The following is a 56,146-nucleotide window of genomic DNA, read 5'->3' as shown; positions in this document are numbered from 1 at the left end:
GACGCGACGTCGCGCATCCACGCCAGGGATCGCAGCATTACCCGACAAGGCCATGCCAAGCGCCTCGGCCATCGAGGCCATGGTGGAGGCCGTCCCCATGGTGTTGCAGGTGCCCGACGACCGGCTCATCGCCTGTTCGGCATCCAGGAAATCCTCCTGGCTCATCTTGCCGGCCTTGATGTCCTCGGACATCTGCCAGAGCGCGGTTCCGGACCCGACACGTTCGCCCCGGAACCAGCCGTTCAGCATCGGCCCGCCAGTGACGACGATCGACGGAATATCCGTGGAGGCCGCGCCCATCATCAGGGAGGGCGTGGTCTTGTCGCAACCGACCAGAAGGACTGCACCGTCGATCGGCTGAGCGCGCATCTGCTCTTCGACCGCCATGGCAGCTAGATTGCGGTACATCATCGCCGTGGGCCGGAAGGTATTTTCCGACGCCGAGAAGACGGGCACCTCGACCGGGAATCCTCCTGCCTCCCACACGCCGGCCTTGACCTTTTCAGCAAGCTCACGCAGGTGGCCGTTGCAGGGGGTCAGGTCGGACCATGTGTTCAGGATGCCGATGACCGGGCGACCGTCGAAAAGGTCATGGGGGTAGCCCTGATTCTTGAGCCAGCCACGGTGATAGATATTGTCCCGCGACGTGCCGCCGTACCATTCCTGCGATCTGAGTTTTCTGGGCCACTGTGCCGGTTTGAAAGTCATGACTGTCCTCAGAGCGAACGGATTTCGGTGCGCGGCTCGGGCTGGCCGAGCGGCGTGAAGGCCAGCGTGTTGCGCAGCGGCAGGCCAAAGGGCGCGGCTTCGATCTCGAAGGTGTCGCCATCGCGGGTCTGCACGCCATCGGCAAAAGACAGCGTCGCAGTGCCGAACATGTGGACATGCAGATCACCGGGCTGGCGAAACAGCTGATACTTGAAGTGGTGGTGTTCAAGGTTGGCAAAGGAGTGGCTCATATTCGCCTCGCCCGATAAAAAGGGCTTTTCGAATAGCACCTTGCCGTCTCGATAGACGCGAGAGGTCCCCTCGATATGGTCCGGCAAGTCACCGATCAGCAGCTCCGGCCCGAAGGCGGTCGGGCGCAGCTTGGAATGAGCAAGATAGAGGTAGTTGCGCCGCTCCATCACATGGTCCGAGAATTCATTGGCCAGCGCCCAACCCAACCTGACCGGCGTGCCATCGGGGGCGATAAGATAGATGCCAGCAATCTCTGGCTCCTCCCCTCCGTCTTCGGCAAAGTCGGGCGACATGAGCGGCGCACCGGGAACGGCAAGAACCGTGCCATTCCCTTTATAGAACCATTCGGGCTGGACCCCGGCGACGCCATTGGCAGGTTTGCCGCCGTCCAGGCCCATTCGAAACATCTTCATGCTGTCGGTCTCGTCGCCGGTCGCCTTCTTGTGCATGTCCGCACGGGTCGCGGCCGATCCCAGGTGGGTCAGCCCGGTGCCGGTCAGGTGCAAATGCGCCGGGTCGGGATGGGTGACCGGCGGCAGCAGGCGGCACTTCGCGTAAAGCGCGGCCAGATCCACCGCGCCGCCCATTCCAAGCGTGGCGATGCGGTCACGCAGGCCCTGCCCATCTTCGACGCATTCCATGGCAAGTGCGTAAAGCGAGAGGTCCGTATTGACCTCGTAGGCCTCTGTTCCGTCGCGGGCGACGATCTGCGGTGTTCCGTCCCCGCGGGCGAATTGGGAAAGCAGCATGTCGTTAGCCTTTCTGCTTGTTCAGGACGTCAAAGATCACGGCAGCCAGCAGGACCAGTCCCTTGATGACCTGCTGCCAGTCGATGCCGATGCCGAGGATGGACATACCGTTGTTCATGACCCCCATGATGAAGGCGCCGATGACCGCCCCCACCACGGTGCCCACGCCGCCCGACATCGAAGCGCCGCCAATGAAGACCGCGGCAATCACATCCAGTTCGAAGGCGACGCCGGCCTTGGGGGTGGCGGTGTTCAGGCGGGCAGCAAAGACCAGACCGGCCAGCGCCGCCAGCATCCCCATGTTGGCGAATGTAAGGAAGGTCAGCCGCTTTGAGTTGATGCCCGACAGCGCCGCCGCTTTTTCGTTGCCGCCGATTGCATAGATGCGACGGCCGAAGGTGGTGCGCGACGTCAGGAAAGAATAGACCGCGATCAGAAGCGCCATGACGATGAAGACGTTTGGCAGGCCCCGGAAATCAGCCATCAGCCAGGACATGTAGACCAGAGCGCAGAAGATCAGCGCGTTACGACCGGCGAAGAAGGGGAAAGGTTCTGTCTCGGCCCCTGCCGCTGTCTGGCGGGCACGTGTGCGGACCGCCAACCACAGCAGCAGAGCGGCCACGGCGATCCCGGCGAAGAGCGAGAACAGATTCAGATTTTCGCCGCCGAAGAGGTCGGGCACAAAGCCCGACGAGATCAGGCGGAACTCCGGCGGAAATGGCCCCACGGACTGCCCTGCGAGCAGCCAGAGCGTCAGACCCTTGAAGACCAGCATGCCGGCCAGTGTCACGATGAAGGACGGTATCCGGAAATAGGCCACCCAAAAGCCCTGCGCGGCCCCGATGGCCGCCCCCGCAACCAGGCAAAGCACTGCGGCGATCAGCCAGGGCAACTCCCAATTCACGATCATCACGGCGGCCAACGCGCCGATGAAGCCGAGAACGGAACCGACGGAGAGGTCGATATGCCCGCAGACGATCACCAGCAGCATCCCCACGGCCATGATCACGATGTAGGAGTTCTGCAGGATAAGGTTTGTCAGGTTCACAGGTTTCAGCAGGATGCCCCCGGTGGCGACCTGGAAGAAGGCCATGATGACCACCAGTGCAATCAGGATGCCGTATTCCCGCAGGTGTCCCTTCAGGAACTGCCAGCCGGATTTCGACGATTGATCCGGCGCGGCGGAGGTCTGGGCTTTTATGTCGGTCATGCAACTTCTCCCGACTTGACGATTTTTGACATGATCTTTTCCTGACTGGCCTCTGCGGTTGGCATTTCGTCCACGAAGCGGCCTTCATTCATGACGTAAAGGCGATCCGTCACGCCCAGCAGCTCAGGCAGTTCCGAAGAGATCACGATGATCGCCTTGCCCTGCGCCGCAAGCTCGCGGATCACGGTGTAGATTTCGAACTTGGCACCGACGTCGATGCCGCGCGTCGGCTCGTCCAGGATGAGGATCTCCGGATCTGCGAAAAGCCACTTGGACAGAACCACCTTCTGTTGGTTGCCGCCCGAAAGGTTCACGGTCGCCTGTTCGATCGACGACGACTTTATGGCCAGCTTGTCGCGGTAGCGTGCGGCGACCCTGGCTTCGTGTTCGCGATCGACGATGCCATTGCGCGAAATGGCGGGCAGATCGGCCAGGGGCACGTTGCGGCGGATCGTGTCGTCCAGAACCAGCCCGTAGGTCTTTCGGTCCTCGGTGGCATAGGCCAGACCCGCCTTGATCGCGTGCCGCACGGTGGACAGGTCGGCAGGTGCGCCGTTGATCGAGACTTCGCCACTGATGTCGCGGCCATAGGAGCGGCCGAAGAGGCTCATCGCCAATTCCGTGCGCCCTGCCCCCATCAGACCCGCGATGCCCAGCACCTCGCCCTTGCGGACGTGGAAGCTCACGTTGTTCACAACCCGGCGCTCGGCATGCAGCGGATGATGAACGGTCCAATTGCGGACCTCCATCGCGATCTCGCCGGGCGCTGTGTCGCCCTTGGGCGGATAGCGGTCCTCCAGCGCGCGGCCAACCATGTTTCGGACGATGTCGTTCTCGTCCACGCCGTCGGCGCAGTTCATCCGGGCCACAGTGGCCCCGTCGCGCAGAACGGTGATTGTGTCGGCGACCTTCGATACCTCGTTCAGCTTGTGCGATATGAGGATCGAGGTCAGCCCTTTTTCGCGGAAATCTATGAGAAGTTGCAACAGCTTGGCACTGTCTGCCTCGTTCAGTGAGGAGGTCGGCTCGTCCAGGATCAGCAGGCGCACGTTCTTGGACAGCGCCTTGGCAATCTCGACCAGTTGCTGCTTGCCGAGGCCCAGGTCATCGAGGATCGTCGCGGGGTTCTCTGCCAGCCCGACGCGGGCCAGCAGATCGGCGGCCCTGTCGTGCGTCTCGCGCCAGTCGATGATCCCTCTCGTGGCGCGTTCGTTGCCCAAGAAGATGTTCTCGGCCACCGAAAGAAGCGGGATCAGCGCGAGCTCTTGATGAATGATGATGATGCCGATGTCTTCGCTGTCGCGGATCGACCGAAAGGCGCGCGGCGTGCCGTCATAGACAATCTCGCCATCGAAAGAGCCGTCCGGATAGACCCCCGAAAGGACCTTCATCAGCGTCGATTTTCCTGCGCCGTTTTCGCCGACCAGCGCATGGATCTCGCCCTCAGCGACGGACAGCGTAACGTCGTCAAGCGCTTTCACACCGGGAAATTCCTTGGTGATCCCACGCATTTCAAGAATGACGCTCATCTGGGGCCTCGCGATTCTGGAAAGCGCCTGCCGGACTTGTCCGGCAGGCAAGTCGGACCGATCAGGAACAACCGGTCAGGGAGGAGATATCATTCGATCTCGCTTTTTTCGTAATAGCCGCTGTCCACCAGCCGCTCCTCCCAGTTGTCCGCGGTCACGGGCAGCGGTTCGAGCAGGTAGGAGGGAACGATCTTGACGCCATTGTCGTAGGTCTTGGTGTCGTTGATCTCGGGCTCACCGCCCTGCAGCAGCGCATTGACCATGCCGACGGTAACGCGGGCCAGTTCGCGGGTGTCCTTGAAAATCGTCGAATACTGATCACCGCGCAGGATCGCCTTGACCGAAGGCACTTCGGCATCCTGCCCCGATACAATGGGCATCTTCATGTCGCCCGAACCATAGCCGACGCCCTGAAGCGACGAGATGATCCCGATCGACAGGCCGTCATAGGGCGACAGAACGCCATGGACATGGTTGTCGGTGTAGTTCGCCGACAAAAGGTTATCCATCCGCGACTGCGCAACAGATCCGTCCCAGCGAAGCGTGCCGACGGTATCCATGCCCATCTGGCCCGATGGGACCGCGATGTCGCCGGAGTCGATCATCGGCTGCAACACCGACATGGCACCGTCATAGAAGAAATATGCGTTGTTGTCGTCCGGACTGCCGCCAAAGAGTTCAACGTTCCAGGGCTTCTCATCGGGAAAGCGTTCCTTGAGGCCCGCGACCACTGTCTCGGCCTGTTGCACGCCGACCTTGAAGTTGTCGAAAGTCGCATAATAGCTGACATCGCCGCTGTCGCGGATCAGGCGGTCGTAGGCCACGACCGGAATATCGGAGGCGGCAGCATTGGCCAGTGCACTGGTCAGCGTGGTGCCATCAATCGCGGCGATGACCAGCGCGTCGACGCCCTTGGTGATCATGTTCTCGATCTGCGCCAGCTGATTGGGGATATCGTCCTCGGCGTATTGCAGGTCTGTCTTGTAGCCCGCCTCTTCGAACTGCTTGACCATGTTGTTGCCGTCGTCGATCCAGCGTGCGGACGACTTGGTGGGCATGGCGATGCCGACATAGCCCTTGTCCTGAGCATAGCCAGGAGCGGCAATAACAAGCGCAAGCGCGGTCGCGCCAAAGGCGCGTCTAGTGAAAACCATCTGAATTCCTCCCAATTGTCCGTTCACCGCTCCTCCGCGGTATGGCGGACCTTTTTGTCTGCGTTTCACGACTCATAAGTCGTGAGCGATGGCCGGAGAATGCGTTCGGAACGCTATAGCAATCAAATTCAAAATAAGGTAAATGATATATCCAAAATGTTATAAGGAAAAAATGATGTCCACCTCTATCCCAGTGACAGCCCCGCCCGTCGTCCCTGTCCGGGACGAGTTGATCCGACGCGGACTGCGGCTGTCACAATTGCGCCTGCTGGTTGCGGTGAAAGAAACCGGGCAGGTTTCGGGCGCTGCGGCACAGGTCGCCATGACGCAGTCCGCCGCCTCGCGGCTTCTTGCGGATCTGGAGAAGACGGTGGATGCCCGCTTGTACGACCGGCACGCACGCGGCGTAACCCTGACGGAGGCCGGCGAGGCCTTGGCCCTGCGGGCGCGCGATTTTCTACACGGCTTGGACGATGTGCAGCACCAGATCACTGCGCTCAGCAAGGGCGAGCGCGGCACCGTTCGGATCGGTAGCGTGACGGGACCTGCTGTCGAGCTGGTCCTTCCCGTAATCCGCGAGTTGCGGGTCACCTATCCGGAGATCGAGCTGTCGGTCGACGTCGATACAAGCGACAAGCTGGCCGATTCCCTGACCGCCGGCGAATTGGATTTTTACATCGGCCGGGTGCCCGACGGCATGGACACGCGCGCAATCACCCTCACCGAAGTCGGTCCCGAGCCGGTGTCGCTGGTCGCGCGCCTGGAACACCCGCTGTCGCGCAAGACCGATCTGAAGGTGGCGGACTGTCTGTCCTACGACTGGGTCATGCAGCCCGAGAACGGGCTGCTGCGCCGGACTGCAGAGGCCTATCTGCTCAGGAACGGATTGAACCCGCCAGAGCGGATTCTCAGCACCTCGTCGATGCTGCTGACCCTCGCCATCATCTGCGAGACCAACGCAATTGCCCCTTTGGCGCGGGCCGCAGCCGATTTCTACGCCGGGGAACAGGCGTTTGGCGGCCGTATCCGACGGCTCGACACCGCGTCAGGCCTTGCAGTGGTCCCGTTTTCGCTGATCCAGCTGCGCTCGGCTGAGGCTACGCCCGCGGTGAAGCGCGTGATGCGCCTTATCAGGCAGAAGATCGACGGGATGGCCCAGGACCCAAGCGTCCCCGAGTCGCGTGGCACCTGCTGATACCCCACGTCCGGCACAGCCCGCAGGTTCGCGCTGGAGCGGTTCGGATGGTGTTTGAGCAGCCACCACATTCGAAATTTAGCACCCGTTATCAGTGGAAGAATTTAATATTACAGCGTCCCGCCTTTAACCTGATACACTCCGTATCGCCGATGTCCCGAGAGCGCGAAGCGCGGCAGGGTATCGGCGATTCAAGTTTAAGGCGGGGCGCTTTAGTCACATTTGCCTTCGCGGAATCCTTACCCCGACTCCGCAACAGCGTTGCGCCGACTTTTACAGCGTCAATGAGTCCAGGCGCCGCGACGACCGGTTGCAAAATTTTCCCCATAACCGCCGGAGCGGACATTCGGCTTGCGCTTGTGCGGCTCTTGCACCTGTGCGTCGATGCCGTTCTCGCGGGCATATTCAACCGCCTCTTCGCGCGTGTCAAAGCGCAGTTTGACCTGCGCCTGCGTGTCGGATGAAGATGTCCAGCCCATCAGCGGATCGACTTCGCGTGCCTCTGACGGTGCAAATTCCAGAAACCACACCCGTGTCCTTGCCGTACCTGACGACATGGCCGTGCGGGCGGGCTGATAGATGCGTGCGCGCATGGGATGCTCCTTGGTCTGTGCTGCACTCCTGTATCGGGCATTCGCGGGCCTGGGGCAAGTCCTTCATCGGTATATTGCAGATTGACCCTTACAAATGCTGCGGCGCAGCATTATCTTGGTATCAGTTTTCGAAAGGAGCTTTCGATGTACCCCGTAAATCTTGTTTCCCTGTCGACCAAAGCCATCCTGCTGGCGTTCGAGGCACAAACGGTCATGGCCCTGCGACTGATGGCCATCAGCGGGCTGATCCCCCAAAAGGCTGGCGAGAACAACCGCATGGTCGCCGAGAAGCTGCCCGCCCTGAGCAAGGCAAATGTCGCCGCAAGCAAGGCCATCATGGCAGGCAAGCGCCCCGATCAGGTGATATCCGCCGCGATGGCTCCGATCAGCCGCAAGGTCAGGGCGAATCGGAAGCGCCTGATGAAGTGACGGCGGTGCCATTCGGAAACTGCTGACAGGAACTGGCAGTTGCCCGCCATGCCCCCTTGATCCTGCCGCCAAAAACGACACCTATGGGGTTCCCCACCCAAGGACGCCACAGATGCCTTACGCCCAGACTGACAGTTCTGAAATTGCGCCAATTCTGTCCAACCCCGCACCCGATGTGCGCAGCCGTCCCAAGCTGGAGGGCGGAAAGCGGTTTCGCCTGCAAACGGAATTCGAGGCAGCGGGCGACCAGCCCACCGCCATCGCCGAACTGTCGCAGGGGGTGAAGGACGGCGAACGGGATCAGGTCCTGCTGGGGGCCACCGGCACCGGCAAGACCTTTACCATGGCGAAAGTGATCGAAGAAACCCAGCGCCCCGCCATCATCCTGGCCCCGAACAAGACGCTGGCGGCCCAGCTCTACGGTGAATTCAAAGGGTTCTTCCCGGACAATGCCGTCGAATACTTCGTTTCCTACTACGACTATTATCAGCCAGAGGCCTATGTCGCCCGGTCGGATACCTATATCGAGAAGGAATCCCAGATCAACGAACAGATCGACCGGATGCGCCACTCCGCCACCCGCGCGCTGCTGGAACGTGACGATGTGATCATCGTGGCCTCGGTTTCCTGCATCTACGGGATCGGGTCGGTCGAAACCTATGGCGCGATGACACAGGACCTGAAAACAGGCTCCAGCTATGACCAGCGCCAAGTGATCGCTGATCTCGTGGCGCAGCAATACAAGCGCAACGACGCCGCCTTTCAGCGCGGATCGTTCCGGGTGCGCGGCGACAGCCTTGAGATTTTCCCCGCGCACCTGGACGACCGCGCCTGGCGGCTGTCCTTTTTCGGTGAGGAACTGGAGAGCATCACGGAATTCGATCCGCTGACCGGGGAAAAGACCGATACGTTCGACCAGATCAGGGTCTATGCCAACAGCCACTACGTGACCCCGAAACCAACGATGTCCCAGGCGATCATCGGCATCAAGAAAGAGCTGCGCACCCGGCTGGACCAACTGGTCGCCGATGGCAAACTGCTGGAGGCGCAGCGGCTGGAGCAGCGCACGAATTTTGACCTTGAAATGCTGGAAGCCACCGGCGTCTGCAACGGGATCGAAAACTATTCACGCTACCTGACGGGCCGCGCCCCCGGTGAGCCGCCCCCGACCCTGTTCGAATTCATCCCAGATCATGCCATTGTCTTCGCGGACGAAAGCCATGTCAGCGTGCCCCAGATCGGCGGCATGTACAAAGGCGACTACCGGCGCAAGTTCACCCTGGCCGAACACGGCTTCCGCCTGCCCTCCTGCATGGACAACCGCCCCCTGAAGTTCGAGGAATGGGATGCAATGCGCCCGCAGTCGGTCTTTGTCTCCGCCACCCCCGCAGCCTGGGAGATCGAACAGGCCGGCGGCGTCTTCACCGAGCAGATCATCCGCCCCACCGGCCTGATCGACCCGCAGATCGAAATCCGACCCGTCGAAATGCAGGTGGATGACCTGCTGGACGAGGTGCGCCGCGTGGCCGCCGACGGCTACCGCACGCTTTGCACGACGCTGACCAAGCGGATGGCGGAAGACCTGACAGAATACATGCACGAACAGGGCATTCGCGTGCGCTACATGCATTCTGACATCGACACGATCGAGCGGATCGAGATCCTGCGCGACCTGCGCCTCGGGGCTTTCGACGTGCTGATCGGCATCAACCTGCTGCGCGAGGGGCTGGACATTCCCGAATGCGGACTGGTCGCCATTCTGGACGCGGACAAGGAAGGTTTCCTGCGCTCCGAAACCTCGCTGATCCAGACCATCGGCCGCGCCGCGCGAAATGCGGAAGGCCGCGTGATCATGTACGCCGACCGCGTCACCGGGTCGATGGAACGCGCCATGGGCGAAACCGACCGCCGCCGCGCCAAACAACTGGCCTATAACGAAGAACACGGCATCACCCCGCAGACGGTGAAAAAGAACGTCGAGGATATTCTGGCCGGTCTCTACAAGGGCGATGTGGACATGAACCGCGTCACCGCCAAGGTCGACAAGGCCCATGGCGGCAACCTTCAAACCGTGCTGGAAGGCTTGCGCACCGACATGCGCAAGGCCGCCGAGAACCTGGAGTTCGAAGAGGCCGCCCGCCTGCGCGACGAGGTCAAACGGCTGGAAGCGGTGGATCTGGCCATTGCCGACGATCCGATGGCGCGGCAATACGCGGTGGAAAAGGCCGTTGGCGACGCGCAAAAGGCCGGCGGGCGCAGCACCGGCGGTCGTGGCGGGATGCGCGGTGGGAAAAGCCGGTACGGGGGGAAGCGTTGAGGTCGCCTGCGCAGAGAAACACGGCTTCAAACTTCGAAGATAAATTCGATGGGTTCGTTTTAGTACCTGACCATTGACCTGAGACAGGCAACAAAAAGCCAACGTAGCGCCGTTCCGAGGGGTGGCGCAATCGCGCCGCCCCGTGGGGGCGGAACGGCGCGGCCCAACAGTCCCTGTTGGGCAGACGCGATTACCGAAATATCGTTGTCATGACTTGGACTTAGACAGGAATCGAGAAAAGGATCAGAGGTTCCAGGTGGCAACCACCCGGTCCCACTTTTCTGAACAAAATCAGCACAAAAGGCGGGCCAGTTGACCCGCCTTCCGCATTCAACCGCCCGTCAGGCGATCACATCCAGTAATACGGCACGCCGTAGTGATCGAACGTCCGCTGCTCCCAGGCGCGGTCGCGTTGCCAACCTTCGGGGCGCTCAGGCGCGCCTTTCAGCGTATCGGCGTCAATGTCGGTCACATACCCTTCGCGGGTGGGGTCATAGCGCAGGGCGTTCCAAGGGATTGGATGGTGGTCTTCACCCATCCCCAGAAATCCGCCAAAGCCCATGACTGCATAGGCCACATTGCCTGACTTCTTGTCGATCATCAGATGGTCAATATGGCCAATCTCGTCACCCTTTGTGCCGAAAACCGCAGTACCGTTCACATCGTTGGAAGAAACCATAGATGCAGTCGAAGACATGTCATTCATAACGTGTTCCTTTCTTGAGTGCGTGTCTGGTGGGAAAACGTCTGTAATGACACTCCGGTTCCGCAGTCCGCAAGCCGCAGGCGGACCCTTGCCAAGTCAGTCGTCATCCACCTTTTCAGGCAGGCCATCATGGTCGGTACTGGCGTAATCCTCCAGTTCGTCCTCGGTCATGGTATCGTACATCTCTTTCGATGCGCCTTGCAGGTCGGACACCTTGGTCTCACCACGTTTGGCAGACAGGGCGGCACCGGCGGCGCGCTGCTGGGCTTTGGATTGCGCAGGCATGGCTGTTCCTTTCAGTTGAGGTCCTTATGACCGCTCAACTCAGGTCACCATCAGATGTTCCGGGGTGGCCGCCCTATCCGCGAAAACCTGTTTCCAGCACCACCGGCACAACGATCTCTTCCTCGTCTGTCAGATGGCGGTTCAGCAGGGTTGTAAATCCGTTCAACCGGTCCAGAAACGGCCCGATCTCTCCGCCCTGCAACACGGCATTGGCCCCCTCGGCCATCCCATGCAGCAATCCGTCCATCGCCTCGTGATCAGTCTCCAACAGTTCAAAGCCGCGCTCCAGACGTCCATCCAGCGTGATCAATTGCGGAAAATAGTGCTGATCCTCGATCTGGTGATGCCCGTGAAGCTGGTTCAGCAGCATTCCGCCATAGTGTGACAGCCGCGGCGCGTAGTCGGCAAAATCAACGCCGCTGTCGGCCAGCGCCTGCGCATCCTTCTGCAACACATCGGTCAACTGCCGGAACATCGCGTGCCGATCCATCCAAAAGCGGATCATTTCACCGAAATTTGCATGCGCTTCCCAATTCGCACGCGGATAGGCCTCAGCCAGAACCCGCAGGGCATCCGGCAGGCCATCGCGCCGGTCAAGCGCCAGTTCGGGGTCAGAGATCATCCGCATTCCATAGCGATAACAATGCGCTGCCGCAAGCTGCGGAACTTTTTCCGATCACGCGGAGTTTATCCAGCAATACAGAATATGTGATCCAAGGAGACAAACAATGGAATATGGCCTATTCGGACTAATCGTCCTGATCGCCGATATCTACGCCATCTACCAGGTGCTGACATCGGGTGTATCGACCCTCGCGAAAATCGTGTGGACCATCGTCATCCTGCTGCTGCCGGTGCTTGGCTTTATCGCTTGGCTGATCTTCGGCCCCCGCGGGAACCGCGCAACGGTCTAAGCACAAAATGATTTGCGGATCAGCCCGGAACATTGTTCCGGGCTTTTTCGTTCCCGCAGTCCCGGTAATTCTTTCTTAATCTGCATTAACCAAGATCGTCGCAGGAGTATGCGATGCCTGTCTTGGTTCTTGTCCTGATCTTTCTCTGCCTGTCCGGCCCTGCGCAGGCAGGCGCCTGGATGAGGGAGACCGGCACCAGCTTCGTTTCATCCACCTTTACGTTAAACAAATCGCTCGATCAAAGCAGCGGAACCTACATCGAGTACGGATGGCGCGACGACCTGACAATCGGTGCCGACCTCAGTTTTGCCAACAGCCATCTCGGTCTTCAATCAGGCGCGGTCACGTTTTTCCTGCGCCGCCCGCTTGGCCGACCCGAGGCCGCGAACAAATGGGCCTATGAAATCGGCGCAGGTACAGCCTGGGTCCAGGACCTGATGCTGCCGCATGTCAAGTTGGGGCTGTCATGGGGCCGGGGCTTTCAGATCGGGCAAAACAACGGATGGATGGGCGTGGATGGCGCGCTTTACTGGGATATCACCACCGGCAGACGCGCGGCCAAGCTGGATGGCACCCTGGGATACAATTTCTCGGAAGTGACGTCAGGGATGTTGCAGGTCTACCTCGCCCAAATTGATCAGCAGACCTATGGCACCTTCGCCCCCTCCATCCTCATAAGGCCGAAGAACCGAAAATTCCGTATTCAAATCGGAACTGAAACCCCGTTCGACGGGGTTTCCGACACGTCGATCAAGCTGGGGCTTTGGCGCGAATTCTGATGGCTGGCCCGGTCCGAATGAACGGACCGGGCCAGCCGCTCCAATCAGCGACTGTCCATGCGGACCGTCACCTGGACCCGCCCGCGCAGCGCGGTCGACCAATTCAATCGTATCTGGTCGCGGTTCCCGCCAATGGCGACATCGGCATAGGGCGTCTCCCACTGGCGCACGTTGTTGCCATTGCGCAGGGCCCCTTGCGGCAACACGCTTTCGACCTTCAACGCCTCGCCGCCAAACGGCAGATAGTCGGACATATCAATGGTCCAAATGTCAGATGCCGTATTTTGAAAGAACTCCACCTTGGCCGGGCTTTCGACCTGATGGGTCACCGCATGAAACGAATTCTCGGTAAAGACCACGTTCTTGCACCTTGAAAGATCGAGATCGGCAAAGGTGGTATCAACCCGCTCCGCCCGGTCGATGGTGCCGTTCAGGCTGCGAAACCGGTTCCCGGTGATCGACACGCCGCTCAGGAAATGCCCCGCCCCATGCGGCTTGACCACAATATAGCTGAACCAGGGTGCCACCTCGCCGGACAGAAAGATATTGTCGGTGATGCTGAGCGCGCTGAACGAGAATTCAGAGCTGAACCCCGGTGCCGGGTCCTGTTCGTTGGTCCATTCAACAAAGCAATTGTCCACATAATTGCCCGAAAAAATTGAACTGACATGGGTATTGGCCAGAATGATACCTGCCGACCGCACCCCGTTGTTCACCTCGTCACCCTGAAAAAAATGGTTTCCCGTGATGATGCTGTTGGCCCCGCCCAGCAATCCGAAATGGCGCAACCGGGTGGCACGGTTGTCCCGCAGCTTCACATCATTGGCATTGGCGTTGAACCCGATGGTCGTGCGCTGCGACACCGGAATCGCATCTTCCGACGACAGGAACTGGCAACGGTCGATCAACATGCCCTGACAGCCCCCGCCAATGGACGTGATCCCGCGGTCCGCCGGGCGCGTGATAAAGCAGTCGCGCACGTGAAACGCCGTGCCCGACAGGGCCAGCATGATCGCGGATGACCGATTGTTGCACTGGAATTCGATGTCAGCCAGCACGAACTTGCTCAGCAGGCTGAAACCGCTGAAATCCAGCATGTACTGAAACTTGCGAAAGGTGAAATTCTGCGTGCCGGAGGCATCGTAAAGTGGCGCGTTCAATTCGATCTGCCCGGTCGCCACGTTCTTGGACCGCACATAGATCTCGCGGCCCACCCCGTTTCCCTCCACCAGGGCACCAACTGGGATGTTGGCGATGTTCGTGACATTGGTCAGTCGCTTGTTGTTGTTGGTGTTATAGGTGGCTTGCGAGGTCACAACTTCTGTGTCCCAGGCATTGCTGCTTGCCGCCTCCAACTGGCCATTCCGGATCACCCGGCGCGTCGCATAGGAGTTCTGGCCCGGCACCGTCGCCTGCATGTCAATCGGGCCTGTGATGTTCACCTTGCGCCCGCCCAGATCCAGCGTGTCGTGATCCGCATTGTTCAGCAGGGCCTGAAAGGCCTTGCGAAAGGCCAGTTCCTCATCCTCGAATGCTTCGATATAATTCGGCAGGTCAAAGTTGCGGCGCAGCACCAGAATGGCGCTGGTCGGCATGCTCACCTTGCCTTCGAATTTCACATTGCTGTCGATCGTCACGCTGGAATTCAGCCTATACGTGCCAGCCGGCACAAATACGGTTCGCCCGTCCGCCGCCGCATTGGCCGCATCGAAAGCGGCGCTGTCATCGGTTGTCCCGTCACCAACAGCGCCGAAATCCACCACGTCCACCTGGCTCAGCATGTCGCGCAGGAAAACCGACGTCACGTCCACGATCTCGATGTCATCGACCCGGATGATCCCGCCGTTCGGTCCAATCAGGTCAATCCCGAAATGCCCGTAGATCGGCTCTGTCCCCCAGACCAGATCGACCCCGCCACGATCACCCGCCCCAACGATGGCCGACACCTCGACCACCTCGCCATAGGTCGTCAGCGTGACGTAGGGCACAAACCCCGCGACATTGTTCACAAGAGACCCGTTCGCCCGCGCCGCATAACCGGCAATGCGCACCGACGGCAGATTGCCACTGATCGCTTTCACCCTTGCCCTGATCTGCAGATAGCACCCCGGCAACAGGGGCGTCTCGCCCATAAATCGCAGTTTTTGCGTGTTTGCCGTCTTCAGCAGTTCCAGCGCACCCCCGAAATCCTGATCCGCAGGCACAAAGGCCCCGTTGGCCGAGCCTTCATAGGTGTCCGAACCCGGCGTCCCATCGCCGCTCGACCAGACATCCAGACCTTGCGCAAACGGGGTCGGCATCAGCACCACGCCATCGGTAATCGCCTTGTTCATCAAATATCCCTTTCTCCGGCAGCACCACGGCACCCACGCCGCCAGAACGCCGTCTGGTTGATCTCAGACCCGGCGATTGCCGGTCTGCGAGAAAGGAAATATCAATGAAGTCTTAAGCAGCGCTGAGACCAGCGCACGGTCAATGGCGCAACGCCTGCTGTCAGGCCGTCGCCCCCGGCGCATCCAGGATCTGCACGGCGCCGATGCGCCAGCCCATATCCGTCTGTTCCATCTTGTAATCCAGAATATGGGTAAAGCCCTTGGCATCGGTGATCTGCACCTTCTGCCACATCGCACCGCCCCTCTCGCGCAGTTCCAGATAGCGCACTTCGGCAGGGCGCCAGACCATCGGATAGCCCTGTGTCACCATGCGCTGGAAATTCTGCGGCGACTGGAACAATTGCTGCAAACTCGGCGTGGCATAGGTAAATGCCGTCGCGAAATCATCCGCCTTGAAGGCTTCGAACTGGCTGTCGATCGTGCCCTCGATCTCGGTGGATTGCGCGGCAGCCCCGGTGACGGACATCACCGCCAGCATCAGCGCCCCGAATATCCTCAAAAACCCTGTCCGCATGATCACTCTCCTGTTGGCTGTGTGACTACAGCGTTTCGGGAAAAACCTGAAACATCGCTTTTTCGCGTTCGACCGAAGGAAGAGGCCGCGAACAAGTGATCCAGGTATATCCCGAAACGCATCAATGGTAAGTCACGGCATCAACAGGACAAGAGTTTCAGCCCGCCGTCAGTTTGCCCGCCAGCGCCTCGTCGATCAGATCGGCGGTTTCCGTCACTCCATAAAGCGCGATGAACCCGCCAAAACGCGGCCCCTGCGAGGCCCCCAACAGCACCTCATAAAGCGCCGTGAACCAGTCGCGCAGCGGCTCGAACCGCTCTTTCCCGACGGCAAAGACCATGCTCTGAAGCGCTTCGGCATCCAGCCCGCCATCCCAGGACCGCAGGTTGTCGCGCAGCTCTTCCAGGGCCTCGCGCTCCAGGTCGGTCGGGGCGCGGAACACCTTGTGCGGCTTTACGAAATCGTTGAAATACCGCACCGCATGGCCCGCAGCCGCATCCATGCCGGGGTTCTTCTCGGGCGAGGCATCAGGCGCATACCGCTGGATAAAGCCCCACAACTGCCCCTTGTCCTCGGCTGAAGACACCGATGCGAGGTTCAACAGCATCGAGAACGGCACAACCATGTCCGACTGGGGCACATCGCCCCCGTGGATGTGCCAGACCGGGTTATTCGCCCGCCCCTTGGCATCCTGCGTCTCATAGGCCCGCAACTGCTGGTGATATTCATCCACCGCCTTCGGGATCACATCGAAATGCATCCGCTTGGCGGTCTTCGGCTTGAGAAACATGAAATACGCCAGCGATTCCGTGCTCGCATAGGTCAGCCATTGGTCAATCGAGATACCATTGCCGGAGGATTTGGAAATCTTCTGCCCATTCTCGTCCAGGAACAACTCATAGCTGAAATGCTCCGGCTTCCTGCCACCAAGGATCTCACAAATCCTGTCATAGATCGCGGTGTTGGTGGCATGTTCCTTGCCGTACATCTCAAAATCCACGTCCAGCGCCGCCCAGCGTGCGCCGAAATCGGGCTTCCACTGCAATTTCACGTTGCCGCCTGTGACCGGCAGGGTCATTTCCTCGCCCTCTTCGGTGTCAAAGGTGATTGTGCCCTCCTTGGCATTCACCTCGCGGATCGGCACGTACAACACCCGCCCCGTCTCCGGGTGGATCGGCAGAAAGATCGAATAGGTCTGACGCCGCTCCTCGCGCAGCGATTTCAGCATCACGGCCATGATCTCGTCATACCGCTCCGCCGCGCGCAGCAAAATCTCGTCGAACCGGCCCGACCGGTAGTACTCCCGCGCGGAATAGAATTCATACTCGAACCCGAAGGTATCCAGGAACCGCCGCAGCATTGCGTTGTTATGATGGCCAAAGCTCTCATGGGTGCCGAAAGGGTCCGGCACCGAGGTCAGCGGCTTGTGCATGTGCTCGGCCAGCATCTCCTGCTGCGGCACATTGCCCGGCACCTTGCGCATCCCGTCCAGATCGTCGGAAAAGCAGACCAGTTTGGTCGGAATGTCCGAAATCTCCTCGAACGCGCGTTTGATCATCGTGGTCCGCAGCACCTCGCCGAAGGTCCCGATATGCGGCAGGCCAGAGGGGCCATAGCCCGTCTCGAACAGCACGAAACCCTTTTCCGGCGGCTTGTTCTGATAGCGTTTGAGCACCCGACGCGCTTCTTCAAAGGGCCAGGCCTTGCTGTTCATCGCGGCGTCACGCATTTCAGACATTACATTTTCCATCATTGGCACCCGCGCGCCCATTGCACGCAGATCAGACCGCTACCTATTGCGCCGGGCGGACCGGGTCAATAATCTGTGCCCAACACAGTATCAAAGGAAGTTCCATGCCTGACGATCCCTCCCTGTCGCTCAGCGCGCAGGACTGTCTTGTCGCGATGATGGTCGCCGTTTCCGCCTCCGACGAACACATCCGAACCACCGAACTGATCAAGATTCAATCGTCGGTCAACATGCTGCCGATCTTCGCGGATTACGACAACGACCGGCTCAGCACCATCAGCAAGACCGTCTTCGACCTCTTCGAACAGGAAGACGGGCTTGATGCGCTGTTCGGCCTGATCCGCGAGGCCCTGCCCGAACGCCTGTACGAGACCGCCTATGCGTTGGCCTGCGACGTCGCCGCCGCCGACGGCAAGCTTGAGGAAGCCGAACTGCGCCTGCTCGAAGAAATCCGTTACGAGTTGAACATTGACCGCCTGCATGCCGCTGCCATCGAACGCGGCGCGCGCGCGCGTCACCTCAGTTGACGGCACTAGCGGAACTTAGTGAATCTTGATGTTCAGCAGCACGCATTCCGAATAGAGCATGTCGATCTCGGACGGGTGCAGCAGCCCCTTCTGACAGAACCGGGGCGTCGCAAAGGCGCGCACATCGTCGCAGGCGATCCCCTCCGCCGCAAACCTGCGGTCCAGTGACAGGATCGCCTCCCGCGCGGGCAGGACCGACGCCGCAATCTGCGCCGCGTGCCGCGCAAACAGCGGCTGGTCGGCCAGATACATGATCTCATGCGTGACATATTCATCGTGCTTTTTCTGCGGATAAACCACCATCACACACAAGCCGTCCGGCGTTTCCACCGCCAGATGCCGCAGGCGCAGCCCCTGATGATCCCCGATGATCCGCCGGTCCTTCGCCGTCAGCCTGTCGCCCAGCGCCAGCGGGTCCTCATGTACCTTGAACTTTGGCATCTGCGACGGATGCCAGACCAGCCGCTCCCGGTCCAGCACCTCCAGCCCCGCGCGCTCCAGCACGCTGACCGCCGCCTTGGCGCTGGAAAAGTTGGTGACCGTCACCTCCGGGTCAGAGGTGGCTAGCGCCATCATCTTGCCGCCAACCCCCTGTCCCCGCAGGTCTTTCAGCACATACCACGATGTCATGTCCGCTGTGGTCCGGATGCCTTCGGCTGTGATCCGCTCCGCATAGACCAGCCCCAGAACGCCCATCAGCCGCCCCTTGTCGCGCACCGTGATGGCATATCGCCCCTCCGGCCCGCACCAGCGCCCGGCCACCAACCGGCGCCACCCGTCGATGTCCCACTTGGCCTTCACAAAAACCGCGTTCATGAACTGCGCAACTTCCTCGCGCTCCGCCGGCGCGGCATAGGCAATCTCAACCAAGTTCGGCTCCTTTTACGACCTGAGGCAGCGCGATCCAGTTGGTCGCACCATCGAATGTCAGCCGCTCCAACAGCGCGGCGCTGAAATCCCAGGTTGGTTCATCGGTTTGCAGATGATGGGTGACAAAGCCTGTCGGCTCGTCCTTTTCGGCCGCGCCCAGACGGCGCTGGCGCAGGTGCTGCACCGCCTGCTCCAGCGTCTTTTCCGTTCCGGCAAAACGCGCGCCCTCTTTCCAGCGGATCGGGTCGATATGGCCGTTGAAATGCGGCAGCCCCACCGGTTGTTCTGGCCGCCGGTCAAAGACCGACACCGCGCGATACCCCAGGCGCGGCAGAGCCATCAGCGTCTTGTCCGCAATCCGGTTCCAGGGCGGGACAAAAACAGGCAGAAGGTTTGGCAATTCCGCCGCCACCATCCGCTGCCATCCGTTCCTCAGATCCGTCTCCTGCAAGGCGATGTCGCGATTCACCCCGACCTCAGACGCGCGCGCGCCCTTCGGCTCGTGGTTCTTGTGCGCAAAACCGTGCTGCAAGGCATAAACCGAAGGCGACGCGCGCAGGCGCGGCGCGAGGCCGGGATCAATCGCATGGGGCACCACCGCAAGATGCAGCGGGGCCGAAAACCGCTCGGCCAGCGCGATCAGCTGGTCCAGATCGGTGGTCGGCGCTTCGGTATCGTCATCCCGCCACCAGAAGCTGGGCACTTCGCCCACCGCGTGCCAAAGGCGTAATTCTTGGTCCAGATCGGCCCAGCTTGCCATGGAAATCTCCTTCAGACCCCATGGGTCAGCTTGCGTAGAGCACGCCCCAGCGTTCAATCAATCCCTGCTGCACGCGTTTTGCACGGGTGTTCCAGCCCCGCGCGCCCGGTGGCCTTTCCCGCTCTTCGCGGCTGATCTTGGCACGCTCTTCACGATTGGCCGCGAAAATGGCAAAGGCCATCACGGTGCCATCCGTGGCCGTCAGATATCCCGCCAGCCCGGACACGAAATTCAGCGTTCCGGTCTTGGCATCCACCACGATCGGATGATCCTTCATCGGGCGTCCCTCCGCATCGCGCATGCCAAAGCGTTTCAGGATCGGGCGCAGGTCGCTGCCCTGCACCTTGACCAAGGCCCGCGCCATATCCAGCGCCGTAATCGTGCTGTCGTCGCCCAGGCCCGAATGATCCACCAGCTTGGGTGCCGTCATGCCCAGTTCCGCCACCGCCCAACGGTTCATGGCGGCGGCCGAGGCGCGCAGGTTTTCCGCCGGTTCGTTGCGGGCCAGCGTCGCGGACATGCCGACCATTTCCGCCGTCAGATTGGTGGAATATTTCAACATGTCGCGCAGAATGCCACGCAATGGCGCGCTGCGCCGGGTCACCAGCGTTTCGGCCTGCGTCGGCAATGTGCCAACCACCTCGGGGGGGTCCAGCCTGATGCCATGGGACCGCGCCATCGTGGAAAACACATCGCCCGCATAAAGCCCCGGCCTGCGCACCGGCAGCCAGCGCGACCCACCGCCCCCCAGCGCCCCGCGCGCCACGGTCCAGCTATCTGTACCGCCGCGATCCTCGTAGGTATAAACCGGCATGCTGCGGTCCCGAACCTGCATTGCCGCCATGACCACCGCCGGACGATATTTGTCGGACCGCGCATCCATGGTCACCGAATAGCTGCCGCTCGCCCGTTTCCATTCGAAATGCACCCGGTTGTAATTCAGCGCAATCCCAGACACCGCCGGGTTATAGCCCACATGATCGGGTTGCTCGGGGTCGATCTGGCGCATCACCGGCAGCGCGGCTTCATAGATCTTGAAGCCGCCCTTGACCGCCCGCACCCCCGCAGCCTTCAGGTCAGCGGCCATATCGGCAAGCCCGTTGGTATCCAGCGTCGGATCGCCGCCGCCAACCAGCCACAGATCGCCCTGCACTTCGCCATCCTTGATACCGCCGGTGGCGCAGAGCCGGGTCTGAAACCGATGCTCCGGCCCCAAGGCGTCCAGCGCATATAGCGCCGTGACAGCCTTGGCGACGCTGGCAGGCGGCGTCCCTTCCTGTTCGTTGCGACATTCCAGCCAGGCCCCAGTATCGGCCCGCGCCACGGCAAAGGCCACATCGCCGGTCAGGTTCGCTTCGCGAATGATGGCTTCCACATCGGCCACCGCGCGTTTGTGGAAATCCTCCCCCCGCAACACGGGGCGGAGGGAAGACGTCGGCGGCTCGGCCATAGCGCCCCTGGGCATGGACCCAAAGGCCGCAATCGAACCCAGAAAAAAACGACGTGAAAAAAGCTTGCCCATGGGCCCGGTTAAACCGCACCTCGCGATCTTCCACAAGCAGTCTCGTTTCACATTTTACCTGCCGCGATTGCGTGCTAGCAGGGCTGATGCAACGCGCCGTTCTGATCATGTTTGTCGCCATGTCCCTGATCCCCGGCGGGGACAGCGCCGGAAAGATGCTCAGCAGCAACCTCGGCGTTTCCCCGCTCTTTGTCGCATGGTCCCGCTTTGCCCTCGGCATCCTGATTTTGCTGCCCTTTCTGCCAAACGGCAGCGATGCGCTGCTGCGCAACTGGCGTATCTGGGTGCGGGCAGCCGTTCTGGCCACGGGCATCTCCTGCATCCAGATGGCGCTGCAAACCGTCGACATCGCCACCGTCTTTGCCGCCTTCTTTATCGGACCGCTTGTCAGCTACGTTCTGGCAGTGATCTTCCTGCGTGAAACCGTCACACCGCTGCGCAGTGTCCTGACGGTGCTGGGTTTTGTCGGCGTGCTGCTGGTGGTCCGTCCCGGTCCGGGCGGAGAATTGGGCGTGCTCTGGGCCGTGGCCGCCGGAACCTGCTACGGCACCTTCCTGACCATGTCGCGCTGGTTGTCCGGATTGGGCACCCCGATGGCGCTGACCTTTACCCAGATGGTGATTGCCGGACTTATGCTGCTGCCGCTCGGGCTGCTCAACATGCCGACCATGACCCTGCCCATCGCAGGGCTGACCCTGGCCTCGGCCATCTGCTCCATGCTGGGCAACCTGCTGCTGCTTTTTGCCTATCGCATTGCACCCGCCACCCGGCTGGCACCGCTGGTCTATTTCCAGTTGATCGCGGCTGTCCTTCTGGGCTGGATCATTTTTGGCGACCTGCCAGACAGCTATACCTGGGCCGGGCTGGCGCTGATCACCGGCGCGGGGCTCGCCTCAACCCGACTGCGCTGACCAGCCACCGCGCGCCCGGATTGCGGTGGATGACGCATCGTTCATCGGCACGTTGATGAAACACCAGGCCGGGGGATCGGCCAGCGCCAGAAGATGGCTGAACCGCCCCGGAATCCTGTATGGCGCATAGAGACCTGCCGCCCGGCTCATCCGCGCCGAAATGCGCTGTCCGGGGCGGGCCAGTACGCCAATCGGCACGGTCTCCATGATCTCGCGCCAGTCCTGCCACTGATGCAACTGCGCCATGTTGTCCGCCCCCATCAGCCAGACAAAGCGCACATTCGGATAAAGCCGTCGCAACCTGGCCAGCGTCTGCGCCGTATAGCGCGTGCCCAGCTGGCTCTCGATGTCGGTAACCTCGACGCGGGGGTGCTGCATGACCGCGCGGGCATGTGCCATCCGCTTGTCCAGCGGCTCTGGCCCTCGGCTCTTGAGCGGGTTGCCGGGGCTGACCAACCACCACACCCGATCCAGACCAAACCGCTTGAGCGCCTCGGTGGTGATATGCGCATGACCCGCATGCGCCGGGTCGAACGACCCGCCAAGCAGGCCGATCACCTGACCGGCTGCGGCATATGGCATGGTATGGCGCAACAAAATCGGCCCCCGAATTTCTTCAGGGGCCGAAAGGAAGGGCTTTGCGCCCCATTGTCAATCCATCAGCTTACTTGTGCTTGACGAACTCGCCCGCGCGCAGGCGCGCAACATAGCTGTTCAGCTCGCGCTTCACGATCGGCATCAGGAAATACAGCGCAATGATGTTCACGATCGCCATGGAGAACAGCATCGCATCCGAGAAGTCGATCACCGGACCCAGGCTTGCGGCCGCACCGATCACGATGAACAGGCAGAAGATGATCTTGAAGATCAGTTCCTTGGTCTCCCCTTCACCGAACAGGTAGGTCCAGGCTTTCAGCCCGTAGTAGGACCAGCTGATCATGGTAGAGAAGGCAAAGAGCACCACCGCCACCATCAACAGGACCGGGAACCACGAGAACGCCTTGGCATAGGCAGCCGAGGTCAGGGCAACACCGCTGACATCACCTTCGGTTGCGATCCGGCCTGCCTCTGCATTCCAGATGTAGAGACCGGTCTCGGGATCGACGTTCATCACGCCGCTGATCACGATCACCAAAGCTGTCATCGTACAGATCACAACCGTGTCGATGAAGGGTTCCAGCAGGGCAACATATCCTTCGGTCACCGGCTCCTTTGTCCGCACCGCAGAGTGGGCGATGGGCGCTGACCCGATACCCGCCTCGTTGGAGAACGCGGCACGACGGAAACCCTGGATCAGCGCGCCGGTAAACCCGCCGACAACACCCAGGCCGGTAAAGGCACCCATGAAGATCTGGCCAAAGGCCCAGCCGATCTGATCGAAGTTGATCAGCAGGATCAGGATCGACACCAGCACATAGAAGACACCCATGAACGGCACGACCTTTTCCGTGACCCGCGCGATGGATTTCAGACCGCCCGCAATCACCGCAAAGGTGACGCCCGCCAGGATCACACCGGTGATCCAGCCCGGAAAGTCACCAAACACACCGGCAATCTGCGCATGCGCCTGATTGGCCTGGAACATATTGCCCCCGCCCAGCGCGCCCAGAATGGTGAAGATGCTGAACACCACCGCCATGAAACCACCCAGCGGCAGTCCACGTTCCTTGAAACCCTTGACGATATAATACATCGGGCCGCCTGAAACGCTGCCGTCCGGGTATTCGTTGCGGTATTTCACACCCAGCGTACATTCGGTGAACTTGGTCGCCATGCCGAACAGGCCCGCAACCACCATCCAGAAGGTCGCACCCGGCCCCCCGATGCTGACCGCAACCGCGACACCCGCGATGTTGCCCAGGCCCACGGTGCCCGAAAGCGCCGTTGCCAACGCCTGGAAATGGCTGACCTCGCCCGCGTCGTTGGGGTCGGAATAGTCACCCTTCACCAGCCTGATGGAATGGGCAAAGCCCTTGAACTGGATGGCCCCGAAATAGACCGTGAACACCACGGCACCGACAACCAGCCAGAGGGCGATCCAGGAAAAGGTTGTGCCCGGCAGGGGGGCAAAGATAAAGGAAACATACCAGCCGGTATAATCCGCGAAAATCTGGTTGATCTTCTGATCAAGCCCCACGGCTTCCTGTGCGGCGGCAAGGCCGGGCAGGACAGAGGCAATCATGGTCAGTAGTACTGCATATAGTCTGTGCATTTGGAATACCTCTGCTTCAGGGAATGATTGTGACCGGGACGCTCGCCGAGGCGACCAACCGCCCCGTGACGCCACCAAACAGCCGCTCTTTCAGACCGCGCGCACCGACGCGGCCCACGACAATCTGGCTTGCACCCTCGGATTTGGCGATATCTTCCAGGATGTCAGCCGCATCGCCGTGCTTGACGACACCCGTCACGTCAAATCCGTCGGCCTTGGCCTGTGCGACTGCGGGGTCGATGACCCGTTCATGTGCCAGCTTCAATTCTTCCTCGCGGCGCTTGTGGCGCTGCTCGTTTTCCTCGGGTGTCTGAAATGAAAAAGGCGACCATTCGATCACGTAGCAGATCGTGATTGAGCAATCCCCGATCATTTCGGCTCTGCTTTTGGCGAAAGCCAGCGCGCGTTGGCCAGCCTCCGACCCGTCCAGACCCACAACGATTGCGGTTTTTGACATGAGATGTTCCCTGTTGTCCCTGTGCCTTTGCATCGACGGAAAGACCCGTCCAGACATCGGCACCACTTCAATTCCCTACGTAAGGCGGACATCGACCGACCCTCGCAGGTTAACAAAAGCGTAACAGAGAATTAAAATTCACATCGACTTAAAAAGATCAGTTTCCAGTAAAAATGCCCGAATTCGCCCGAATTCACAGCCGAAAACGCCAATTTTGCTTGGGAAATGCCGTATTGACTGGTCGAAGCGACCGCGCAGATATTCTCGCATCAGTAGAATCGCCCCATGTCATCAGCCAAGTTGCCCAGCTATGGCATGGCGCATTGGCTTGATCCGATACACAGGGTAACTTGCCAGTCTCTCAGGTGCGGCGTCTCGCAATCTTGGCTGAAAGTCGCAGGTGTTGACCCAAATGGGACCGTTTCAGCGTGTCGCGTTTGCCTTGAGCCACCGATTTCCGACTAACCCTTTGAAATATATTGATTTAGGTAGCGCCAGATGAGTCAGGTATAACGTGAAGTGCCTGAGCCTGATTTGTGACAAGGTCGGTCGTCCGGGTCGAAACTGCCGTTTATCGCGTCGCGGCTGTCCTATTCAAAAGTTCAAAACCACCTGACTTTCAAAGAAGGCAGCAACGCCCCGGCAGGCAGACCTGGGTCATCAAACCGACATCAGTCGATTTGCCCGGTGGGAATGGCGTCCTTCGCCAGGTTGCCGACTGATTGCCTGCCGGATTCCACCACGTTCTCGATTTCCAGCGTGATTTCCTTGGCCTGGTTTGAAAGGGCCCTGATCTCCATCGCAACAACGCCGAACCCCCGCCCCATGTCGCCGGCCCTGGCCGCTTCGATAGAGGCATTGACCGACAATAGATTGGTCTGCTGTGCGATCGTATTGATACCGGTGGTCAACCTGTCAATCTGGTCCAGCAAGTCGCGCATCACTTCGACGGCCGCGGTCGTCTTGCGATGCTGTTCGGTCACATCGGTCAGGAACGCGGTATATTGCTTCGCGCCTTCGGCGGTCACGGTCTGGCGCAGCGACAGCCGCGCATAGGCGGTGGTGTTGTCCTTGCAATGGATAGGCACTTCTCGGCTGGTGCCGACGATGCGGTCCTGCCCGGTCTTGCGGTGACGGTCGACAAAACTGTCATGGTTTGTCCGCATGTCAGGGGGCAGCAGCATCTTGACGTTCTTGCCAATCACCTCGGCCCTGCGATACCCCCACAGCCGCTCCGCCGCGCCATTGAACGCAGAGATATTATTGCTGCCATCAATCATAACGACCGCGTCGATCGCATTTTCATGCGTGTCGCCCGGCTGGCTGGCCTGCGCATCGTCATTCCGCGAATCGAGCATCAGCAGTTCCTTTCACCTGCAAGCTACCGCCGCAATTCTGAATAATTCGTTTCCGGGGCAGCGCCTGCGCAGGAAAAAACGGTGCCGCCGAACCGGCGCATCGCCTCCCGCCCCCGTACCGGCCGCAGTCACCGGCATTTCCCGCGCAGCCGCCCACCTTTCAGGACTGCGTTGATCTTGGCCCATGGCCGCGATATTGCGGGGCGAAACCTCATTGACCAGACAGGAATCCGCAATGGCCGCCTATCAGTTTGTCTATCACATGTCCGGCGTCTCCAAGGCCTATCCGGGCGGGAAAAAGCTTTTTGAAAACATCCACCTGAACTTCCTGCCGGGCGTCAAGATCGGCGTCGTCGGCGTGAACGGCGCGGGTAAATCCACCCTGCTCAAGATCATGGCGGGCATGGACAAGGATTTCACCGGAGAGGCCTGGTCCGCCGAAGGCGCGCGTGTCGGCTATCTCCCGCAGGAGCCCAAGCTGGACCCGACCAAGACCGTGCGTGAAAACGTGATGGAAGGTGTCGCCGCGAAAAAGGCCATCCTTGATCGTTATAACGAGCTGGCGATGAACTATTCGGACGAGACCGCCGACGAGATGGCCAAACTGCAGGACGACATCGACGCGCAGGACCTGTGGGACCTCGACAGCCAGATCGACGTCAGCATGGAAGCCCTGCGCTGCCCCCCCGACGACGCCGATGTGGCATCCCTTTCTGGCGGTGAGGCGCGCCGTGTCGCCCTGTGCAAGCTGCTGCTCGAAGCGCCCGACATGCTGCTGCTCGACGAACCGACCAACCACCTCGACGCGGAAACCATCGCCTGGCTGCAACAGCACCTGATCGACTACAAGGGCACGATCCTGATTGTCACCCACGACCGCTATTTCCTGGATGACATCACCGGCTGGATTCTCGAACTGGATCGCGGCCGCGGCGTGCCCTACGAGGGCAACTACTCCGACTGGCTGGAGCAGAAGGCAAAGCGGCTGAGCCAGGAAGCCCGCGAGGACAAGTCCAAGCAGAAGACGCTGGAGCGCGAGTTGGAATGGATGCGCCAGGGTGCCAAGGCACGGCAGGCCAAATCGAAGGCCCGGATCAACGCCTATAACGAGATGGCCGAAACATCCGAGCGCGAAAAACTCTCCCGCGCGCAGATCGTCATTCCCAACGGCCCGCGCCTTGGCTCCAAGGTGATCGAGGTTGCGGGGCTGAAAAAGCACATGGGGGACAAGCTGCTGGTCGAAGGGCTGGATTTCTCCCTGCCCCCTGGTGGCATTGTCGGGGTCATCGGCCCCAACGGCGCGGGTAAATCCACGCTGTTCAAGATGCTTACGGGTCAGGAAAAGCCCGATGCGGGCTCAATTGAATACGGTGAAACCGTGGATCTGTCCTATGTGGACCAGTCACGCGACGACCTGAAACCCGACGATACCGTCTGGCAGGCGATCACCGGCGGGGCCGAGCTGATCAAGCTGGGCGATGCCGAGGTCAACTCCCGCGCCTATTGCTCGTCGTTCAACTTCAAGGGCGGCGACCAGCAGAAAAAGGTCGGCCTCCTGTCGGGCGGTGAGCGCAACCGCGTCCACATGGCACGCCTGCTGAAAGAAGGCGGCAACGTGCTGCTGCTTGACGAACCGACCAACGACCTTGACGTCGAAACCCTGCGCGCGCTCGAAGACGCGCTGGTCGATTTCGCGGGCTGCGCCGTGGTCATTTCCCACGACCGTTTCTTCCTTGACCGGATCTGCACGCATATTCTGGCCTTCGAAGGCGAGGCGCATGTGGAATGGTTCGAGGGCAACTTCGAAGACTACGAAGAAGACAAGAAACGCCGCCTGGGCGCGGATGCGCTGGAACCCAAGCGGTTGAAGCACAAGAAGTTCGTACGTTGAATTTTGCGTAGCAAATTCAACGGGTGCCACTGGAAAGGGCCGTTTTGATCAACGGCCCTTCCGCCCCCCTTACGAGGCGCGGGAAACCTTGGCTTCCAGCTTGTTGAACAGGTTGTCTTCCTGCTCTTCCTGGACACCGCGCAGCAGATCGACATTCGCCCTCTTCGAGCGCAGCATGTCGCTGGCCGACACCCCCGACCACAGCCGCTGATCCGAAAGTGTCGTCAGCCGGATCGCCGGCGGCATCGGCGTGCCACTGGTCTGCACGTCCCAGTCCGACGACAGCGCCGCATTGATCTGGGTCAGGACAGCGTCACGATCAAACCTCTCGCGTCCCATCAGAACCCCCATGAAACGCCCCGACCCGGTGTAGGCCAGCCGCGATGTACGATGCTTGAGCGCCTCGACAGTCGCCCCCGCGACGGCCTCAAGGTGGTAACGGAACGCCGCCGGACTGACCGCACGGTGAATCCCCCGCAACCCCATCACATCTATGGAAAACAAGGTCATCGCATAGCACCCTTCGGGCATCCGCAGCATGGTGTTTTCCAACTCCAGCAGGTTTGTCACCTCCGGGATGCTCAGCTTGACGGCTTCATCGAACCTCAGCTTCATCTTGGCGGTCAGATCGGCCAGCGTATGCCGCGCGTCACGTTCGCGGTGAAGGCTGTCATTCAGCATCCCCGCCGAAACGATACGTGCGCTCAGTTCCACGCCGTCCAGCGGCTTGGAGATAAAGTCAGTGGCCCCGGCATAGAAAGCGCGTTCCATCAGGTCCGCCTCTCGGCTGGCGGTGATCATGATGATCGGCGCAGTGCGATAGGCCGCCGTCTGGCGGATGGTATCGCAGAGTTCGATCCCGTCGATCCCCGGCAACATCACGTCCAGCAGAAAACACTCAAAAGGGGCAATCGGACCTTTCAGCAATTTCAGAGCGTCTTCGCCCGTCTTGCATGTGGTCAGCTCATATCCCCGGCTATCGGCCAATGCCCGTTCAAGCAGGTCGAGAATCACCGGATCATCGTCAACGGCCAAAATACGCATGCATCATCCTCAAGGTTCGTCGGTTGCGAGCGGCACCGGATTGTTCATTCCATGGCCCCAGCAAAAAGTGCCGGTGGATCGCGGGCGTTTTTGCGACAGGATTAAGACAATTTTAAGATTAGCGACTGCTTTGTGCCAATCTGGGCAACAGTGTGACTCTCTCGCGGCTCAAACGAGCCTTCATTCCACCTTTATGCCAAAAATCACCTTTAAATCATCTATTTAAGTCGAAAACATGCCGGAGGGCCGAATGCCCATCCCAATCGAACCGACTGGTTGTGAATCATGCGCTATTGATTTTCCAGGCTGGCACAGCGTCCCATGCCCGCTCATGGGAACTCCACGCAAATTGCTGCGTTTCCTCCCCGGACCGAAAAGGCTCAGCAGCTTTTCCGGCCTTTGTGCAACAACGGTCAGATTTTTTCCGGCTGTCTACTTGTCATCAAGACAAACGCTCTGGAAAATAGCTCATCTGCCAACCTCATTTACATGGAGCATTATATGCGCCGCCGTACCTTTATCGCCAGTTCCTTGGTTGCCGCCGCCCTGCCACACGCCCTGAGCGCCCAGGCCGGTGCATATGACCCGACCCCGCAGGAGGTGTCGATCAAGCGACAGTACCAGCCCGGTCAACTGCTGATCCTGCCGCGCAGCCATTACCTGTATTTCGTCACATCCCCCGGTCGCGCGATCCGTTACGGTGTCGGCGTCGGGAAGGCCGGTCTGGAATTCACCGGCACCGCGACCATCGACGTCAAGAAAGAATGGCCCACATGGCGCCCCACCGACGAGATGATCGAACGTGACCCACAGGCCTATGGCCGCTTCAAAGGCAACACCGACGCGCAGCCCGGTGGCCCCAGCAATCCGCTGGGCGCACGCGCGCTCTACCTGTTCCAGAACGGCAGGGACACATACTTCCGCATCCACGGCACAACCCAGCCGAACTCCATCGGGCGCTCCGTGTCCAACGGCTGCATCCGGATGCTGAACGAACACGTCAAGGATCTCTACCAACGCGTGCCACTCGGCACAGTGGTGACCGTGCTCTGACAGAGAGTACATCCAGAATGGAAAGGGGCCGGTACGATGTACCGGCCTTTTTTATGCCATTGCTCAAAGTGCACGGCTTTCGAAGAATGCGCCTCGCCCGGCGCAAGCTGCACCTGCCACATTCAACAAAAAGGCCGGCACGCGCCCGTACCGGCCCTTCGTCTTGATATCGCCGTCGGATCAGTTCAGCGCTTCGTCCGTGATTGCGTGGGTCCAGGCGCCCTCTGGCTCCTTGGTGATCGCGGGGTTTTCCTCGCTCACTGCGGACAGCAGCGTCTTGACCGTCTGCGCATAATCCGCCTCGTCCAGGGTGCCGTTGCTGCCGGCTGTCAGCTTGGCCACTTCGCCAACCATGTAAAGCTGGTGATCCAGCTCCTGCGCGCCTGAGGCATCGTTTTCAACAACGATCTCGGCGGCTTCTTCCTGGTTCTCTTCGGCGTATTTCCACCCCTTCATCGAGGCACGGACAAAGCGGACCATCTTGTCCTTGAACGCCGGGTCCTCCAGCTCGTCCTCCAGCACATAAAGCCCGTCTTCCAACATGCCGAACCCCATGTCGAGGTAGTTGAAGGTGACCAGTTCTTCCGGTGTGATCCCGGCCTGCAGGATCTGGCGGTACTCGTTGTAGGTCATGGTGGAAATGCAATCCGCCTGCCCCTGGATCAGAGGATCGGCAGAGAACGCCTGCTTCAGCACCGTTACCCCGTTGTCGTCCGCCCCGTCGGTTTCCAGACCCAGCGACGCCATCCAGGCATAGAATGGATATTCGTTGCCAAAGAACCAGACACCCATCGTGCGCCCGGCGAAATCATCGGTGCTTTCCACGCCGGTGGATTTCAGACAGTTGACCTGCAGCCCGCCGGTCTTGAAAGGTTGCGCGATGTTGACCAGCGGCACGCCCCGTTCCCGCGCGGCCAGACCCGCCGCCATCCAGGTCACGATCACATCGGCACCACCGCCGACGATCACCTGCTCGGGCGCGATATCCGGGCCACCGGGCTTGATCGTGACGTTCAGCCCCTCTTCCTCGTAGAACCCTTTGTCCTTGGCCACGTAGTAGCCCGCAAACTGCGCCTGCGTGACCCATTTCAGTTGCAGGGTCACATCATCCGCCGCCTGCGCCAGCGTGCCCCAGAGGCCCAGCGCCGCACCGGCTGCAATCTTGGTCATGTTTTTCATCTTTTTTACTCCCGTTGGTTGGTCTTCTTGGTTAATTACGCTGGCTCGGATGCCAGAAGGTCACGCGTTGTTCGGCAAGCGCCATCAGCCCGTAAAAGGCCGATCCGGCCAGCGCCGCGACAAATATCTCTGCCCATACGAGGTCCAGCGTCAACTGCCCCACGGATGTGGAGATGCGAAAGCCCATCCCGACAATGGGCGAGCCGAAAAATTCAGCAACGATCGCGCCGATCAGTGCCAGTGTGGTCCCGATCTTGAGACCGTTGAAAATGAATGGCATGGCCGAGGGCAACCGCAGCTTCAGCAAGGTGCGCCAATAGCCTGCCGCATAGGTGCGCATCAGGTCCTTCTGCATGGCATCCGCCGCCTGCAACCCCTGCACCGTGTTCACCAGCATCGGAAAGAACACCATGACCACAACCACCGCCGCCTTGGACTGCCAGTCAAAGCCGAACCACATCACCAGGATCGGTGCCATGCCGATCACCGGCAGCGCCGCGACGAAGTTCCCCACGGGCAACAGGCCCCGCTGCAGGAACGGGAACCTGTCGACCGCCACCGCAATCACAAAGGCCGCACCGCAGCCGATCACATAGCCCGACAGCGCCCCTTTCAGCACGGTCTGGGCAAAATCCGCCCAAAGCAGATCCGCCGATGTCCCGATCCGCGCGGCAATGGCTGTGGGGGCGGGCAGCAGAACCTGGTTGATCTCGAACCCGCGCACCATGCCTTCCCAGACCGCCAGCAGCGTGACGCCAAAGATGACCGGCGCGGCCAGCGACGACCACCAGGTCACCGGCTGCCGGGCCAGCCAGACATTCAACAGCCATCCCAGCGCCCAGGCGGCAGCGGCAAAGAAAATCCAACCCATCAGCCCATCCCCATCCGGCGCAACATGACGCGTTGCAACACCCCGATGATGCCCACAAGGCAGGCCGCCAGCACCGCCGCCATCACCAAGGCCGACCAGATCTGCACCGTCTGCCCGTAATAGCTGCCCGCCAGCAACCGCGCGCCAAGACCGGCCACGGCCCCGGTCGGCAATTCACCCACAATCGCCCCCACAAGGGAGGCCGCCATCGCGATCTTCAACGAGGTAAAGAGATAGGGCATCGAGGATGGCAAGCGCAGCTTCCAGAAGGTCTGCCCCTTGCTGGCATGCCAGGTCCTCATCTGGTCCAACTGCATCGCCTCAGGGCTGCGCAGCCCCTTCACCATGCCGACAACAACCGGGAAGAACGACAGATACATGCTGATCATCGCCTTGGGCAGCAAGCCGGAAATGCCAACAGCATTCAGCACCACGATGATCATCGGCGCAATCGCAAGAATGGGGATCGTCTGGCTTGCGATCACCCAGGGCATGACCGACATGTCCATGGTCCTGTTGTAGACGATCCCGACCGCCAGCAAAATGCCCAGCCCGGTGCCCAGCACGAAGCCCAGCAAGGTGGCACTCAGCGTGACGCCGGAATGATAGATCAGCGACCGTTTCGAAGTCACGGCCTTCTGTGCCGTTGTCTCCCAGACCTCCTTCACCACCTGGTGCGGTGCCGGCAGTTTCGGCTTTTTCTGTGACCAGGTATCGGCGACCACCTGCGAGAATGACAATGTCTCGCCCGCCCGCTGCGCCTTGTTATAGGCCCAGGGCGCATTCAGCCAGACCGCCGCCGCATACCAGAAAACCAGCAGGAACCCGACAACGGTCAACACAGGCACGACAGAACGCCTCATGCGACACCCCCCGCTTCATTGTTCCTCAAATACACCAGCGCCCCGGCCAGCCGCAGATGATGTCTTTTGTGTATTTTAAGAACAATGAAAGGATTTTGTCGTGTTCTGCATCGGCGGTACAGGCTGGTGAGCCGATGGCCGTGAACGATGAAGGGGGACCTCGCCTCCCCACCCAAACGGCGGAGCGGACCCGGAACGTCGCACCAATTCGCGGCGGACCGGGCCGCTTGACCGCGCTCACACATCGCCATGCCCCGCCCGCAACCCTTCCCGCACCCGGTGCGCCACTTCCAGAAATTCCGGCGACTCCCGAATGTCCAGCGGCCGCTCGCGTGGCAGCGGGCTGTCGATCACATCGGTGATCCGGCCAGGGCGCGGTGACATCACCACGATCTTGGTGCTCAGATAGACCGCTTCGGGAATCGAATGGGTGACAAAGGCAATCGTCTTGCCGGTCCGATCCCAGAGCTTCAGCAATTGTTCGTTCAGATGGTCGCGCACGATCTCGTCCAGCGCGCCAAAGGGCTCGTCCATCAGCAGGATATCCGCGTCGAACCCCAGCGCCCGCGCAATGCTGGCCCGCTGCTGCATGCCACCCGACAATTGCCAGGGGAATTTCTTTTCAAACCCGCTCAATTCCACCAGGTCCAACACACGCGCCACGCGCTCATCCTGCTCGGCCTTGGGAATGCCCATGATCTCCAGCGGCAGGCGGATGTTGCCGCCAATCGTCCGCCAGGGATAAAGCCCCGCCGCCTGGAAAACATAGCCATAGGCCCGCGCCTGCCGCGCCTCCTCCGGTGTCATGCCGTTCACGGTGACCGTGCCACCCGTGGGCTGTTCCAGGTCGGCCATGACCCGCAGAAACGTCGTCTTGCCACAGCCCGAGGGGCCAATGAAGGAGACAAAATCGCCTTTAGCGATGTCCAGGCTGACCCCTTTCAGGGCATGGATTGGCCCGTCATTGGTCTGGAACGTCAAATCGAGGTTCTGTGCGGAAATGACAGGCTCCGCTGGAGCGGAACCTGGATTTTCGAGAGGCATCGCTGAACCCACGTTGTCAAATCCCCGCCGGAATGTTCAGCGGATCGCGCTTGATCATCTTCGGGCTGGTCAGCGCCTTCCACTTCGACAGCGCCACATTGGCGCTGGGGAAGGCAGGGCGCGGAATGAACTTGCCGCGTCCCGGCTGCGGCTGGCTGTTCTGTCCCCAGGCCCAGATCACCTCGCCCCGGCTCAGCGTATAGCGGCTGTTCGCCGTCACCTCGAACCCCTCAAAGACGTTGTAGTCGAGCACCGAGTGATGGTTCGCAGGTGAAATCGTCTTGGTGATCTTCGGATCCCACACCACGATATCCGCATCCGCCCCTTCCACAATCGCCCCCTTGCGCGGGTAGATGTTGAGGATCTTGGCCACATTGGTCGAGGTCGCGGCGACAAATTCGTTCGGCGTCAGACGCCCGGTCTCCACCCCTTCGGTCCAGAGCACGCTCAGACGTTCCTCCAGCCCGTTCGACCCGTTGGGAATGATCCTGAAATCATCCTTGCCCGCGCGCTTCTGCGCGGTGGAAAAGGCGGCATGGTCCGTCGCCACCACCTGCAGCGACCCGGCCTGCAACCCCGCCCAAAGACTGTCCTGATGATCCTTGCTGCGGAACGGCGGCGACATGACCCGCCGCGCGGCATGGTCCCAATCCTTGTTGAAATACTCGCTCTCGTCCAGCGTCAGGAACTGGATCAACGGCTCGCCATAGACCCGCATCCCCTTTTGCCGCGCCCGGCGGATCGCCTCATGGGTCTGTTCGCAGGACACATGCACGATATAAAGCGGCACCCCGGCGGTATCCGCAATGGTGATCGCCCGGTTCGCGGCCTCCCCCTCCAGCTCCGGCGGGCGGGAATAGGCGTGCCCCTCCGGCCCGGTGATCCCCAGATCGAAATACTTCTGCTGCAGCTCCGCCACCAGATCGCCATTCTCCGCATGGACCATCGGCAGCGCGCCCAGCTCAGCACAGCGTTTGAAGGAGGCGAACATTTCGTCGTCCTCGATCATCAGCGCGCCCTTGTAGGCCATGAAGTGCTTGAAGGAATTGACGCCCATCTCCACGGCGTCCTTCATCTCGTTGAATACGTTCTCGTCCCAGCCGGTGATCGCCATGTGATAGCCAACGTCGGAACAGATCTGCGGCGCCGACTTGCGGTGCCATTCGTTGATTGCATTCCTGATGCTGCCATTCGCGCCCGGCAGGCAGAAATCGACAATCATCGTGGTCCCGCCACAGGCCGCAGCCCAGGTGCCGCTTTCAAAAGTCTCGGCGGCAGTGGTGCCCATGAACGGCATCTCAAGATGGGTATGCGGGTCAATCCCGCCAGGGATGACATAGGCCCCCTCGGCGTCGATATATTCGTCGCCCGTCAGATCCTCGCCAATGCGGACGATCTTCTCGCCCTCGATCAGCACATCCGCCTTCCAGGTCCGATCCGCCGTGCAGACCGTGCCGCCTTTGATCACCTTGCTCATCACATCTCTCCCGTCTTTTACTCTTTTTGGCCTTCAATATTCCCGGGGGGTCCGGGGGGCAGCGCCCCCCGGCTCAGACCGATCCGAAACACCCCAGCGCTGGCCCGTGAACGCCGATATCCAGCGGCCCGAAATCGCTTTCCACACAGAGCGAGAAATATCCCGCCCTGGGCAGATAAACGACCCGGTAGGTGCCATCGCCGCGGCTGACCGACCAGCACCGCTGAGTGATCCCGCCCGAAAAGTTTACCGTTACTTCACGCGGTGCGCGCCTAGTCCGTTCAAAATCCCGTGCCGTGCGCCGTGTCACACGGTCGGTACTGGTCAGCGCCTCTGCCACTTCGGTGTCCAGCAATCTGTCGATCCTCCGAGGTATTGAAAGCCCCTTTGCAATCATGCGCAACACCGGAATTTTCGAAAATTCCGGCCCGATTTTTTCGAAAAAATCGGCACCTGCCTCACCCGACGACCTCCGCTGTCTCCACCACCGCATGCAACAGCACATCGGCGCCGGCCATCGCCCAATCCTTCGATATCTCTTCCGCCTCGTTATGGCTCAGCCCATCCACGCAGGGGCACATCACCATCGCCGTGGGGGCGACCCGGTTGATCCAGCAGGCATCATGCCCCGCGCCGGAAATCAGGTTCATGTGGCTGTACCCCAGACGCTCCGCCGCTGACCGCACCGCCGCCACGCAGCCCTCGTCAAAGGCCACCGGATCAAACCCGCCGACCTTCTCAAAGGCGATCTCCAATTCCATGTCATCGGCAATCTTCTGCCCCTCGACCCGCAACCGCGCCTCCATGTCCTCGATCACGCTCAACTCGGGCGACCGGAAATCAACCGTAAAGACCACCTTGCCCGGTATCACGTTGCGCGAATTCGGATAGACGTCGATATGCCCCGCCGCCCCGACCGCATGCGGCTTGTGCGACCAGGCGATCTCGTCCACCTTCTCCAGGATCCGCGCCATGCCCAGCCCCGCATTGCGGCGCATCGGCATCGGGGTGGAGCCTGTATGGCTGTCCTTGCCCGTGACCGTCACCTGGGTCCAGCTCAGCCCCTGACCATGGGTGACCACACCGATATCCTTGCCCTCGATTTCCAGGATCGGGCCCTGCTCGATGTGCAGTTCAAAGAAAGCATGCATCTTCCGCGCCCCGACCTCTTCCTCTCCACGCCAGCCGATCCGCTTCAGCTCGTCGCCAAAGGCCTTGCCCGCCGCATCGACGCGCGCATAGGCCCAGTCCTGCGTGTGAATGCCCGCGAACACCCCCGACGACAGCATCGCAGGGGCATAGCGCGTGCCTTCCTCATTGGTGAAATTGGTCACAACAATCGGATGCTTCGTCTTGATCCCCAGATCGTTCAGCGTGCGCAAAATCTCCAGCCCGGCCAGAACCCCCAGCACACCGTCATATTTGCCACCCGTCGGCTGCGTGTCGAGGTGCGAGCCGACATAGACCGGCAGCGCATCGGGGTCCGTCCCCTCGCGGCGGGCGAACATATTGCCCATCTGGTCCAGCCCCATGGTACAGCCCGCATCCTCGCACCATGTCTGAAACAGCGCGCGGCCCTCGGCATCCTCGTCGGTCAGGGTCTGACGGTTGTTTCCCCCCGCGACCCCAGGCCCGATCTTTGCCATCTCCATCAGGCTGTCCCACAGGCGGTCCGGGTTGATCTTCAGGTTCTCACCGGGTGCAGGCATCTGCTGGCTCCTCGATTGGCTGGCGGAATAAATTTTACCATTTGGTAAAGGCACGATTGCGATTAGACTGGCATCTGTCAAGAACTGCTTTTAGCATCACACGGACCCATCGGGGCGACTGCCTCATTTCTCAGCACCCTGCCGGAGACGCCCTTGCCAGACGGCGCGCCCAAGAAAACAAGTCGCATCCAAAAGCGCAACCGCAGGCTGATCCTGGAGGCCGCACTCGACGTGTTTTCGCGCCATGGCTACCGCGGGGCCACGCTCGACCAGATCGCGGCAGAGGCCGGGTTGAGCAAGCCGAATATCCTTTATTACTTCGATGGCAAGGAAGACATCCATGTCACCCTGCTCAGCCAGTTGATGGACACCTGGCTCGACCCGCTTGTGGCAATGAGCCCCGCGGGCGAGCCTGTGTCCGAAATCCTGTCCTATGTGCAGCGCAAGCTCGACATGGCCCGCGATCTGCCCCGCGAAAGCCGGCTTTTCGCAAATGAGATTCTGCAAGGCGCGCCGCGCATCGCCCCGGAACTGACCGGGCACCTCAAGCCGCTGTTCGACGAAAAATGCGCGCTGATCGCCGAATGGATCACCCAGGGCAGGCTGCCGCCCCTCGATCCGCAACACCTGATTTTTTCGATCTGGTCCACCACCCAGCATTACGCCGATTTCGAAAGCCAGGTCAGGGTGCTGCTGGGGCCAACAGAAGACCCGCACGCCCGCGCCTCTGCCCATCTGCGCTTGATGTTCGAAACGATGCTCAGGGTCTGAGCGACCAAGATCGTTCTGCCATTTCCCGCCCCCCAAAGCCGCAGGCGCGGCAACCCGGTCGCTTGAAAAGACGTCTTTACCCTTCCTTCACAAATGCGGTGCAGACTGACCCATGGGCGGCAAACCCAATTCCAGATGATCGGAGCAGAGATGAGTGTTCTACTTTTGACCAATCCATTCGCGGTGCACAGCACGGCCACGGCCGGGCAAAGTGCTGCACAAGATACCGCCGGCAGCGTCGGCGCGACATCAAGCGCGGTCAAGATCGCGCCGACAAATCGCCCTGCCGATACACCCCGGCATGGGTCCTCGACCTCTCATTCCGGCTCGGGTGCCGGTGCGGGTGGTGAGGCGGCGCAACGCCCGGCGCTGGCAAGACGCCCGGCGGACGCCACGCCAAACTCCATTCTGGCCGCGCAGATCGAAAACCTGCTGCCCACCCTGGCAGAGATTTCCAGAACCATGCCAGACCCCTTGCCGACCTCCCCCTTTCTGAAAGGGGCCGACCAGGCCTGAGCCGTGACTGCCGCCGCTGTTATTCGGCGGCAGTGGCTGACGGGTTGTTCGGATGCGTTGTCCAGTTCGCATAATCCGGCTGCACCACCTTGCCGGTGCGCGGATCAGTGGCACCCGGTGCCATCGTTTCCATCGTGATGCAGTCTTCCACCGGGCAGACATTGACGCAAAGGTTGCAGGCAACACATTCCGCGTCGATCACGCTGAACGTCCGGTCGTCAGACATGGCGATGGCCTGATGGCTGGTATCTTCGCAGGCGGCAAAGCAGCGACCGCAGGAAATGCACAGGTCCTGGTTGATCTTGGCCTTGGCAATGTAGTTCAGGTTCAACTGGTTCCAGTCCGTGACATTGGGCACCGCCGCGCCACGAAAATCCTCGATGCTGGTATGACCTTTGCTGTCCATCCACTCCGACAACCCGCTGATCATCTCCTGCACGATCTTGAAACCATAGGTCATCGCAGCGGTGCAAACCTGCACGTTGCCGCAGCCCAGCGTGATGAACTCCGCCGCATCGCGCCAGGTGGTGATCCCGCCGATCCCGGAAATGGGCATCCCGTGGGTGTCCTCGCCCCGCGCAATCTCTGACACCATCGACATGGCGATGGGCTTGACCGCCGGGCCGCAATAGCCGCCATGCGATCCTTTGCCGTCAATGGATGGCTCCGGCGACATGGTATCAAGGTTGACCGAAGTGATCGAATTGATCGTGTTGATCAGGCTGACCGCATCCGCGCCCCCGGCCCGCGCCGCCGCCGCAGGCTTGCGGATGTCAGTGATGTTCGGCGTCAGCTTCACGATCACCGGCTTTGAGTAGTACAACTTGCACCAGCGGGTCACCATCTCGATGTATTCCGGCACCTGGCCCACCGCAGCCCCCATGCCGCGCTCGCTCATCCCGTGCGGGCAGCCAAAGTTCAGCTCGATCCCGTCCGCGCCGGTGTCCTCCACCAGCGGCAGGATCGCCTTCCAGGCTTGCTCCTCGCAGGGCACCATGATCGACACGATGATGGCCCGGTCGGGATAATCGGCCTTTACCCGCTTGATCTCTTCAAGGTTGGTGAAAAGGTCGCGGTCGGTGATCAGTTCAATGTTGTTCAGCCCCAGCAACCGCCGGTCCGCCCCATAGATCGCGCCATAGCGCGGCCCGTTCACGTTGACCACCGGCGGCCCTTCGGAGCCCAGTGTCTTCCACACCACACCGCCCCACCCGGCCTCAAAGGCGCGGCGGACGTTGTATTCCTTGTCCGTCGGCGGCGCGGAGGCCAGCCAGAACGGGTTCGGGGATTTGATCCCGATGAAGTCGGTTGTCAGATCAGCCATATCACTATCCTCAAAAGATGCGTCCATTCCCGATGCGCTTGTTCCCCGCGGTTACCGCGCGGCGCGCGCCTCAAGAATTAACTCATTGTTAATAAACAAGGTTTCGCCGCGAAACCTCATTTGGTCAGCGCCATGTGAATATCCATCGCCGCATCGCGGCCCTCGGCCACCGCCGTCACGGTCAGGTCGTCGCCCCCCGACGCGCAGTCGCCCCCGGCCCAGATGCCTGCCACGCTGGTGCGGCCGCTGCCGTCCACCTTGATCTTGCGGCCTTCGAGGTCGGGCATCCCCTCCCCCTCCAGCGTCTGGCCAATCGCCTTGAACACCTGGTCGGCAGGCAGTTTCAGGGTCTGCCCCGTGCCTTTCATCGCGTCATCGACATATTCGAATTCGATCTCGCGCACCGTCCCATTGCCATGCACCGCCAGTGGCACCGCATGGGTCACGATCCGCACCCCCTTGGAGGCCGCGAGGTCCTGCTCGAAGACGGAGGCGTTCATCCGGTCGCGCCCCCGCCGGTAGACCAGAGTGACGTTGAGCGCGCCCAGCAGCTTGGCCTGCACCGCCGCGTCCACCGCCGTCATGCCGCCACCGATCACCACCACGTCGCGGCCAATCGGCAGGGCGGCCAGATCACCGGCCTGCCGCAACTCGGCAATAAAATCGACCGCGTCGCTGACCCCCTGCTTGTCCTCTCCTTCGGCCCCCAGGGCGTTCACCCCGCCAAGGCCGACGCCAAGGAACACGGCGTCATATTCCGCTTTCAGCTTCTCCAGGTTCAGGTCCCGGCCCAGAGCGCTGTCGTGCTTGAAGGTAATGCCGCCGATCTGCATCAGCCAGTCCACCTCGGCCTGGGCAAAGCCGCCGGGTGTCTTGTAGGCTGCGATGCCATATTCGTTCAGGCCGCCGGGCTTGGGCCGCGCATCATGGATCACCACGTCATGCCCCAGCATCGCCAGCCGGTGCGCGCAGGACAGGCCCGCAGGGCCCGCGCCCACCACCGCCACGGTCTTTCCGGTGGGGGCCGCGCGGACAAAGGGATGCACGCCCTGCGCCTGCAAATGGTCCGTCGCATACCGCTGCAACTGGCCGATCAGCACCGGCTTGCCCTCGGCCTTTTCCCGCACGCAGGCCTGTTCGCACAGGGTTTCCGTCGGACAGACCCGCGCGCACATGCCGCCCATGATGTTCTGGCTCAGGATCGTCTTGGCCGCCGCATCCGGCGTGCCCGTTGCGATCTGGCGAATGAACAGCGGGATGTCGATATCCGTGGGACAGGCCGTGATACAGGGCGCGTCATGGCAGAAATAACACCGATCCGCCGCCACCAGGGCCTCATGCGCATCCAGCGGCGGGTGCAGGTCCGAAAACTGCGCCTGATACTCCGCCGGGCTCAACCGCCCCGATTGAATTCCCGGTTCAAACACATCTGAAGTCATCTGGCTCACCTTGCATTGGCTGGGTTTTGAAAAACTCTGCCCCAGAGTTATTTTTTTATCAAGCGGTCAAATTATTTCATTCCGGTGAAATTTCATGCGCAGGGGTCCGCCGATTGGGCCAGACCCGGTAAAGGGACTTGATTTTCGCATGATTCCTTTCATTATCGAAAACGCTGCACGAATGACTTTCGACACTCCCTGCCTTTTGGCGCTGGAACGATCACGACTTCGTCCGAGCCACGCTGCCGCATTCCGCGGGCAGAATTAAGACAGGAGAACCGGTCCATGGCATCTGGCACCGTAAAATGGTTCAACACGACCAAAGGCTACGGCTTTATTGCCCCTGACGGGGGCGGCAAGGATATCTTTGTTCACATTTCCGCTGTTGAGCGGGCAGGCCTGACCGGTCTGGCCGACAACCAGAAAGTGACATTCGATGTCGAAGCAGGCCGTGACGGCCGCGAAAGCGCTGCGAACATCGCGCTGGCCTGAGCAAAATCAGTTTCATGAGGGAATGCGGGCGCTGTCAGGCGCCCGTTTTCTTTTGCCAGGCTCCAGTTCTCAAGGCGCGGTGCCGTCAGCCCGGCCGGTGGCGCTCCAACCCGTCTGCCAAAGCCGCCCCGGCAGGGGTCAGTCCGCCTTGATCCGGGCAATCAGGTCCAGAACCTCCGGCCCGATACGTCCGACAATCCGGGTCACACCCTCGGCATTGGGGTGGATGCCGTCGGCCTGAAGGAATGCGCGCAATTGTGACGGGTCGGCGGGCGCGTCCCCTTCCGTCAATCCGGCAAAGAAACTGCCCAGAAGCTGGGTGCCGTATTCACCGGCGAGGTCGGGGTAAATGGCGTCGAACTCGGTCTTGTATTCGGGGCCGTAGTTGCCGGGCGCTTGCATGCCGATCAGCAATACTTCTACACCCGCCTCCTGCGCCGCCTGCAAGATCCCGTCGATGTTGGCGCGCGCCTGATCCGGGGCCAGCCCGCGCAGCAGGTCGTTGCCGCCCAGCGCCACGATCAGACCATCGACCTCGGGCGTCAGGGTCCAGCCCACGCGGGCAAGCCCTCCGGCAGTCGTGTCGCCGGAAACGCCCGCGTTGATCAGCCGAACGTCGCTGCCCTGCGCTGCAAGCCAGCCTTCCAGTTGCGGCACGAAACCTTCTTCTGCCGGCAAGCCGTAGCCCTGGGTCAGGCTGTCACCCAGCGCCGCAATGACAACGTCCTGCGCCGCAACCGCCTGCCCCCAAACCAGAACAATCGCCAAAATCGCCTTGCGCATCATCGTAACAACTCCATATCCGTAGGGACCCCGTTGAAAGGCCCCCGCGTGAGTGACACCGTTTTCCACCTTCAAGATGTGCTTTTATCGCTCAAGGGCAATGCCGGACCCGTCGATATCCTGCGCGGAATTTCCCTGAACGTCGAGAGCGGCGAAAGCGTCGCGCTGACCGGGCCTTCGGGATCGGGCAAATCCTCGCTGCTGATGGTCATGGGCGGGCTGGAACAGGCCACGGGCGGGACCGTGCATGCGCTGGGTCAGGACCTGACCGCGATGAACGAGGATGCGCTGGCGCGGTTCCGGCAGGGGCGCATGGGAATCGTGTTCCAGTCCTTTCACCTGATCCCCACCATGACCGCCCTTGAAAATGTCGCGACGCCGCTGGAACTGGCCGGGGTCCAGGACGCTTTTGAGCGCGCGCGGGAGGCGCTGGATATCGTGGGGCTGGGGCATCGCACCGGCCATTACCCGGCGCAGATGTCGGGTGGCGAACAGCAGCGGGTGGCGCTGGCACGCGCCTGTGCGCCGCGTCCCGCGATCCTGCTGGCGGATGAGCCGACGGGCAATCTGGACAGCGCCAATGGTGCGGCCATCATGGACCTGCTGTTTTCCCTGCGCGACCAATATGGTGCCACGCTGGTGCTGGTCACCCATGACCCGGTGCTGGCGGAACGCTGCGACCGTTCCATCGCGCTGGCCGACGGGAAAATCGCATGAGCCTTGCGCTCGCTGCACGCTTTGCACGCCGCGAAATGCGCGGGGGGTTGCGCGGGTTCCGCCTGTTTCTGGCCTGCCTTGCGCTGGGGGTGGCCGCAATTGCCGCTGTCGGGTCCGTCCGCGCCGCGATCGAGGCCGGGCTTGCGCGCGAGGGGGCGGCCCTGTTGGGCGGCGAGGCCGAGCTTGATTTTACCTACCGTTTCGCCAACCCGGAAGAACAGGCATGGATGGCAGACCGCGCCACTGCTGTGTCCGAAATCGTTGAATTCCGATCCATGGCCGTGGTCGGCGATGACCGCGCCCTGACCCAGATCAAGGGGGTGGATGACCTTTACCCGCTTGTCGGAGAGATGGTTCTCGATCCCGCGATGCCGCTGGAGCAGGCATTGGCAACACGGGACAACCTGCCCGGCGCGGTGATGGAGCGGGCCCTGTCGGACCGGCTGGGGCTGGCAGCCGGCGACATCTTCCGCCTTGGCACCCGCGATTATCGTCTGTCCGCGCTGATCCTGCGCGAGCCTGACAGTGCTGCCAGCGGTTTTGCCCTGGGGCCGCGCACCCTGCTGCGTCGCGACGCGCTGGAGGGGTCGGGCCTGTTGGCCGCTGGCACGCTTTACAACAGCAAATACCGGCTGGACCTGCCGCAAGGCATCGACCTTGCCGCGCTTGAGGCCGAGGCCAAGGCGCGGTTCGAGAACGCCGGGATGCGCTGGACCGATGCGCGCAATGGTGCGCCCGGTGTGGCGCGTTTCGTCAAAAGGTTAAGCGCGTTTCTGGTGCTGGTGGGCCTGTCCGGCCTGGCTGTCGGCGGTGTTGGAGTCTCAGCCGCCGTGCGGTCCTATCTTCAGGGCAAGACCGGCGTCATCGCTACCCTGCGCGCCCTGGGGGCCGAGCGGGCCACCATCTTCCAGACCTATTTCATACAGATCGGTACGCTGTCGCTGCTGGGCGTCGCCATCGGCGTGGTGCTGGGCGGGCTGGTGCCGCTGCTGCTGTCACCGATCATTGCCGCGAGGCTGCCCTTGCCGACCAGTTTCGCGCTTTATCCCGCGCCACTGATCGAGGCGGCGCTTTATGGCTTGCTGACCGCACTTGCCTTTACCCTCTGGCCGCTGGCCCGCAGCGAGGACGTGCGCGCCGCAACCCTGTTCCGCGATGCCTGGGCGGGCGCGCGCCGTCTTCCGGCGGCGAAGTACCTCGTGGCGATTGCGGCCCTGACCGTGACGCTGGTGGCGCTGGCGGGCTGGTTCAACGGCTCATGGTGGCTGACGCTCTGGACGTTGGGCGGCATCGCGGGGGCGCTGCTGATCCTTGTGCTGGCGGCGATGCTGCTGCGTGTCGTGGCGCGGGGCGGTGCACGGCTGGCGCGGGGCCGCCCCCGGCTGCGCTGGGCGCTGGCGGCCCTTGCCGGACCGGGCGAAGGGGCCGGTGCCGTGGTGCTGTCGCTGGGTCTGGGCCTGTCGGTGCTGGCCGCCGTGGGGCAGATCGACGGCAACCTGCGGCAGGCCATCGCGGGCAACCTGCCCGATGTGGCGCCCTCCTATTTCTTTGTCGACATCCAGAAGGACCAGATGCCCGGCTATACCAGGCGGCTGGAGGACGACCCCGCCGTCAGCCGCATCGACAGCGCACCGATGCTGCGCGGTGTCGTGACCCAGATCAACGGCAAGCCGGCACGGGAGGTCGCGGGCGATCACTGGGTGGTGCGCGGCGACCGTGGCGTGACCTATGCCGCCCAGCCCGGTGCCGAGGCCAGGATCACCGCAGGTGAATGGTGGCCAAAGGATTACGACGGGCCGCCCCTGATCAGCTTTGCCGCCGAAGAGGCCGAAGAGATGGGTCTGAACCTGGGCGACACGCTGACCATCAATGTGCTGGGGCGCGACATCACGGGCACCATCGCCTCGTTTCAGGAGGTGGATTTCTCCACCGCCGGGATCGGCTTTGTCCTGACGATGAACCCCGCCGCGCTGGCGGGTGCGCCGCATAGTTTCATCTCGACGGTCTATGCCGAGGAAGAGGCCGAAGCCGCCATTCTGCGCGATCTGGCCACGCAATACCCCAATATCACCGCAATCCGGGTGCGCGACGCCATCGACCGGGTGTCCGCCGTGTTGGCAAGCCTTGCCGCCGCGACCTCTTACGGGGCGCTGGCCACACTGCTGACGGGGTTTGTGGTGCTGATCGGCGCGGCGGCAGCCGGGGCGGAGGCGCGGCGTTACGAATCCGCGCTGCTCAAGACCTTGGGCGCGTCGCGGCGTGCCATCGCCACCAGCTTTGTGCTGCGCGCGGCCTTGCTGGGGCTTTTCGCGGGCAGCGTCGCGCTGCTGGCCGGAATACTTGGCGGCTGGGCCGTCAGCCACTTCGTGATGGAAACAGACTTCAGCGTGATCTGGCCCTCTGCCCTGTTGATCGTGGCGGGCGGGGCGCTGGCCTCTGTCCTGGCCGGGCTGGGCTTTGCCCTGCGGGCGCTCAATGCCCGGCCCGCGCAGGTCCTGCGTGCGCGAGAATGACGCAAGCACCTTGCCACACCACGGCTTGCACATCCCCCGACGGATCAGGCAAGTCTGCGCCAGACTACAAAGGAGCGACAATGCCTGACAATCTGCCCGCCAAACGCGCCCCCGCGCTGAGCCCTGCCCAGCGCAACAATGTGATCAACATCCTGCGCCGCGCTGCCAAGGCCGAGATCATGCCGCGTTTCCGCGCGCTGAATGCCGCCGACATCGCCACCAAGTCGGGGCCGGATGACCTGGTGACCATCGCGGACACGGCGGCAGAGGCAATGATCACCCGCGCCCTGGGCATGGCCTTTCCCGGCGCGCTGGTGATTGGCGAGGAAGCAGTTTCCGCCGATCCCACCCTGCTGGACAAGATTGCCGATGCGCCGCTGTGCTTCATCATCGACCCGGTGGACGGCACCTGGAATTTCGCACGGGGCATGTCGGTGTTCGGCATTATCCTTGCGGTCACACGATATGGCAAACCGGCCTTCGGGCTGATTTATGATCCGGTGATGGATGACTGGGCCATCGCTGACGATCAAAGCCCCGCCCGGATGCAACAGCCGTCCGGCGTGACGCGCGATCTGCGGGTCAGCAAGGGGGGCGAACTGGCGGGGCTTTCGGGTTATATCCCGCTCTATCTGTTCGATCACGCGCGGCGGGAGAAGCTTGCAAAGACCCTTGGCGGTTTCGGATGGGTCAACTGCCTGCGCTGTTCGGCGCATGAATACCGGATGCTGGCGCAGGGGCATGTGGACTTTCTGCTGACCGAAAGCCTGAATCCCTGGGACCATGCCGCTGGCGTGCTGATCTGCCAGCAGGCGGGCGGCTATGTGCAGATGCTGTCGGGCGATGACTACGACGCCACCCTGCGCAGCGGCCACATCCTGGCCGCGCCGGACAAGGCAACCTGGCAACGTCTGGCCAAGGCCTTCAAATTTCTGAACGACGTCGGTCAATAGCCAACCCAATCACGATCCGGAACTTTATCGTGGCTCCGCGCGTTGGGTCCATGGCCATCGACCATTTCCGGCGCTGGCCCCTTTCGAAAGGAGATTTAACGTGCTAAAATCTTTGAGTAAGTCCTGCATCGTTCTCGCCGCGCTGACTGCCATCAGCATGCCCCTGCACGCCGCCAATGCCCAGCAAACCAGGATGGTCGTTCGCAACGACGTGTTCAATACTGGCAATATCGTCGTGCCAAAGGGCTATTATCCGCCCGCTGGCTCTTGTCGCCTGTGGTATCCCGACCGTACCGCGTCAGCACAGCCAGCCATCGGCAGCTGTGACGTGGTTGTTCCCCTGGGTGCGGTCCTGCTCCTGGGCTGACCGGACCAAGGTATAAACGGCCACCTGTTCCGGTGGCCGTTTTCTCAGTCTGAGTTCATTCCGCCGCTTCTGCGTAGTCTTCCAGCGGCGGGCAAGTGCAGATCAGGTTGCGGTCGCCGTGAACATTGTCCACCCGGTTGACCGGCGGCCAGTATTTGTCCACCCGGAAGGCCCCCGGCGGAAAACACCCCTGTTCGCGGGTGTAGGGCCGGTCTCCCCATTCGACCACCAGATCCTCAACCGTATGCGGCGCGTTTTTCAGCGGATTGTTCTCGCGCGGCATCTCGCCTGCCTCGATCGCGGCAATCTCATCGCGGATCGCCAGCATCGCATCGCAGAAACGGTCAAGCTCCGCCTTGGTCTCGGACTCGGTCGGTTCGACCATCAGCGTCCCTGCCACCGGCCAGGACATGGTTGGCGCGTGGAACCCGCAGTCGATCAGGCGCTTGGCAATGTCATCCACCGTGACGCCCGCGCTTTCGTCATAGGGGCGCACGTCGATGATGCATTCATGCGCCACCCGGCCTGTCGGCCCTTTGTAAAGCACGTCAAACGCGCCCTCCAGCCGCTTGGCGATGTAGTTCGCATTCAGGATCGCGACCCGCGTCGCCTGTGTCAGGCCCTCGCCCCCCATCATCAGGCAATAGGACCACGAAATCGGCAGCAGCGAGGGCGAGCCATAGGGGGCCGCCGATACCGCCGCGCCGCCTGCGTTCGGATGACCGGGCAGATGCGGGGTCAGATGCGATTTGACGCCAATCGGCCCCATGCCGGGGCCACCGCCGCCATGCGGGATGCAAAAGGTCTTGTGCAGGTTCAGGTGGCTCACGTCGCCGCCCAGATCACCGGGGCGCGACAGACCCACCATGGCATTCATGTTGGCCCCGTCGATATAGACCTGGCCGCCGTATTCATGGGTGATCTTTGTCACCTCGGTCACGGTTTCCTCGAACACGCCATGGGTGCTGGGATAGGTGATCATGCAGGCGGCAAGGTTGTCGCCCGCCGCCGCTGCCTTGGCGCGGAAATCATCCAGATCAATGTCGCCATTGGCCGCCGATTTTACCACAACCACCTTCCAGCCCACCATCTGCGCGCTGGCCGGGTTGGTGCCATGGGCGCTGACCGGGATCAGGCAGATGTTGCGGTGCCCCTGGCCTTCGGCCCGGTGATAGGCCGCGATGGTCAGCAGACCCGCATATTCACCCTGCGCGCCCGAATTGGGCTGCATCGAGATCGCGTCATAGCCGGTGATGTCGCAGAGTTTGGCGGACAGATCGTCGATCATCTCCTTGTAGCCCAGCGCCTGATCGGCGGGGGCATAGGGGTGGATCAGCGAAAATTCCCGCCAACTGACCGGCATCATCTCCGCCGCCGAATTCAGCTTCATCGTGCAGGAGCCCAGCGGGATCATCGCGCGGTCCAGCGCCAGATCCCGGTCTGCCAGACGCCGCATATAGCGCATCATCTCGGTCTCGGCCCGGTTCATGTGGAATATCGGGTGGGTCAGGTAGCCAGAACTGCGCAGCATCTCTTCGGGGACGCGGTATTCGGGGGTGAAATCGCAATCCTCCTTGACGATGCCAAAGGCGCGCCAGATCGCTTCGATGATCCTGGGCTGCGTGCGTTCGTCCAGCGAGATGCCGACGCGGAATTCGCCCACCTTGCGCAGGTTGACCCCTTCGTCCACCGCCGATTTCATGACGGCCGCCTGCAAGGGGCCGACATCAACCGTGATCGTGTCGAAAAACGCCTGCGGGTCCACCTTGAAGCCTGCGGCCTCCAGCCCCTTGGCCAGCCGCACCGTCTTGCGGTGGATGCGCTGCGCGATGGCTTTCAGCCCCTCGGGGCCGTGGAACACCGCATACATTGACGCCATGACCGCCAGCAGGGCCTGTGCCGTGCAGACATTGCTGGTCGCCTTTTCGCGGCGGATGTGTTGTTCGCGGGTTTGCAGGGACAGGCGGTAGGCGCGGTTGCCATGGGCGTCGATGGACACGCCGACGATCCGCCCCGGCATGGCGCGTTTGTAGGCATCCTTGCAGGACATATAGGCCGCATGCGGGCCGCCGTAGCCTTCGGGCACCCCGAACCGCTGGGTGCTGCCCACCGCGATATCTGCCCCCATCGCGCCCGGCTCCTTGAGCAGGGTCAGCGACAGCGGATCGGCAGAGACGATACCGATGCCCTTGTGTTCATGCAGGGCCGCGATGCTGTCGGTGAAGTCGCGCACATGGCCATAGGTGCCGGGATACTGGAAGATCGCACCGAAGACTTCCGACGCCTTCATCTTGGCCGGGTCACCAACGACAACCTCGATCCCAAGCGGGGCGGCACGGGTTTTCATCACCGCGATGTTCTGCGGGTGGCAGTCGCGGTCGACAAAGAACTTGGTCGCCTTCGACTTCGACACCCGCTGCGCCATGGTCATCGCCTCCGCGCAGGCGGTCGCCTCGTCCAGCAGCGAGGCATTGGCAACCTCCAGACCGGTCAGGTCGCTGACCATGGTCTGGAAATTCAGCAATGCCTCAAGCCGTCCCTGGCTGATTTCGGGCTGATAGGGGGTATAGGCGGTGTACCACGCGGGGTTCTCCAGGATGTTCCGCTGGATAGCAGGGGGCGTGACCGTGCCGTGATAGCCCTGGCCGATCAGGCTGGTCAGGACCTTGTTCTTGCCCGCCACCACGCGCATGTGCTCCAGCACCTCGCGTTCCGACATCGCCCTGCCAAAGTCCAGTGACCCTTTCATGCGGATGCCCTTTGGCAGGGTGTCATCTATCAGATCGGCCAGCGACTTCGCCCCCACGACCTTGAGCATGTCCGACATTTCAGCCGGTGACGGGCCGATGTGGCGGCGGTTGGCAAAATCATACGGCAGATAATCGGTCGGCTTGAAGCTCATCGCGACACCCTCATTCTTTTTGGCTTTGATATATCCCCGCCGGAGGCTCCGGCGGGTGCGGCCGGATCAGCCGATGAATTTCTGGTATCCGGCTTCGTCCATGAATTCATCCAGCTGCGACGGATCGCTGATCTTCATCTTGAAGAACCAGGCATCGCCCTGCGGGTCTTCGTTCACCAGACTGGGGTTGTCGGCCAGCGCGCTGTTCACTTCCGTGATCTCGCCATCCACGGGGGCCAGGATGTCAGAGGCCGCCTTGACGCTTTCGATCACGACAACTTCGTCATCCTTGCTGACAACGGTGCCTTCCTCGGGCAGTTCGACGAACACCACGTCGCCCAGTTGCTCTGCCGCGTGGATGGTGATGCCGACCACCATTTCGCCGTCTTCCTCGCGCAGCCATTCATGTTCTTCGGTAAATTTCATGTCTTCTTCCCTGTTGACTTCATCGTTTGAAATTCGCCGCCACGAAGGGCAGCTTCGCCACGGTGAGGGGCAGTCTCTTGCCTCTGACCTCTCCCCAGAGGGATGTGCCGATTTTGGCAGACCCCGCATCTACATAGCCCATCGCCACGGGGGTCCCAACGGTGGGGCCAAAGCCGCCCGATGTCACCTGCCCGACCAGGGTGCCACCTTCGGCGGCATCGAAAACCTCGGTGCCTTCGCGCATCGGTGCGCGGCCTTCGGGCAGCAGGCCGACGCGTTTGCGGGTGGCCCCGTCTGTCATCTGGCCCAGCACGATATCCGCGCCCGGAAAACCACCCGCGCGGTCGCCGCCTGCGCGGCGCAGCTTCTGGATCGCCCAGGTCAGCGCGCCCTCGACCGGGGTTGTACCTGCATCAATGTCATGGCCGTAAAGGCACAGCCCCGCCTCAAGCCGCAGCGAATCCCGCGCGCCAAGGCCGATCGCCGCAACACCGTCCTGCGCCAGCAGGGTGCGGGTCAGCGCCTCTGCCTGATCTTCGGGCAGGGAAATCTCGAAACCATCCTCGCCGGTATAGCCGGACCGCGAGGCCCAGACCGGCACGCCGTCCAGATTGAGGTCACGCACATCCATGAAAGCCATGTTGCCTGCCCGGCTGTCCATTGCGGCGATCACGCCCGCCGCCGCCGGTCCCTGCACGGCGATCAGCGCGCGGTCCGTCAAGGGTGTCACGGTCACATCCGGTTCAAGGGCGGCTTTCATCCGTGCGATATCGGCGTCCTTGCAGGCGGCGTTCACCACGACAAACAGGTCCGCGCCGCGCCGGGCGAACATCAGGTCATCCTCGATCCCGCCTGCGTCATTGGTGAAGAAGCCATAGCGCTGCCGCCCGTCCTCCAGCCCCAGCACATCCATCGGCACCAGTGCCTCGAAGGCGCGTGCGACCGCGTCCCAGGACGCGCCCGACAGGATCACCTGCCCCATGTGGCTGACATCAAAGAGCCCGGCCGCGTCGCGGGTGTGCTGGTGTTCCTTCATCACGCCCAAGGGGTATTGCACCGGCATTGCATAGCCCGCAAAGGGCACCATTCGGGCGCCCAGTTCCACATGCAGGTCAAAAAGGGCAGTGTGTTTCAGATCATCCATCGGCGCAGCGTCCCATATTCCTGCCGCCTGTCCCCAAGGATCAATCCGGCACCTTTCCCCCGCAGATCGCGGTCCAAGATGCCCCCTCTGTCCTTTCGCCTGAGATCGTTATCCCTTCGGCGGGTGCGTCTCGCACCACTCTCCAGAGTGTCGATATCCGGCACGGTCCCTGAGCCTGAGAGTTTCCGGGGCGGTTGCTCCTTCGGCATCGGATGGTCCGATTCTCCCGTGGCGGATGCCCTTTGGTATGCCGGGGGCACATGGGGCGTCAAGCGGGCTTGTACGCCCCTGACATCAATGATCTGTTGCCTGCACAAAATACGGACCCTGGACAGCATGACCCCCTACTTCTTCGGCTATGGCAGCCTTGTGAACCGCCAGACCCATGATTACCCCGATGCCCATCCCGCCCGGTTGCGCGGCTGGCGGCGGGCCTGGGTGCGCACAGCGGTGCGCGATCTTGTGTTTCTCAGCGTGATCGAAGACCCCGGCACCACCATCGACGGGCTCATTGCTGCCGTGCCTGGGGCGGACTGGGCCGCACTGGATGCGCGCGAGGCAGGATACGCGCGCCTGTCATCGGGTGGTGCGGTAACCCACCCGATCAGCCCCGCGCCGGACATCGCCCATTACGCGGTGCCGCCCGCCCAGACCGGGGTGCCGGGCGATCACGCCATTCTGCTGAGCTATCTCGACGTGGTGGTTCAGGGCTTTCTGCATGAATTCGGCGAGGCCGGAGTCGCGGCGTTCTTTGACACCACCGATGGTTGGGAGACGCCGGTGCTGAACGACCGCGCCGCCCCCCGCTATCCCCGGCACAAGGTGTTGTCGGCGGCGGAAACCGCGCTGGTGGACGATCACCTCGCGCGGTTATCGGCGCGCGTGGAATAGGGTCATCAGGCGGCCCTCCCGCCCGAAAATCTCCTTGCCCCGGCCCTCTGGCTTGCCGCCACGCGCGATGCAGCGCAGCGCCATGATCCAGGCCACCACGCCAAAAACGACACCGGCCATCGACTGGCCCACCAGCACGCCGGGGGCATCCCCGATGGCCGCGCAGATCCAGACCAGCGGGATCAGGGCCACAGCGTTGCGGCCCCAGTTCGTCACCGTGGACAGGAACGGCTGGCCCAGGTTGTTGAACACGGCATTTGCCACGAACAGCACACCGGGAAAGAAGAAGGCCAGCGACAGCGGGCCGCAGAACAGATAGATCAGGTCGCGCGTGATGCCGGTCGCATTGAACAGATCGGCAATCGGCGCGCGCAGCACAAAAAGCACCGCCGAAATGCTCAGGATCACCAATGCGACAAAAAAGACCGCTGCGGTAAAGCCGCGCCGGACCCGCGCCATGTCGCCCGCGCCGTAATTCTGGCCGATGATCGGCCCCACCGCCCCCGAAAGGGCAAAGACCACGGCAAAGGCGACCGGCATCAGCCGCGCCACAACAGCCATGCCCGCCACCGCGTCCTCGCCGTAATCGGCCATGACACGGGTGACATAGGCCTGCCCGACGGGCGTTGCGACCTGCGCGAGGATGGTCGGAAAGGCGATGGCGACAACGGGGGCAAGGTCACGCAGCATGCCCTTGAAGTGGGGGCGGACCAGTGCGTCATAGACCTTGATCAGGGGCCAGATCGCCATGCCCGCTATTACCACCCGCGCGGCAAAGGATGCGATTGCGGCCCCGGTCAGTTCGAGTTCGAGCCCGAAGATCAGGATCGGGTCCAGCACCGCGTTGACAATGCCGCCGATGATTGTCGCCATCATGGCACGTCGTGCATCACCATGCGCGCGCAGGATGGCGGACCCCATCATGCCGACCATCAGGAAGGGCACCGAAGGCACGACAATCTGCAGGAAATGAATGGCCAGCCCGGCGGTTTCGCCCTGGGCACCCAGCATGGCCACAAGGCCGGGCAGTGCCGACCAGACCACGATGGAAAAGACGATTCCGAATATCAGGCCATAGAGCAGCGCATGGGTCGAGCGTTCTCGCGCCAGCACGGGATCATTCGCACCCAGCGCCCGGGCCACCAGCGCGCCGGCGGCAATGCCCATGCCGATGCCGAAAGAAGCGGTAAAGAACAGGATCGCCCCGGCATAGCCCACCGCCGCCGCCAGTTCCGATCTTCCCAGCATCGAGATGAAGATCATATCGACGAAATCGACAAGGAAGACGGCCATCAGCCCGATGGAAGAGGTCAAGGCCATGACCGCAACATGCACAAACAGGTTGCCGGTCAGGAACTTGGCCTGCGCCGCGTCAGGCACGACTGGCCCCGTTGCGCGCCGCGGTCACGCGCCGGGCCTGTCGGCTACAGGTCACCCGCGTGCCTTCACGACCCGCAGCAGGGGCATCATGGCCGCCATTTCCGGCCCGTGTTCCTGCCCTGTCAGCGCCAGCCGCAGGGGCCGGAACAGCCCGCGCCCCTTGCGGCCCGTCGCCTCCTTGACGGCACCTGTCCAGCTGGACCATGTGGTGTCGTCAAAAGGCATGTCGGGCAACAGGGCCATGGCTTCGGCGACAAAGGCCTCGTCGCCATCCTCGATCACCGGGTCGGCACCGTCGCGGAACATTTCCCACCAGGGTTTGAGGTCATGCAGCGTTTCGATGTTTTCCCGCGTGACGGCCCAGAATTGCGCCGCCTGCGCCTGCGGAACGCCAAGACCGGCAATCGTGCCCGCAACGTCGTCAACGCTGCGGGTCTGAAGGTAGCGGCCCGTCAGCGGGAACAGGTCCTGCACGTCGAATTTCGTCGGCGCGGACCCGAAACGCTCGATGTCGAAGCCCTCGATCAGCGCCGCCATATCGGTGCGCAGTTCCACCGGGTCCGAGGACCCGAGCCGCGCCATCAGGCTGAGCAGGGCAAAGGGCTCGACGCCCTGCTCACGCAGATCGCGCAGGGCCAATGTGCCGAGACGTTTGGACAGTGCCTCGCCCTGCGGGCCGGTCAGCAGCGAATGGTGGGCAAAGGCGGGATGATCGAACCCCAGCGCCTGCATGATCTGGATCTGGGTTGCGGTATTGGTCACATGGTCCGATCCGCGCACCACATGGGTCACGCCCATTTCGGTGTCATCCACGACAGAGGCCAGCGTATAGAGGATCTGCCCGTCGCCCCGGATCAGCACCGGATCGCTGACACTGGCCGCGTCGATGGAAATATCGCCAAGAATGCCGTCGGCCCATTCGATCCGGCTTTGGTCCAGCTTGAAACGCCAGACGCCATTGCCGCGCTCGGCGCGCAAGTCGTCCTTCTGCGCATCCGACAGCGCCAGCGCCGCGCGGTCATAGACCGGCGGCTTGCCCATGTTCAGTTGTTTCTTGCGCTTCAGGTCGAGTTCCGTGGGCGTCTCGAAAGCCTCATAGAACCGGCCCTTGCCGCGCAGTTCTTCGGCGGCGGCGTGATAGCGGTCCAGCCGTTCCGACTGGCGTTCCACCCGGTCCCATTCCAGCCCCAGCCAGGTCAGGTCCTGCTTGATGCCATCGACATATTCCTCTTTCGACCGCTCCGGGTCAGTGTCGTCGATGCGCAGGATGAAGGTGCCGCCCGCCTTGCGCGCGATCAGGTAATTCATCAGCGCCGTGCGCAGGTTGCCCACGTGGATGTAACCGGTGGGGGACGGGGCGAAACGGGTGACGGTATCGGCGGACATTCTATTCTCCTATGGCCCGGATGAAGTGTCACAGGGCCGCATGTTTGTCTAGGTCGGATGCAGCGGCCAGCGCGCCGCGAGGTCCGCCAGACCGGCGCGGATCAATTCTTCCAGCACATCCATGTCCACATCCGCCAGCTTGTTCAGGTAGAGGCAGGACTTGCCCTTGCTGTGTTTGCCCAAGCGCGACAGAATCGAATCGAAATCCGCGTAGCCGGGCATCACGTAGATCGAAAGCCTGGCTTTGCGCGGCGCAAAACCCGTCGCCAGAAAACTGCCGCTGCGCCCTGTGGCATAGGTGTAATCATAGGTCCCATAGCCCAGCATCCCGCCGCGCCACAGCACCGGCTGCCAACCTGTGACCCGTTGAAAGAAGGCATCCAGTTCCGCCGCCTCCCGGTGCCGCCTTTCAGGCGTCACCCCGGCTAGAAAGGGTATCACATCGGACATCGGCACTTCCTCCTGAGCGGAATGACATCGCAAGGCGACCGGATTCCTATGGGTGGCAAAGGGGTTCAGGCTATCATGCCCTGTCTCAACTGGACATCAAGGGACCAAGCCAGTGGCTCTCGGTGTTGAACGTCGGATGATTTTGGCCTCCGCGTCATAAACTGACCCAAAATGGAAAACCGGACCTTCGCGCAGATCGCAGCGAAGGTTGGATTCGAGCCCTCATCGACCGCCGACATGGAGCACAAGCCGGGCCATCGCCTGCCCGGGGTGGGCGATCCTGACCTCTGTCCATGCCACTTGATTTCTCAACCGTAATGATTCCTGTCAGAGACATACCCAGCCTCACCAAATCGCCTACCCGAGGGGCGGGCAGGCGATGGCCCGGCGCCTTCGGCTTGTTCCGGGCTTTGGTGTAAGACCGCAAAGTCCAAGGTTTGTGGCTGCTGTCAGCGGGAGCTGCAGCG

General features: G+C 61.7%; 53 protein-coding genes and 1 riboswitch (1 of these 54 cut by a window edge). Of the genes, 17 read left to right on the top strand and 36 right to left on the bottom strand.

Annotation, left to right across the window (positions count from 1 at the left end):
* The 5 genes from araD to chvE all read right to left on the bottom strand — a co-directional run.
* On the bottom strand, nucleotides 1-708 hold the 5' end (the start) of the coding sequence (araD, locus tag A8B82_RS15105) for an L-arabinonate dehydratase (RefSeq protein WP_067294109.1). 1,038 nt of this gene lie to the left of the window's left edge; the window shows 708 of its 1,746 coding nt (coding positions 1-708); its start codon is at nucleotides 706-708; the stop codon falls past the left edge of the window.
* A gap of 8 nt (nucleotides 709-716) precedes the next feature.
* Nucleotides 717-1,709 (bottom strand): AraD1 family protein, encoded by a 993-nt coding sequence (araD1, locus tag A8B82_RS15100; protein ID WP_067294106.1) that lies wholly within the window; start codon nucleotides 1,707-1,709, stop codon nucleotides 717-719.
* A gap of 4 nt (nucleotides 1,710-1,713) precedes the next feature.
* The gene (mmsB, locus tag A8B82_RS15095; protein WP_067294104.1) at nucleotides 1,714-2,919 is read right to left on the bottom strand and encodes a multiple monosaccharide ABC transporter permease; all 1,206 of its coding nucleotides are present in this window, start codon (nucleotides 2,917-2,919) and stop codon (nucleotides 1,714-1,716) included.
* Nucleotides 2,916-4,448, bottom strand: coding sequence for a multiple monosaccharide ABC transporter ATP-binding protein (gene mmsA, locus A8B82_RS15090; RefSeq protein ID WP_067294101.1), 1,533 nt, complete (start codon nucleotides 4,446-4,448; stop codon nucleotides 2,916-2,918). Before mmsA ends, mmsB begins: the two co-directional genes overlap by 4 nt.
* An 89-nt stretch (nucleotides 4,449-4,537) precedes the next feature.
* Complete coding sequence (gene chvE, locus A8B82_RS15085; protein WP_067294099.1) at nucleotides 4,538-5,602, bottom strand: multiple monosaccharide ABC transporter substrate-binding protein; 1,065 nt, start codon at nucleotides 5,600-5,602, stop codon at nucleotides 4,538-4,540.
* A gap of 175 nt (nucleotides 5,603-5,777) precedes the next feature.
* Between chvE and A8B82_RS15080 the strand changes: the two genes are divergently transcribed.
* Nucleotides 5,778-6,797 (top strand): LysR family transcriptional regulator, encoded by a 1,020-nt coding sequence (locus tag A8B82_RS15080; RefSeq protein ID WP_067294096.1) that lies wholly within the window; start codon nucleotides 5,778-5,780, stop codon nucleotides 6,795-6,797.
* Nucleotides 6,798-7,078: 281 nt separating this feature from the next.
* On the opposite strand, the gene A8B82_RS15075 is transcribed toward A8B82_RS15080, so the two are convergent.
* A complete protein-coding gene (locus A8B82_RS15075; protein WP_067294094.1) occupies nucleotides 7,079-7,390 on the bottom strand; it encodes an ETC complex I subunit in 312 nt (103 codons plus the stop codon).
* A 144-nt stretch (nucleotides 7,391-7,534) separates the two neighbouring features.
* Here A8B82_RS15075 and A8B82_RS15070 point away from each other — a divergent pair, with 144 nt between their 5' ends.
* On the top strand, nucleotides 7,535-7,819 hold the full coding sequence (locus tag A8B82_RS15070) for an antifreeze protein (protein ID WP_067294091.1): 285 nt from the start codon (nucleotides 7,535-7,537) through the stop codon (nucleotides 7,817-7,819).
* A 112-nt stretch (nucleotides 7,820-7,931) separates the two neighbouring features.
* Nucleotides 7,932-10,136, top strand: coding sequence for an excinuclease ABC subunit UvrB (gene uvrB / locus A8B82_RS15065; protein ID WP_067294089.1), 2,205 nt, complete (start codon nucleotides 7,932-7,934; stop codon nucleotides 10,134-10,136).
* A 349-nt stretch (nucleotides 10,137-10,485) separates the two neighbouring features.
* Here the strand turns inward: uvrB and A8B82_RS15060 are convergent, their stop codons facing one another.
* From A8B82_RS15060 to A8B82_RS15050, 3 genes are all read right to left on the bottom strand, one after another.
* Nucleotides 10,486-10,842, bottom strand: coding sequence for a PRC-barrel domain-containing protein (locus A8B82_RS15060; RefSeq protein WP_082899328.1), 357 nt, complete (start codon nucleotides 10,840-10,842; stop codon nucleotides 10,486-10,488).
* Between the two features lie 96 nt (nucleotides 10,843-10,938).
* Nucleotides 10,939-11,127, bottom strand: coding sequence for a DUF3008 family protein (locus tag A8B82_RS15055; protein WP_067294086.1), 189 nt, complete (start codon nucleotides 11,125-11,127; stop codon nucleotides 10,939-10,941).
* Nucleotides 11,128-11,200: 73 nt separating this feature from the next.
* The gene (locus A8B82_RS15050; RefSeq protein ID WP_201120833.1) at nucleotides 11,201-11,749 is read right to left on the bottom strand and encodes a hemerythrin domain-containing protein; all 549 of its coding nucleotides are present in this window, start codon (nucleotides 11,747-11,749) and stop codon (nucleotides 11,201-11,203) included.
* A gap of 106 nt (nucleotides 11,750-11,855) precedes the next feature.
* On the opposite strand from A8B82_RS15050, the gene A8B82_RS15045 reads away from it, so the two are divergent.
* The gene (locus A8B82_RS15045; protein ID WP_067294081.1) at nucleotides 11,856-12,041 is read left to right on the top strand and encodes a PLDc N-terminal domain-containing protein; all 186 of its coding nucleotides are present in this window, start codon (nucleotides 11,856-11,858) and stop codon (nucleotides 12,039-12,041) included.
* A gap of 113 nt (nucleotides 12,042-12,154) precedes the next feature.
* Nucleotides 12,155-12,820 carry a hypothetical protein gene (locus A8B82_RS15040; RefSeq protein WP_067294079.1) on the top strand — a complete coding sequence of 222 codons (666 nt, stop codon included), beginning with the start codon at nucleotides 12,155-12,157 and terminating at the stop codon, nucleotides 12,818-12,820.
* 44 nt (nucleotides 12,821-12,864) lie between these two features.
* Here A8B82_RS15040 and A8B82_RS15035 read toward each other — a convergent pair whose 3' ends face one another.
* From A8B82_RS15035 to A8B82_RS15025, 3 genes are all read right to left on the bottom strand, one after another.
* A complete protein-coding gene (locus A8B82_RS15035) occupies nucleotides 12,865-15,153 on the bottom strand; it encodes a glycosyl hydrolase family 28-related protein (protein WP_067294078.1) in 2,289 nt (762 codons plus the stop codon).
* 160 nt (nucleotides 15,154-15,313) lie between these two features.
* A complete protein-coding gene (locus A8B82_RS15030; protein ID WP_067294076.1) occupies nucleotides 15,314-15,727 on the bottom strand; it encodes a DUF4864 domain-containing protein in 414 nt (137 codons plus the stop codon).
* 157 nt (nucleotides 15,728-15,884) lie between these two features.
* Nucleotides 15,885-17,465 (bottom strand): lysine--tRNA ligase, encoded by a 1,581-nt coding sequence (locus A8B82_RS15025; RefSeq protein ID WP_067294074.1) that lies wholly within the window; start codon nucleotides 17,463-17,465, stop codon nucleotides 15,885-15,887.
* A gap of 116 nt (nucleotides 17,466-17,581) precedes the next feature.
* Between A8B82_RS15025 and A8B82_RS15020 the strand changes: the two genes are divergently transcribed.
* Nucleotides 17,582-18,004, top strand: coding sequence for a tellurite resistance TerB family protein (locus A8B82_RS15020; RefSeq protein WP_067294072.1), 423 nt, complete (start codon nucleotides 17,582-17,584; stop codon nucleotides 18,002-18,004).
* 15 nt (nucleotides 18,005-18,019) lie between these two features.
* Here the strand turns inward: A8B82_RS15020 and A8B82_RS15015 are convergent, their stop codons facing one another.
* Genes A8B82_RS15015 through dacB form a run of 3 tightly spaced genes read right to left on the bottom strand, consistent with a single transcriptional unit; the run spans nucleotide 18,020 to nucleotide 21,156 of the window.
* Nucleotides 18,020-18,874 (bottom strand): hypothetical protein, encoded by an 855-nt coding sequence (locus A8B82_RS15015; protein ID WP_067294071.1) that lies wholly within the window; start codon nucleotides 18,872-18,874, stop codon nucleotides 18,020-18,022.
* A complete protein-coding gene (locus A8B82_RS15010) occupies nucleotides 18,867-19,634 on the bottom strand; it encodes a polysaccharide deacetylase family protein (RefSeq protein WP_067294069.1) in 768 nt (255 codons plus the stop codon). The genes A8B82_RS15015 and A8B82_RS15010 overlap by 8 nt, the downstream gene beginning before the upstream one ends.
* 25 nt (nucleotides 19,635-19,659) lie before the next feature.
* Complete coding sequence (dacB, locus tag A8B82_RS15005) at nucleotides 19,660-21,156, bottom strand: D-alanyl-D-alanine carboxypeptidase/D-alanyl-D-alanine endopeptidase (protein ID WP_067294066.1); 1,497 nt, start codon at nucleotides 21,154-21,156, stop codon at nucleotides 19,660-19,662.
* Between the two features lie 86 nt (nucleotides 21,157-21,242).
* Here dacB and A8B82_RS15000 point away from each other — a divergent pair, with 86 nt between their 5' ends.
* Complete coding sequence (locus A8B82_RS15000) at nucleotides 21,243-22,067, top strand: DMT family transporter (protein WP_067294062.1); 825 nt, start codon at nucleotides 21,243-21,245, stop codon at nucleotides 22,065-22,067.
* On the opposite strand, the gene A8B82_RS14995 is transcribed toward A8B82_RS15000, so the two are convergent.
* The 4 genes from A8B82_RS14995 to A8B82_RS24720 all read right to left on the bottom strand — a co-directional run bounded on the left by A8B82_RS14995 (nucleotide 22,050) and on the right by A8B82_RS24720 (nucleotide 26,094).
* Nucleotides 22,050-22,649 (bottom strand): nicotinate-nucleotide adenylyltransferase, encoded by a 600-nt coding sequence (locus A8B82_RS14995; RefSeq protein ID WP_082899327.1) that lies wholly within the window; start codon nucleotides 22,647-22,649, stop codon nucleotides 22,050-22,052. The genes A8B82_RS15000 and A8B82_RS14995 overlap by 18 nt on opposite strands.
* Before the next feature lie 82 nt (nucleotides 22,650-22,731).
* Nucleotides 22,732-24,249 carry an alanine/glycine:cation symporter family protein gene (locus A8B82_RS14990; protein WP_443069345.1) on the bottom strand — a complete coding sequence of 506 codons (1,518 nt, stop codon included), beginning with the start codon at nucleotides 24,247-24,249 and terminating at the stop codon, nucleotides 22,732-22,734.
* 46 nt (nucleotides 24,250-24,295) lie between these two features.
* A complete protein-coding gene (locus tag A8B82_RS14985; RefSeq protein WP_067294055.1) occupies nucleotides 24,296-24,736 on the bottom strand; it encodes a universal stress protein in 441 nt (146 codons plus the stop codon).
* A gap of 671 nt (nucleotides 24,737-25,407) precedes the next feature.
* Entirely contained in the window at nucleotides 25,408-26,094 is a 687-nt protein-coding gene (locus tag A8B82_RS24720; protein ID WP_067294050.1) for a methyl-accepting chemotaxis protein, read from the bottom strand.
* A gap of 235 nt (nucleotides 26,095-26,329) precedes the next feature.
* On the opposite strand from A8B82_RS24720, the gene ettA reads away from it, so the two are divergent.
* Entirely contained in the window at nucleotides 26,330-27,985 is a 1,656-nt protein-coding gene (ettA, locus tag A8B82_RS14975; RefSeq protein ID WP_067294047.1) for an energy-dependent translational throttle protein EttA, read from the top strand.
* Between the two features lie 69 nt (nucleotides 27,986-28,054).
* Here ettA and A8B82_RS14970 read toward each other — a convergent pair whose 3' ends face one another.
* Nucleotides 28,055-29,029, bottom strand: a complete 975-nt coding sequence (locus A8B82_RS14970) for a response regulator (protein WP_067294037.1) — start codon at nucleotides 29,027-29,029, stop codon at nucleotides 28,055-28,057.
* 501 nt (nucleotides 29,030-29,530) lie between these two features.
* On the opposite strand from A8B82_RS14970, the gene A8B82_RS14965 reads away from it, so the two are divergent.
* Entirely contained in the window at nucleotides 29,531-30,082 is a 552-nt protein-coding gene (locus tag A8B82_RS14965) for a L,D-transpeptidase (protein WP_067294032.1), read from the top strand.
* 180 nt (nucleotides 30,083-30,262) lie between these two features.
* Here the strand turns inward: A8B82_RS14965 and A8B82_RS14960 are convergent, their stop codons facing one another.
* The 7 genes from A8B82_RS14960 to A8B82_RS14930 form a co-directional block, all read right to left on the bottom strand.
* A complete protein-coding gene (locus tag A8B82_RS14960; RefSeq protein WP_235604707.1) occupies nucleotides 30,263-31,252 on the bottom strand; it encodes an ABC transporter substrate-binding protein in 990 nt (329 codons plus the stop codon).
* 40 nt (nucleotides 31,253-31,292) lie between these two features.
* A complete protein-coding gene (locus A8B82_RS14955) occupies nucleotides 31,293-32,132 on the bottom strand; it encodes an ABC transporter permease (RefSeq protein WP_067294027.1) in 840 nt (279 codons plus the stop codon).
* Entirely contained in the window at nucleotides 32,132-32,995 is an 864-nt protein-coding gene (locus A8B82_RS14950) for an ABC transporter permease (protein ID WP_067294024.1), read from the bottom strand. The genes A8B82_RS14955 and A8B82_RS14950 overlap by 1 nt, the downstream gene beginning before the upstream one ends.
* A gap of 237 nt (nucleotides 32,996-33,232) precedes the next feature.
* Nucleotides 33,233-34,039, bottom strand: a complete 807-nt coding sequence (locus A8B82_RS14945; protein WP_067294022.1) for an ABC transporter ATP-binding protein — start codon at nucleotides 34,037-34,039, stop codon at nucleotides 33,233-33,235.
* A 16-nt stretch (nucleotides 34,040-34,055) separates the two neighbouring features.
* Nucleotides 34,056-35,516 (bottom strand): dihydropyrimidinase, encoded by a 1,461-nt coding sequence (hydA, locus tag A8B82_RS14940; protein WP_067294019.1) that lies wholly within the window; start codon nucleotides 35,514-35,516, stop codon nucleotides 34,056-34,058.
* A gap of 73 nt (nucleotides 35,517-35,589) precedes the next feature.
* The gene (locus tag A8B82_RS14935; RefSeq protein WP_138069779.1) at nucleotides 35,590-35,871 is read right to left on the bottom strand and encodes a hypothetical protein; all 282 of its coding nucleotides are present in this window, start codon (nucleotides 35,869-35,871) and stop codon (nucleotides 35,590-35,592) included.
* A 103-nt stretch (nucleotides 35,872-35,974) separates the two neighbouring features.
* The gene (locus A8B82_RS14930; RefSeq protein ID WP_067294016.1) at nucleotides 35,975-37,225 is read right to left on the bottom strand and encodes a Zn-dependent hydrolase; all 1,251 of its coding nucleotides are present in this window, start codon (nucleotides 37,223-37,225) and stop codon (nucleotides 35,975-35,977) included.
* Nucleotides 37,226-37,378: 153 nt separating this feature from the next.
* Between A8B82_RS14930 and A8B82_RS14925 the strand changes: the two genes are divergently transcribed.
* Complete coding sequence (locus A8B82_RS14925) at nucleotides 37,379-37,996, top strand: TetR family transcriptional regulator C-terminal domain-containing protein (protein ID WP_067294014.1); 618 nt, start codon at nucleotides 37,379-37,381, stop codon at nucleotides 37,994-37,996.
* A gap of 150 nt (nucleotides 37,997-38,146) precedes the next feature.
* Nucleotides 38,147-38,512 (top strand): hypothetical protein, encoded by a 366-nt coding sequence (locus tag A8B82_RS14920; RefSeq protein WP_138069778.1) that lies wholly within the window; start codon nucleotides 38,147-38,149, stop codon nucleotides 38,510-38,512.
* Nucleotides 38,513-38,531: 19 nt separating this feature from the next.
* Here A8B82_RS14920 and preA read toward each other — a convergent pair whose 3' ends face one another.
* Nucleotides 38,532-39,836 carry an NAD-dependent dihydropyrimidine dehydrogenase subunit PreA gene (gene preA, locus A8B82_RS14915; protein ID WP_067294010.1) on the bottom strand — a complete coding sequence of 435 codons (1,305 nt, stop codon included), beginning with the start codon at nucleotides 39,834-39,836 and terminating at the stop codon, nucleotides 38,532-38,534.
* Between the two features lie 116 nt (nucleotides 39,837-39,952).
* Nucleotides 39,953-41,275 carry an NAD(P)-dependent oxidoreductase gene (locus tag A8B82_RS14910; RefSeq protein WP_067294008.1) on the bottom strand — a complete coding sequence of 441 codons (1,323 nt, stop codon included), beginning with the start codon at nucleotides 41,273-41,275 and terminating at the stop codon, nucleotides 39,953-39,955.
* A 285-nt stretch (nucleotides 41,276-41,560) separates the two neighbouring features.
* On the opposite strand from A8B82_RS14910, the gene A8B82_RS14905 reads away from it, so the two are divergent.
* Nucleotides 41,561-41,767, top strand: coding sequence for a cold-shock protein (locus A8B82_RS14905; RefSeq protein ID WP_067294005.1), 207 nt, complete (start codon nucleotides 41,561-41,563; stop codon nucleotides 41,765-41,767).
* Between the two features lie 138 nt (nucleotides 41,768-41,905).
* Here A8B82_RS14905 and A8B82_RS14900 read toward each other — a convergent pair whose 3' ends face one another.
* Complete coding sequence (locus A8B82_RS14900) at nucleotides 41,906-42,553, bottom strand: arylesterase (RefSeq protein ID WP_067294004.1); 648 nt, start codon at nucleotides 42,551-42,553, stop codon at nucleotides 41,906-41,908.
* A 45-nt stretch (nucleotides 42,554-42,598) separates the two neighbouring features.
* Here A8B82_RS14900 and A8B82_RS14895 point away from each other — a divergent pair, with 45 nt between their 5' ends.
* The 4 genes from A8B82_RS14895 to A8B82_RS14880 all read left to right on the top strand — a co-directional run bounded on the left by A8B82_RS14895 (nucleotide 42,599) and on the right by A8B82_RS14880 (nucleotide 47,100).
* Entirely contained in the window at nucleotides 42,599-43,267 is a 669-nt protein-coding gene (locus tag A8B82_RS14895; RefSeq protein ID WP_067294002.1) for an ABC transporter ATP-binding protein, read from the top strand.
* Entirely contained in the window at nucleotides 43,264-45,780 is a 2,517-nt protein-coding gene (locus A8B82_RS14890) for an ABC transporter permease (RefSeq protein ID WP_067293999.1), read from the top strand. Before A8B82_RS14895 ends, A8B82_RS14890 begins: the two co-directional genes overlap by 4 nt.
* A gap of 80 nt (nucleotides 45,781-45,860) precedes the next feature.
* Nucleotides 45,861-46,733: an inositol monophosphatase family protein gene (locus tag A8B82_RS14885; protein WP_067293996.1), complete on the top strand. Its 873-nt coding sequence runs from the start codon at nucleotides 45,861-45,863 to the stop codon at nucleotides 46,731-46,733.
* A gap of 100 nt (nucleotides 46,734-46,833) precedes the next feature.
* Nucleotides 46,834-47,100, top strand: coding sequence for a hypothetical protein (locus tag A8B82_RS14880; RefSeq protein WP_067293993.1), 267 nt, complete (start codon nucleotides 46,834-46,836; stop codon nucleotides 47,098-47,100).
* Between the two features lie 55 nt (nucleotides 47,101-47,155).
* Here A8B82_RS14880 and gcvP read toward each other — a convergent pair whose 3' ends face one another.
* The 3 genes from gcvP to gcvT form a co-directional block, all read right to left on the bottom strand.
* Nucleotides 47,156-50,002 (bottom strand): aminomethyl-transferring glycine dehydrogenase, encoded by a 2,847-nt coding sequence (gene gcvP, locus A8B82_RS14875; protein ID WP_067293991.1) that lies wholly within the window; start codon nucleotides 50,000-50,002, stop codon nucleotides 47,156-47,158.
* A 66-nt stretch (nucleotides 50,003-50,068) separates the two neighbouring features.
* Nucleotides 50,069-50,461 (bottom strand): glycine cleavage system protein GcvH, encoded by a 393-nt coding sequence (gcvH, locus tag A8B82_RS14870; RefSeq protein WP_443069344.1) that lies wholly within the window; start codon nucleotides 50,459-50,461, stop codon nucleotides 50,069-50,071.
* Nucleotides 50,448-51,572, bottom strand: coding sequence for a glycine cleavage system aminomethyltransferase GcvT (gene gcvT, locus A8B82_RS14865; RefSeq protein WP_067293986.1), 1,125 nt, complete (start codon nucleotides 51,570-51,572; stop codon nucleotides 50,448-50,450). Before gcvT ends, gcvH begins: the two co-directional genes overlap by 14 nt.
* Nucleotides 51,573-51,725: 153 nt before the next feature.
* Nucleotides 51,726-51,811: riboswitch (glycine riboswitch) on the bottom strand.
* A gap of 97 nt (nucleotides 51,812-51,908) precedes the next feature.
* Between gcvT and A8B82_RS14860 the strand changes: the two genes are divergently transcribed.
* On the top strand, nucleotides 51,909-52,463 hold the full coding sequence (locus A8B82_RS14860) for a gamma-glutamylcyclotransferase family protein (RefSeq protein WP_067294372.1): 555 nt from the start codon (nucleotides 51,909-51,911) through the stop codon (nucleotides 52,461-52,463).
* Here the strand turns inward: A8B82_RS14860 and A8B82_RS14855 are convergent.
* From A8B82_RS14855 to A8B82_RS14845, 3 genes are all read right to left on the bottom strand, one after another.
* On the bottom strand, nucleotides 52,443-53,783 hold the full coding sequence (locus A8B82_RS14855; protein WP_138069782.1) for an MATE family efflux transporter: 1,341 nt from the start codon (nucleotides 53,781-53,783) through the stop codon (nucleotides 52,443-52,445). The two genes, A8B82_RS14860 and A8B82_RS14855, sit on opposite strands and share 21 nt — an antisense overlap.
* A 111-nt stretch (nucleotides 53,784-53,894) precedes the next feature.
* Nucleotides 53,895-55,229, bottom strand: coding sequence for a glutamate--tRNA ligase (gene gltX / locus A8B82_RS14850; RefSeq protein ID WP_067293981.1), 1,335 nt, complete (start codon nucleotides 55,227-55,229; stop codon nucleotides 53,895-53,897).
* 48 nt (nucleotides 55,230-55,277) lie between these two features.
* A complete protein-coding gene (locus A8B82_RS14845) occupies nucleotides 55,278-55,679 on the bottom strand; it encodes a DUF1801 domain-containing protein (RefSeq protein WP_067293979.1) in 402 nt (133 codons plus the stop codon).
* Between the last annotated feature and the right edge of the window lie 467 nt (nucleotides 55,680-56,146).

Origin of the sequence: Sulfitobacter sp. EhC04 (genome assembly GCF_001650875.1) — a bacterium.
Lineage (GTDB): Bacteria > Pseudomonadota > Alphaproteobacteria > Rhodobacterales > Rhodobacteraceae > Sulfitobacter.
This window is presented reverse-complemented; position numbering and strand designations above follow the sequence as displayed.

What these genes read in the sequence shown, in the direction of transcription:
- araD1 (WP_067294106.1), bottom strand. Translation starts at nt 1,709, where the DNA reads ATGCTGCTTTCCCAATTCGCCCGCGGGGACGGAACACCGCAGATCGTC.
- mmsB (WP_067294104.1), bottom strand. Translation starts at nt 2,919, where the DNA reads ATGACCGACATAAAAGCCCAGACCTCCGCCGCGCCGGATCAATCGTCG.
- mmsA (WP_067294101.1), bottom strand. Translation starts at nt 4,448, where the DNA reads ATGAGCGTCATTCTTGAAATGCGTGGGATCACCAAGGAATTTCCCGGT.
- chvE (WP_067294099.1), bottom strand. Translation starts at nt 5,602, where the DNA reads ATGGTTTTCACTAGACGCGCCTTTGGCGCGACCGCGCTTGCGCTTGTT.
- A8B82_RS15080 (WP_067294096.1), top strand. Translation starts at nt 5,778, where the DNA reads ATGTCCACCTCTATCCCAGTGACAGCCCCGCCCGTCGTCCCTGTCCGG.
- A8B82_RS15075 (WP_067294094.1), bottom strand. Translation starts at nt 7,390, where the DNA reads ATGCGCGCACGCATCTATCAGCCCGCCCGCACGGCCATGTCGTCAGGT.
- A8B82_RS15070 (WP_067294091.1), top strand. Translation starts at nt 7,535, where the DNA reads ATGTACCCCGTAAATCTTGTTTCCCTGTCGACCAAAGCCATCCTGCTG.
- uvrB (WP_067294089.1), top strand. Translation starts at nt 7,932, where the DNA reads ATGCCTTACGCCCAGACTGACAGTTCTGAAATTGCGCCAATTCTGTCC.
- A8B82_RS15060 (WP_082899328.1), bottom strand. Translation starts at nt 10,842, where the DNA reads ATGAATGACATGTCTTCGACTGCATCTATGGTTTCTTCCAACGATGTG.
- A8B82_RS15055 (WP_067294086.1), bottom strand. Translation starts at nt 11,127, where the DNA reads ATGCCTGCGCAATCCAAAGCCCAGCAGCGCGCCGCCGGTGCCGCCCTG.
- A8B82_RS15050 (WP_201120833.1), bottom strand. Translation starts at nt 11,749, where the DNA reads ATGATCTCTGACCCCGAACTGGCGCTTGACCGGCGCGATGGCCTGCCG.
- A8B82_RS15045 (WP_067294081.1), top strand. Translation starts at nt 11,856, where the DNA reads ATGGAATATGGCCTATTCGGACTAATCGTCCTGATCGCCGATATCTAC.
- A8B82_RS15040 (WP_067294079.1), top strand. Translation starts at nt 12,155, where the DNA reads ATGCCTGTCTTGGTTCTTGTCCTGATCTTTCTCTGCCTGTCCGGCCCT.
- A8B82_RS15035 (WP_067294078.1), bottom strand. Translation starts at nt 15,153, where the DNA reads ATGAACAAGGCGATTACCGATGGCGTGGTGCTGATGCCGACCCCGTTT.
- A8B82_RS15030 (WP_067294076.1), bottom strand. Translation starts at nt 15,727, where the DNA reads ATGCGGACAGGGTTTTTGAGGATATTCGGGGCGCTGATGCTGGCGGTG.
- A8B82_RS15025 (WP_067294074.1), bottom strand. Translation starts at nt 17,465, where the DNA reads ATGTCTGAAATGCGTGACGCCGCGATGAACAGCAAGGCCTGGCCCTTT.
- A8B82_RS15020 (WP_067294072.1), top strand. Translation starts at nt 17,582, where the DNA reads ATGCCTGACGATCCCTCCCTGTCGCTCAGCGCGCAGGACTGTCTTGTC.
- A8B82_RS15010 (WP_067294069.1), bottom strand. Translation starts at nt 19,634, where the DNA reads ATGGCAAGCTGGGCCGATCTGGACCAAGAATTACGCCTTTGGCACGCG.
- dacB (WP_067294066.1), bottom strand. Translation starts at nt 21,156, where the DNA reads ATGGGCAAGCTTTTTTCACGTCGTTTTTTTCTGGGTTCGATTGCGGCC.
- A8B82_RS15000 (WP_067294062.1), top strand. Translation starts at nt 21,243, where the DNA reads ATGCAACGCGCCGTTCTGATCATGTTTGTCGCCATGTCCCTGATCCCC.
- A8B82_RS14995 (WP_082899327.1), bottom strand. Translation starts at nt 22,649, where the DNA reads ATGCCATATGCCGCAGCCGGTCAGGTGATCGGCCTGCTTGGCGGGTCG.
- A8B82_RS14990 (WP_443069345.1), bottom strand. Translation starts at nt 24,249, where the DNA reads ATGATTGCCTCTGTCCTGCCCGGCCTTGCCGCCGCACAGGAAGCCGTG.
- A8B82_RS14985 (WP_067294055.1), bottom strand. Translation starts at nt 24,736, where the DNA reads ATGTCAAAAACCGCAATCGTTGTGGGTCTGGACGGGTCGGAGGCTGGC.
- A8B82_RS24720 (WP_067294050.1), bottom strand. Translation starts at nt 26,094, where the DNA reads ATGCTCGATTCGCGGAATGACGATGCGCAGGCCAGCCAGCCGGGCGAC.
- ettA (WP_067294047.1), top strand. Translation starts at nt 26,330, where the DNA reads ATGGCCGCCTATCAGTTTGTCTATCACATGTCCGGCGTCTCCAAGGCC.
- A8B82_RS14970 (WP_067294037.1), bottom strand. Translation starts at nt 29,029, where the DNA reads ATGCGTATTTTGGCCGTTGACGATGATCCGGTGATTCTCGACCTGCTT.
- A8B82_RS14965 (WP_067294032.1), top strand. Translation starts at nt 29,531, where the DNA reads ATGCGCCGCCGTACCTTTATCGCCAGTTCCTTGGTTGCCGCCGCCCTG.
- A8B82_RS14960 (WP_235604707.1), bottom strand. Translation starts at nt 31,252, where the DNA reads ATGACCAAGATTGCAGCCGGTGCGGCGCTGGGCCTCTGGGGCACGCTG.
- A8B82_RS14955 (WP_067294027.1), bottom strand. Translation starts at nt 32,132, where the DNA reads ATGGGTTGGATTTTCTTTGCCGCTGCCGCCTGGGCGCTGGGATGGCTG.
- A8B82_RS14950 (WP_067294024.1), bottom strand. Translation starts at nt 32,995, where the DNA reads ATGAGGCGTTCTGTCGTGCCTGTGTTGACCGTTGTCGGGTTCCTGCTG.
- A8B82_RS14945 (WP_067294022.1), bottom strand. Translation starts at nt 34,039, where the DNA reads ATGCCTCTCGAAAATCCAGGTTCCGCTCCAGCGGAGCCTGTCATTTCC.
- hydA (WP_067294019.1), bottom strand. Translation starts at nt 35,516, where the DNA reads ATGAGCAAGGTGATCAAAGGCGGCACGGTCTGCACGGCGGATCGGACC.
- A8B82_RS14930 (WP_067294016.1), bottom strand. Translation starts at nt 37,225, where the DNA reads ATGCCTGCACCCGGTGAGAACCTGAAGATCAACCCGGACCGCCTGTGG.
- A8B82_RS14920 (WP_138069778.1), top strand. Translation starts at nt 38,147, where the DNA reads ATGAGTGTTCTACTTTTGACCAATCCATTCGCGGTGCACAGCACGGCC.
- preA (WP_067294010.1), bottom strand. Translation starts at nt 39,836, where the DNA reads ATGGCTGATCTGACAACCGACTTCATCGGGATCAAATCCCCGAACCCG.
- A8B82_RS14910 (WP_067294008.1), bottom strand. Translation starts at nt 41,275, where the DNA reads ATGACTTCAGATGTGTTTGAACCGGGAATTCAATCGGGGCGGTTGAGC.
- A8B82_RS14905 (WP_067294005.1), top strand. Translation starts at nt 41,561, where the DNA reads ATGGCATCTGGCACCGTAAAATGGTTCAACACGACCAAAGGCTACGGC.
- A8B82_RS14900 (WP_067294004.1), bottom strand. Translation starts at nt 42,553, where the DNA reads ATGATGCGCAAGGCGATTTTGGCGATTGTTCTGGTTTGGGGGCAGGCG.
- A8B82_RS14890 (WP_067293999.1), top strand. Translation starts at nt 43,264, where the DNA reads ATGAGCCTTGCGCTCGCTGCACGCTTTGCACGCCGCGAAATGCGCGGG.
- A8B82_RS14885 (WP_067293996.1), top strand. Translation starts at nt 45,861, where the DNA reads ATGCCTGACAATCTGCCCGCCAAACGCGCCCCCGCGCTGAGCCCTGCC.
- gcvP (WP_067293991.1), bottom strand. Translation starts at nt 50,002, where the DNA reads ATGAGCTTCAAGCCGACCGATTATCTGCCGTATGATTTTGCCAACCGC.
- gcvT (WP_067293986.1), bottom strand. Translation starts at nt 51,572, where the DNA reads ATGGATGATCTGAAACACACTGCCCTTTTTGACCTGCATGTGGAACTG.
- A8B82_RS14860 (WP_067294372.1), top strand. Translation starts at nt 51,909, where the DNA reads ATGACCCCCTACTTCTTCGGCTATGGCAGCCTTGTGAACCGCCAGACC.
- A8B82_RS14855 (WP_138069782.1), bottom strand. Translation starts at nt 53,783, where the DNA reads ATGGCCTTGACCTCTTCCATCGGGCTGATGGCCGTCTTCCTTGTCGAT.
- gltX (WP_067293981.1), bottom strand. Translation starts at nt 55,229, where the DNA reads ATGTCCGCCGATACCGTCACCCGTTTCGCCCCGTCCCCCACCGGTTAC.
- A8B82_RS14845 (WP_067293979.1), bottom strand. Translation starts at nt 55,679, where the DNA reads ATGTCCGATGTGATACCCTTTCTAGCCGGGGTGACGCCTGAAAGGCGG.